This window comes from Acinetobacter sp. TG2027 (genome assembly GCF_000302435.1).
Lineage (GTDB): Bacteria > Pseudomonadota > Gammaproteobacteria > Pseudomonadales > Moraxellaceae > Acinetobacter > Acinetobacter pittii.
In genome coordinates, this window is record NZ_AMJN01000008.1 from 115,344 (window position 1) to 173,014 (window position 57,671).

Annotated in this window: 54 protein-coding genes and 6 tRNA genes (2 of these 60 cut by a window edge); 28 read left to right on the forward strand and 32 right to left on the reverse strand. The window is 38.3% G+C overall.

The genetic code is table 11. The features are described from left to right. The 4 genes from B806_RS0103590 to B806_RS0103605 form a co-directional block, all read right to left on the reverse strand. Positions 1-364 carry the start of a patatin-like phospholipase family protein gene (locus tag B806_RS0103590; RefSeq protein WP_017385932.1) on the reverse strand. It extends 611 nt beyond the left edge of the window, so only the first 364 of its 975 coding nucleotides appear in the window; it begins with the start codon at positions 362-364; its stop codon lies beyond the left edge, outside the window. A 170-nt stretch (positions 365-534) separates the two neighbouring features. After that, complete coding sequence (locus tag B806_RS0103595) at positions 535-2,010, reverse strand: alanine/glycine:cation symporter family protein (RefSeq protein ID WP_017385933.1); 1,476 nt, start codon at positions 2,008-2,010, stop codon at positions 535-537. Between the two features lie 99 nt (positions 2,011-2,109). Then, on the reverse strand, positions 2,110-2,250 hold the full coding sequence (locus tag B806_RS19155) for a hypothetical protein (RefSeq protein WP_017385934.1): 141 nt from the start codon (positions 2,248-2,250) through the stop codon (positions 2,110-2,112). Between the two features lie 183 nt (positions 2,251-2,433). Next, on the reverse strand, positions 2,434-2,637 hold the full coding sequence (locus tag B806_RS0103605) for a hypothetical protein (RefSeq protein WP_025465970.1): 204 nt from the start codon (positions 2,635-2,637) through the stop codon (positions 2,434-2,436). Positions 2,638-3,146: 509 nt separating this feature from the next. Between B806_RS0103605 and B806_RS0103610 the strand changes: the two genes are divergently transcribed. Beyond that, on the forward strand, positions 3,147-3,854 hold the full coding sequence (locus B806_RS0103610; RefSeq protein WP_017385936.1) for a nitroreductase: 708 nt from the start codon (positions 3,147-3,149) through the stop codon (positions 3,852-3,854). Positions 3,855-3,879: 25 nt separating this feature from the next. Here the strand turns inward: B806_RS0103610 and B806_RS0103615 are convergent, their stop codons facing one another. Next, on the reverse strand, positions 3,880-5,094 hold the full coding sequence (locus B806_RS0103615) for a multidrug effflux MFS transporter (RefSeq protein WP_014207547.1): 1,215 nt from the start codon (positions 5,092-5,094) through the stop codon (positions 3,880-3,882). 127 nt (positions 5,095-5,221) lie between these two features. On the opposite strand from B806_RS0103615, the gene yccS reads away from it, so the two are divergent. The 4 genes from yccS (at position 5,222) to B806_RS0103635 (ending at position 11,717) form a co-directional block, all read left to right on the forward strand. Then, positions 5,222-7,396 carry a YccS family putative transporter gene (gene yccS, locus B806_RS0103620; RefSeq protein ID WP_017385937.1) on the forward strand — a complete coding sequence of 725 codons (2,175 nt, stop codon included), beginning with the start codon at positions 5,222-5,224 and terminating at the stop codon, positions 7,394-7,396. 100 nt (positions 7,397-7,496) lie between these two features. Beyond that, positions 7,497-8,072 carry an SdpI family protein gene (locus tag B806_RS0103625; RefSeq protein ID WP_002116136.1) on the forward strand — a complete coding sequence of 192 codons (576 nt, stop codon included), beginning with the start codon at positions 7,497-7,499 and terminating at the stop codon, positions 8,070-8,072. Positions 8,073-8,227: 155 nt separating this feature from the next. Further along, on the forward strand, positions 8,228-10,816 hold the full coding sequence (locus B806_RS0103630) for a sulfite reductase flavoprotein subunit alpha (RefSeq protein ID WP_017385938.1): 2,589 nt from the start codon (positions 8,228-8,230) through the stop codon (positions 10,814-10,816). A gap of 115 nt (positions 10,817-10,931) precedes the next feature. Next, positions 10,932-11,717, forward strand: coding sequence for a YdcF family protein (locus tag B806_RS0103635; RefSeq protein ID WP_017402630.1), 786 nt, complete (start codon positions 10,932-10,934; stop codon positions 11,715-11,717). Positions 11,718-12,094: 377 nt separating this feature from the next. Here B806_RS0103635 and B806_RS0103640 read toward each other — a convergent pair. The 8 genes from B806_RS0103640 to B806_RS0103675 all read right to left on the reverse strand — a co-directional run bounded on the left by B806_RS0103640 (position 12,095) and on the right by B806_RS0103675 (position 14,045). After that, positions 12,095-12,170: transfer RNA gene (locus B806_RS0103640), tRNA-Val, on the reverse strand. An 89-nt stretch (positions 12,171-12,259) separates the two neighbouring features. Further along, positions 12,260-12,336, reverse strand: a tRNA-Asp gene (locus tag B806_RS0103645). 36 nt (positions 12,337-12,372) lie between these two features. Next, positions 12,373-12,448 (reverse strand) — tRNA-Val (locus tag B806_RS0103650). 66 nt (positions 12,449-12,514) lie between these two features. After that, positions 12,515-12,591: transfer RNA gene (locus tag B806_RS0103655), tRNA-Asp, on the reverse strand. Between the two features lie 47 nt (positions 12,592-12,638). Then, positions 12,639-12,715: transfer RNA gene (locus B806_RS0103660), tRNA-Asp, on the reverse strand. 24 nt (positions 12,716-12,739) lie between these two features. Next, a tRNA-Val gene (locus tag B806_RS0103665) sits at positions 12,740-12,815 on the reverse strand. Between the two features lie 206 nt (positions 12,816-13,021). Next, complete coding sequence (gene elsL / locus B806_RS0103670; RefSeq protein ID WP_017402631.1) at positions 13,022-13,525, reverse strand: cell wall-recycling L,D-carboxypeptidase ElsL; 504 nt, start codon at positions 13,523-13,525, stop codon at positions 13,022-13,024. A 151-nt stretch (positions 13,526-13,676) separates the two neighbouring features. Then, on the reverse strand, positions 13,677-14,045 hold the full coding sequence (locus B806_RS0103675) for a YbaN family protein (RefSeq protein WP_017400240.1): 369 nt from the start codon (positions 14,043-14,045) through the stop codon (positions 13,677-13,679). 103 nt (positions 14,046-14,148) lie between these two features. Here B806_RS0103675 and B806_RS0103680 point away from each other — a divergent pair, with 103 nt between their 5' ends. The 3 genes from B806_RS0103680 (at position 14,149) to dapE (ending at position 16,560) form a co-directional block, all read left to right on the forward strand. Beyond that, the gene (locus tag B806_RS0103680) at positions 14,149-15,030 is read left to right on the forward strand and encodes a DUF1853 family protein (protein WP_017402632.1); all 882 of its coding nucleotides are present in this window, start codon (positions 14,149-14,151) and stop codon (positions 15,028-15,030) included. A gap of 123 nt (positions 15,031-15,153) precedes the next feature. Then, a complete protein-coding gene (locus B806_RS0103685; protein ID WP_014207555.1) occupies positions 15,154-15,297 on the forward strand; it encodes an entericidin A/B family lipoprotein in 144 nt (47 codons plus the stop codon). 126 nt (positions 15,298-15,423) lie between these two features. Then, positions 15,424-16,560 (forward strand): succinyl-diaminopimelate desuccinylase, encoded by a 1,137-nt coding sequence (gene dapE / locus B806_RS0103690; RefSeq protein WP_005064372.1) that lies wholly within the window; start codon positions 15,424-15,426, stop codon positions 16,558-16,560. A gap of 134 nt (positions 16,561-16,694) precedes the next feature. On the opposite strand, the gene B806_RS0103695 is transcribed toward dapE, so the two are convergent. From B806_RS0103695 to pilG, 7 genes are all read right to left on the reverse strand, one after another. Further along, on the reverse strand, positions 16,695-17,576 hold the full coding sequence (locus B806_RS0103695; protein ID WP_017385891.1) for an alpha/beta fold hydrolase: 882 nt from the start codon (positions 17,574-17,576) through the stop codon (positions 16,695-16,697). A 294-nt stretch (positions 17,577-17,870) separates the two neighbouring features. Beyond that, positions 17,871-18,338: a hypothetical protein gene (locus B806_RS0103700; RefSeq protein WP_017385892.1), complete on the reverse strand. Its 468-nt coding sequence runs from the start codon at positions 18,336-18,338 to the stop codon at positions 17,871-17,873. Next, positions 18,328-22,842 carry a hybrid sensor histidine kinase/response regulator gene (locus tag B806_RS0103705; RefSeq protein WP_017385893.1) on the reverse strand — a complete coding sequence of 1,505 codons (4,515 nt, stop codon included), beginning with the start codon at positions 22,840-22,842 and terminating at the stop codon, positions 18,328-18,330. The genes B806_RS0103700 and B806_RS0103705 overlap by 11 nt, the downstream gene beginning before the upstream one ends. A gap of 147 nt (positions 22,843-22,989) precedes the next feature. Then, a complete protein-coding gene (locus B806_RS0103710) occupies positions 22,990-25,068 on the reverse strand; it encodes a methyl-accepting chemotaxis protein (protein WP_005072794.1) in 2,079 nt (692 codons plus the stop codon). A gap of 42 nt (positions 25,069-25,110) precedes the next feature. After that, positions 25,111-25,647, reverse strand: coding sequence for a chemotaxis protein CheW (locus B806_RS0103715; protein ID WP_017402633.1), 537 nt, complete (start codon positions 25,645-25,647; stop codon positions 25,111-25,113). A gap of 60 nt (positions 25,648-25,707) precedes the next feature. Next, positions 25,708-26,070 (reverse strand): response regulator, encoded by a 363-nt coding sequence (locus tag B806_RS0103720; RefSeq protein ID WP_002116220.1) that lies wholly within the window; start codon positions 26,068-26,070, stop codon positions 25,708-25,710. 22 nt (positions 26,071-26,092) lie between these two features. Continuing rightward, the gene (pilG, locus tag B806_RS0103725; RefSeq protein WP_000389061.1) at positions 26,093-26,476 is read right to left on the reverse strand and encodes a twitching motility response regulator PilG; all 384 of its coding nucleotides are present in this window, start codon (positions 26,474-26,476) and stop codon (positions 26,093-26,095) included. A gap of 284 nt (positions 26,477-26,760) precedes the next feature. Here pilG and B806_RS0103730 point away from each other — a divergent pair, with 284 nt between their 5' ends. From B806_RS0103730 to B806_RS0103745, 4 genes are all read left to right on the forward strand, one after another. Beyond that, complete coding sequence (locus B806_RS0103730; RefSeq protein WP_017385895.1) at positions 26,761-27,399, forward strand: hypothetical protein; 639 nt, start codon at positions 26,761-26,763, stop codon at positions 27,397-27,399. Positions 27,400-27,467: 68 nt separating this feature from the next. Beyond that, positions 27,468-28,577, forward strand: a complete 1,110-nt coding sequence (locus tag B806_RS0103735) for an efflux RND transporter periplasmic adaptor subunit (protein WP_079380930.1) — start codon at positions 27,468-27,470, stop codon at positions 28,575-28,577. Positions 28,578-28,592: 15 nt separating this feature from the next. Continuing rightward, entirely contained in the window at positions 28,593-31,691 is a 3,099-nt protein-coding gene (locus B806_RS0103740) for an efflux RND transporter permease subunit (RefSeq protein ID WP_002116481.1), read from the forward strand. A 58-nt stretch (positions 31,692-31,749) separates the two neighbouring features. After that, positions 31,750-33,465 carry a proline--tRNA ligase gene (locus B806_RS0103745; RefSeq protein ID WP_017385897.1) on the forward strand — a complete coding sequence of 572 codons (1,716 nt, stop codon included), beginning with the start codon at positions 31,750-31,752 and terminating at the stop codon, positions 33,463-33,465. Positions 33,466-33,518: 53 nt separating this feature from the next. On the opposite strand, the gene B806_RS0103750 is transcribed toward B806_RS0103745, so the two are convergent. From B806_RS0103750 to B806_RS0103760, 3 genes are all read right to left on the reverse strand, one after another. Further along, entirely contained in the window at positions 33,519-33,860 is a 342-nt protein-coding gene (locus tag B806_RS0103750; protein ID WP_005064346.1) for a YegP family protein, read from the reverse strand. A 211-nt stretch (positions 33,861-34,071) separates the two neighbouring features. Further along, positions 34,072-34,416, reverse strand: a complete 345-nt coding sequence (locus B806_RS0103755; protein WP_002116259.1) for a zinc ribbon domain-containing protein YjdM — start codon at positions 34,414-34,416, stop codon at positions 34,072-34,074. A gap of 90 nt (positions 34,417-34,506) precedes the next feature. Continuing rightward, the gene (locus B806_RS0103760) at positions 34,507-34,863 is read right to left on the reverse strand and encodes a DUF488 domain-containing protein (protein WP_017402634.1); all 357 of its coding nucleotides are present in this window, start codon (positions 34,861-34,863) and stop codon (positions 34,507-34,509) included. 174 nt (positions 34,864-35,037) lie between these two features. On the opposite strand from B806_RS0103760, the gene rutD reads away from it, so the two are divergent. The 8 genes from rutD to B806_RS0103800 all read left to right on the forward strand — a co-directional run bounded on the left by rutD (position 35,038) and on the right by B806_RS0103800 (position 42,013). Beyond that, positions 35,038-35,844, forward strand: a complete 807-nt coding sequence (gene rutD / locus B806_RS0103765) for a pyrimidine utilization protein D (protein WP_017385899.1) — start codon at positions 35,038-35,040, stop codon at positions 35,842-35,844. After that, the gene (locus B806_RS0103770; RefSeq protein WP_017385900.1) at positions 35,841-36,428 is read left to right on the forward strand and encodes a malonic semialdehyde reductase; all 588 of its coding nucleotides are present in this window, start codon (positions 35,841-35,843) and stop codon (positions 36,426-36,428) included. The genes rutD and B806_RS0103770 overlap by 4 nt, the downstream gene beginning before the upstream one ends. A gap of 359 nt (positions 36,429-36,787) precedes the next feature. Continuing rightward, positions 36,788-37,906, forward strand: coding sequence for a pyrimidine utilization protein A (gene rutA, locus B806_RS0103775; RefSeq protein WP_017385901.1), 1,119 nt, complete (start codon positions 36,788-36,790; stop codon positions 37,904-37,906). Next, entirely contained in the window at positions 37,903-38,655 is a 753-nt protein-coding gene (gene rutB, locus B806_RS0103780) for a pyrimidine utilization protein B (RefSeq protein WP_005064334.1), read from the forward strand. Before rutA ends, rutB begins: the two co-directional genes overlap by 4 nt. A 45-nt stretch (positions 38,656-38,700) precedes the next feature. Beyond that, complete coding sequence (gene rutC / locus B806_RS0103785; RefSeq protein ID WP_017385902.1) at positions 38,701-39,084, forward strand: pyrimidine utilization protein C; 384 nt, start codon at positions 38,701-38,703, stop codon at positions 39,082-39,084. A gap of 66 nt (positions 39,085-39,150) precedes the next feature. Continuing rightward, positions 39,151-39,741 (forward strand): NADH-dependent FMN reductase RutF, encoded by a 591-nt coding sequence (gene rutF / locus B806_RS0103790; protein ID WP_078210294.1) that lies wholly within the window; start codon positions 39,151-39,153, stop codon positions 39,739-39,741. A 31-nt stretch (positions 39,742-39,772) separates the two neighbouring features. Next, positions 39,773-41,125, forward strand: a complete 1,353-nt coding sequence (gene rutG, locus B806_RS0103795; RefSeq protein WP_017385903.1) for a pyrimidine utilization transport protein G — start codon at positions 39,773-39,775, stop codon at positions 41,123-41,125. A gap of 15 nt (positions 41,126-41,140) precedes the next feature. After that, entirely contained in the window at positions 41,141-42,013 is an 873-nt protein-coding gene (locus B806_RS0103800) for an NAD(P)-dependent oxidoreductase (protein WP_017385904.1), read from the forward strand. A 48-nt stretch (positions 42,014-42,061) separates the two neighbouring features. Here the strand turns inward: B806_RS0103800 and B806_RS0103805 are convergent, their stop codons facing one another. Next, positions 42,062-42,514 carry an SRPBCC family protein gene (locus tag B806_RS0103805; RefSeq protein ID WP_079380926.1) on the reverse strand — a complete coding sequence of 151 codons (453 nt, stop codon included), beginning with the start codon at positions 42,512-42,514 and terminating at the stop codon, positions 42,062-42,064. Positions 42,515-42,552: 38 nt separating this feature from the next. Here B806_RS0103805 and B806_RS19165 point away from each other — a divergent pair, with 38 nt between their 5' ends. The 4 genes from B806_RS19165 to B806_RS0103825 all read left to right on the forward strand — a co-directional run bounded on the left by B806_RS19165 (position 42,553) and on the right by B806_RS0103825 (position 45,317). Next, positions 42,553-42,669: a hypothetical protein gene (locus B806_RS19165; RefSeq protein WP_002116161.1), complete on the forward strand. Its 117-nt coding sequence runs from the start codon at positions 42,553-42,555 to the stop codon at positions 42,667-42,669. Between the two features lie 59 nt (positions 42,670-42,728). Further along, positions 42,729-43,451, forward strand: coding sequence for a folate-binding protein YgfZ (locus B806_RS0103810; protein WP_017385906.1), 723 nt, complete (start codon positions 42,729-42,731; stop codon positions 43,449-43,451). 146 nt (positions 43,452-43,597) lie between these two features. Beyond that, a complete protein-coding gene (locus B806_RS0103815) occupies positions 43,598-44,308 on the forward strand; it encodes a DsbC family protein (protein ID WP_017385907.1) in 711 nt (236 codons plus the stop codon). A gap of 184 nt (positions 44,309-44,492) precedes the next feature. After that, complete coding sequence (locus tag B806_RS0103825; RefSeq protein WP_017402635.1) at positions 44,493-45,317, forward strand: tetratricopeptide repeat protein; 825 nt, start codon at positions 44,493-44,495, stop codon at positions 45,315-45,317. 31 nt (positions 45,318-45,348) lie between these two features. Here the strand turns inward: B806_RS0103825 and B806_RS0103830 are convergent, their stop codons facing one another. From B806_RS0103830 to B806_RS0103845, 4 genes are all read right to left on the reverse strand, one after another. Continuing rightward, positions 45,349-46,272, reverse strand: a complete 924-nt coding sequence (locus B806_RS0103830; protein ID WP_017402636.1) for an AEC family transporter — start codon at positions 46,270-46,272, stop codon at positions 45,349-45,351. Positions 46,273-46,328: 56 nt separating this feature from the next. Next, positions 46,329-47,438, reverse strand: a complete 1,110-nt coding sequence (locus B806_RS0103835; protein WP_005064310.1) for an NADH:flavin oxidoreductase/NADH oxidase — start codon at positions 47,436-47,438, stop codon at positions 46,329-46,331. Between the two features lie 9 nt (positions 47,439-47,447). Beyond that, positions 47,448-49,586: a TonB-dependent receptor gene (locus B806_RS0103840; protein ID WP_017385908.1), complete on the reverse strand. Its 2,139-nt coding sequence runs from the start codon at positions 49,584-49,586 to the stop codon at positions 47,448-47,450. Between the two features lie 134 nt (positions 49,587-49,720). After that, the gene (locus B806_RS0103845) at positions 49,721-50,287 is read right to left on the reverse strand and encodes a DNA-3-methyladenine glycosylase (RefSeq protein ID WP_014207579.1); all 567 of its coding nucleotides are present in this window, start codon (positions 50,285-50,287) and stop codon (positions 49,721-49,723) included. Between the two features lie 75 nt (positions 50,288-50,362). On the opposite strand from B806_RS0103845, the gene mutM reads away from it, so the two are divergent. Both mutM and B806_RS0103855 read left to right on the forward strand, forming a co-directional pair. Next, positions 50,363-51,187, forward strand: a complete 825-nt coding sequence (gene mutM, locus B806_RS0103850; protein WP_017385909.1) for a bifunctional DNA-formamidopyrimidine glycosylase/DNA-(apurinic or apyrimidinic site) lyase — start codon at positions 50,363-50,365, stop codon at positions 51,185-51,187. A 19-nt stretch (positions 51,188-51,206) separates the two neighbouring features. Further along, positions 51,207-51,497 carry a peptidylprolyl isomerase gene (locus B806_RS0103855; RefSeq protein ID WP_002051379.1) on the forward strand — a complete coding sequence of 97 codons (291 nt, stop codon included), beginning with the start codon at positions 51,207-51,209 and terminating at the stop codon, positions 51,495-51,497. Positions 51,498-51,585: 88 nt separating this feature from the next. Here the strand turns inward: B806_RS0103855 and B806_RS0103860 are convergent, their stop codons facing one another. From B806_RS0103860 to typA, 4 genes are all read right to left on the reverse strand, one after another. Beyond that, a complete protein-coding gene (locus tag B806_RS0103860) occupies positions 51,586-52,767 on the reverse strand; it encodes a carbohydrate porin (RefSeq protein ID WP_017402637.1) in 1,182 nt (393 codons plus the stop codon). A 200-nt stretch (positions 52,768-52,967) separates the two neighbouring features. Beyond that, on the reverse strand, positions 52,968-53,309 hold the full coding sequence (locus B806_RS0103865) for a gamma-glutamylcyclotransferase family protein (RefSeq protein ID WP_017402638.1): 342 nt from the start codon (positions 53,307-53,309) through the stop codon (positions 52,968-52,970). Positions 53,310-53,443: 134 nt separating this feature from the next. Then, complete coding sequence (gene mscL / locus B806_RS0103870) at positions 53,444-53,875, reverse strand: large conductance mechanosensitive channel protein MscL (protein WP_014207584.1); 432 nt, start codon at positions 53,873-53,875, stop codon at positions 53,444-53,446. 256 nt (positions 53,876-54,131) lie between these two features. Further along, positions 54,132-55,967, reverse strand: coding sequence for a translational GTPase TypA (typA, locus tag B806_RS0103875; protein ID WP_017402639.1), 1,836 nt, complete (start codon positions 55,965-55,967; stop codon positions 54,132-54,134). Positions 55,968-56,145: 178 nt separating this feature from the next. On the opposite strand from typA, the gene B806_RS0103880 reads away from it, so the two are divergent. Continuing rightward, positions 56,146-57,504 carry a uracil-xanthine permease family protein gene (locus B806_RS0103880; protein WP_017385596.1) on the forward strand — a complete coding sequence of 453 codons (1,359 nt, stop codon included), beginning with the start codon at positions 56,146-56,148 and terminating at the stop codon, positions 57,502-57,504. 63 nt (positions 57,505-57,567) lie between these two features. Next, positions 57,568-57,671, forward strand: the 5' end (the start) of a protein-coding gene (locus B806_RS0103885) for a methyltransferase (RefSeq protein WP_017385597.1). 910 nt of this gene lie beyond the right edge of the window; the window shows 104 of its 1,014 coding nt (coding positions 1-104); it begins with the start codon at positions 57,568-57,570; the stop codon falls past the right edge of the window.

Sequence of the window (57,671 nt, forward strand, 5' to 3'; positions counted from 1 at the left end):
GTACATCGCCAGCTTTCATTTTTAAAGCAGTATCACGCAGTTCAGCAGGTGTTTTACCACTGGCATAAATTGCCCCAACAATACTACCCGCACTCGTACCCACAATAAAATCCGGGCGAATACCATGTTGTTCTAAAACTTCAATCACCCCTATATGAGCATAACCTCGTGCTCCACCGCTACCCAATACAAGCGCGACAACAGGACGTTTTTGCATTTTTTTAATTCTTGCAAAAGGTTGATCGACAGGACGAGCATAAGCTTCTGTCGTTTGCGTTTTTAGAGCAGCAGACAAGTGTGTGGTGGTCTGGCATCCCGCCAACACCATAGAGAGTCCGAGAACCCACAATTTAAGCTGTTTCATGGCCCATCTTCGCACTATGAGGTTTAAGTTCGGATTGCAATTTTAGTGGTTACTTTCGTGAAAAGCTGTAGTGAATTTATTTAATTTGTCATGTTTAAAATTTAGACTCAAGTATTTTATTTGTCCCCTATATAAAAAAGGCCCCTTATGTATAAGAGGCCTTTTGAAACTTACCAGATATCTGAATCAACTTTTTTCTTCAATTCCGGATACTTGTCAATTTTAAACTCAGGCTCTTTAATGCCTCGTTTTAATTGCTCGCGGTAATCTTTTAACAAAGTACGTGCCATTGGCGTTAATAGTAAAATTGCAATCAAGTTAATGGTTGCCATGATACCCATAAATAAATCAGCCATTGACCAAACGAGTGGAACACTACCGATTGCACCGAAGTACACCATCACCAATACGAAAATGCGGAAGATGAACATGACTTTCGGGTTGTTATTAATAAACTGTACATTACCTTCTGCATAAGCATAGTTACCTAATACAGCTGAATAACAGAATAAGAATAATAGAACAGCTAGGAAATCAGATCCCCAATGCCCAACTTGAGTTTCTAAGGCACGTTGTGTTAATTCAACACCAACAAAACCTGCATCTTGGTAAACGCCAGAAACTAAGATAATGATTGCAGTACTCGTACATACAATGAACGTATCTACGAATACACCAAGCATTTGTACTAAACCTTGGTTTACAGGGTGTTTTACATCAGATGCAGCAGCAGCGTTTGGCGCAGAACCCATACCTGCTTCGTTTGAGAACAAACCACGCTTAATACCTTGCATCATTGCCATTGACACTGCCGCACCGAAGAAACCACCTGCCGCAGCATTGAAGTGGAAAGCTTCAGTCACAATCAGCTTTAAAATATCAGGCAAAATTGCATAGTTGCTTAATGCGATATAGAGAGCAACAGATAAGTAAAGACCTGCTTTTAAAGGTACAAACATCTCTGCAAATTTAGCAATACGTTTAATACCGCCAAAAATTGCCAATGCCACCAACACTACAAGCGCAAGGCCAACCCATGAAATTTCTAGATCAACACCACCTAAATGTGCAATGAGATTAGCTTTATCCCACCCCCAAGCATGTGAAGATGCCTTAGCAATCGCATTGATTTGAACTGAGTTAAATACGAAACCATAGGTAAAGATGAGTGCTAATGCGAAAACCGCACCAAACGTTTTACTGCGTAGACCTTGAGTAATATAGTAAGCTGGACCACCACGGAACTGTTTAGTCTTACTATCTCTAACTTTAAATAGCTGAGCAAGCGTAGACTCAATAAAAGCAGAGCTCATACCAAGAAGTGCGGTCACCCACATCCAGAACACAGCGCCAGGGCCACCAATTGCGATCGCAATTGCCACGCCAGCAATATTACCTACCCCAACACGGCTCGCAAGACCTGTTACAAATGCCTGAAAAGGTGTAAGGCCATGCTCATCCTCTCCTGCTGTACGACTACTTTTCATGACTCGGATACTTTGCAAGAACATGCGAATTTGCACGGCTCCTGTTAAGACCGTATAAAAAATACCGACAGCCAGCAAGAAAATAACCAGAAAGTCCCATAAAGGGTCATTAAAAAATTGTACCCACGACATCAGTGTGGCATTGAGTTGTTCATTCATACTCGGTCCGCTTACGTTCTTGCTAATGTGCTAATAGCACAAGCCAAAATACTGCAATAAACAAAAAAGCCCCTCAAAATAGGGACTTCTTCAGTACATTTAAGGAAAAACTTTTAATGTCACTTGAATAGCAATTAACGTCACAAGTTTAAGCAACATAATGCCCAGCACTAAGCCTTTGAAGGTCGCATGAGAGAAAGCATCCTTCAGATAAAATGAATTCATCGCACCACTGAACATATTCCCATTTGGGTGAACAGAATGCATCGACTCGGCTACAAACTTGGAAACTAACAAATGACCACCGCTAAATCAGCTCGTTTAATGATTCCCATCAATTAATCGAGTTATAAAAATCTGGATTTAAGCCAATAAGCATATTTACATATACTTGAGAGCGAATGTCTAAAATGGATATGAATTTCAAAGACTGTAACGAGCCATCGCCATAACGCGACTATCTGCGCCCTTTTCTCTCTGATTGGAGAAGAGTGCGTTTAGATCTGTACTAAGCTGTTGTATTTCTTGTGGCTCAGTAGTTGCGTGAGTTACGTTCATTTTCATGGTTGCAATGGTAATCGCCAATCCTTGTTTCATGAACTGCTTGTTGATGAGCGGTAAACTCATGTAAAGCTCCTTATTCCTCGTGTATTTCTCCATTTCTACATTCAAATCCTTTTTGTAAAGGGATTTTGTATGCAGCCATTTCTTTCCTAACATGAGTATGGAGAAATCATACCTGCGTAAAAAAGTCGGTATTATGCAGAAATTTAAAATTTTGTGTATGTTTTTCATTAAAAATTTATGTTATTTCCGATTATTTTTTACCCAAAACCATCTGTTTTGTACTGTTTTTAAACATATTATACCTTTTTTTCAATTGAGTGATTTTTAATCCAACTGATGCTATAAATTTATTTTTATAGTCAAAAACATCATAATTTTTTGTCTATTTAGATCTAAAGTGGCATATTCACATTAGATTTAATTAGACATTATATCCAAACTAAACACATCATCATATGTTTAAGGATATCCCTTTTCTAATATTTTTTGCTTATAAATGAAGTACTTTCAAAACATGAAATTAAACTTCAAAAAGTATTAAGTATTTAAGAAAAGATATAGGAGTACGCATGAATCTGGAACAAGTTCGTCTCATTGATGAAGCTATCACTTCTCGACATTCTGTCCGCGCTTTTTTAAATACTCCAATTGAGCCAGAAGTCATTAAAGATATATTACGAGTCGCAAGTCGAGCACCTTCTGGAACGAACACCCAACCATGGAAAGTCTATGTGGTCACAGGTAAAAAGCGTGATGAAATGGTTGAACGTGTCTGTGCTGCACAAATTGAAGTTTCAAAAAATCCTGAACTAGCAGAACAATATAAAGAAACTTTTGCCTATTACCCTGAAAAATGGATATCCCCTTTTATTGACCGCCGCCGCGAGAATGGCTGGGGACTCTACGGTTTACTCGAAATCAAAAAGGGCGAAAAAGAAAAAATGGCTGAACAGCAGCTACGTAATTTTAAATTGTTTGATGCACCAGTCGGCCTTTTCTTTACCGTAAATAAAACGATGGGAATCGGTTCTAAAATGGATATCGCAATGATGATCCAAAACGTGATGGTCGCTGCCAAGGCACGTGGTTTAGATACATGCCCACAAGCAGCTTGGAATCATTTTCACCCTATTGTTTTAGATATAGTAGGTGCATCAGATGACGAAGAACTGGTATGTGCAATTGCATTAGGTCATGCCGATCCTAACCACATTGTAAATACCTTTATTACACCTAGAGAACCTGTTGAAAATTTCACAGTTTTTCTAGACGAATAAGCTATAAGTGGCCATTCTCTAAAAGCTATGAGAATGGCTTGGTTTTGACCTGTTGTGTCGCTTTCAATACGACAATAAAACCACTTAGTGTAAATAACACCATCATTACGCCCATATTGAGCGATGCGGACCAAATCAGGAAGTTAAGAAGCACGCCACCTAAAAGGCCACAAGCGAATTGCATACTTCCCATAATTGCACTTGCTGTCCCAGCGCGAGCACCTTGTTTGGACATTGCTAACGCCATAGCATTTGGGCCTGTTAAACCAATACCCGAAATAGCTAAAAATAACCCTACCATAACAAGCCATAAAGGCGCCGCAGGAATTAAACCAGCAATAAATACAATGATGGCTCCAGTCACTTGCACAAGTGAACCCGATTTTAAGCGTTTGGTAATTTCAACACGTGTTGTTAAATGCTTGTTTAAAGAGGACATCAACATAATGCCAAAAGCATTTAGTCCAAATACGTAAGCAAACTCTTGCTGATTAAGTCCGTACTGGTCCATAAACACTGCAGGTGCTGAGCTGATATAGCAAAATAACGCAGCCCCCGTTAAACAGCCTGCAAACATAGGTAAGCGGAAACTCGCATCTTTGAAAATAGCTCCATATAAAGTCACCACTTGATAGAGTGATAGCTTAAGCCTTTTATCATTTGCCAAAGTTTCCTTAAAAAAGAAATGTACGCACAGCCAACACAGCGCACCCACAATTGAAAGCGCAATAAAAATAGCCTGCCACGGAAACCAAATTAAAATCCATGCTCCGATCATAGGAGCCAAAATTGGTGCAAGTCCCATGACAATCATCATGCTTGAGAAAGCTTGTGCCGAGCCTTGAACGTCCAATTTATCGCGTATTGCCGCACGAGCCATGACTACGCCAACACAACCACCTAAAGCTTGTAAAATACGGGCCGCAATCAAGCTCCATTCATTAGTAGCCATTACACAAAATAAGCTTGCGACTGCATAAAGCGCGAGGCCAAAGTAAAGTGGTTTCTTTCTACCGATACGATCGCTTAAAGGACCATAAACCAACTGCCCAATGGCTAAACCAAAAAAATATGCTGGTAATGTATTTGCCACCATTTGCGTACTTACCCCAAAATCATGGGCCATTTGTGGTAACGCAGGTAAGTACATATCAATGGATAACGGCCCTAAAGCCGTAAGTAAAGCGAGCAACATAATCCAGCCAATAGAGTATTGACGCTGGGCTGTTTGTTCAGACATAACGATATTTCATTTTTCACTCATTTGCATACAGACAAGCTTACACTGTCTATCGTATGATTTGTGCAACATTGGTGTAGAAATACACAAATCCTTTATCACTCAGGTTGATCAGCAAGGACTTCATTTGAAATCTTGGTTTAAACGCCTAAAAAGAGCGACTTATAACACAACATTTATGTATAACGTGCGAATGCTGATAGCCTTTTCAGGAACTGCTTTCGTGCCTTATTTTTTAGGCTATCAATTAGCAACTATTCCACTCACTTTAGGTGTAGTCGCAGCAGGTTTGAGTGATATTGATGATCGCTTTTCCGTGCGAATCATGAACCTAATCTATACTTATATTGGGTTCTTCGTTACCGCAGCTTCTGTACAACTACTTTTCCCCTACCCAATGGCTTTTGCTTTAGGGTTGATTGCTTCATGTATTGGCTGGATTTTACTAGGTTCGTTAGGACGTCGTTACGCCACCATTTCTTATGGCTGTTTGGTTGTTTCGGTCTATACCATGTTGGGTGTTCACCTTTTCGATCACTGGTATATTCAACCGGCTCTTTTAGTTGCAGGTGCTGCTTGGTATGGCCTCATTGCTACTATTAGCTTTTTACTATTTCCGGTTCGCCAACTTCAAGATAAACTCGCAGCGTCTTATGCATCTCTAGGTGATTTTCTATTTGCAAAATCAAATCTATTTGATGTAGATATGACTCCTGCCAGCTATCAGCAAAGTATGATTGAGCTGTCATTAGAAAATGGTAAGTTAATTACGATTTTTAATGACTTAAAAACAGCTTTATTGACTCGTTTAAAAGGTGACCGTGGGCAAAAAGATACACGCCGAAGCTTACATTATTATTTTGTCGCTCAAGACATTCATGAGCGTGCTGACTCAGCCCATATCGACTATCAAAAGTTAGCCAAAATTTTTCAGCACAGTGATATTTTATTTAGATTTCAACGAATTTTGGCGGTTCAAGGCAAAGCTTGCCAAGAGTTAAACGAATGTATTTTACAACGTAAACCTTATAACCATAACAAACGTTTCAAGCAGAGTTTTGAGAACTTAAGACTATCTTTAGAGAAACTAAGACGTGATCAGCATTATGATCTGTTATGGGTAAATGCTCTCTTCGCTTTATACCAAAATTTAAAATCTATCGACTCTCAGTTACTTAACTTAGAAACGGAACAACACATTCAGTCTGATAAAGTTAAACAAGCAGAGAACCAGCTTAAAGATGATGATTTACAAGGATGGAACGATATTGTCATCCGAATAAAGCAAAATCTAACTCCTGAATCTGTACTTTTCCGCCATGCAATTCGCGTCTCAATTGTTCTTTTTATTGGGTATGTGCTGATTCAAATGACCAATATCGAGTACGGCTATTGGATTATGCTTACAGCCCTATTTGTAAGCCAACCTAACTTCAACGCAACCAAACGTCGCTTACGCTTACGAATTGTCGGAACATTAGTCGGAATTATTGTTGGTCTTACCATTGTATTTCTCGTGCCTTCCGTCGAAGGACAACTATTAATGTTGATCTTGAGCGGGGTACTGTTTTTTGAGTTACGCAGTAAGCAATATGCTCAAGCAACCGCGTTTATTACAATTTTGGCATTAATTAACTTTAATCTAGATGGCTCGGCAATGGCTGCTGCTATTCCGCGATTTGTAGATACTTTAATTGGATGTGCCCTAGCTTGGTTTGGAGTGACATTTATTTGGCCTGACTGGAAATTCCGACGCTTACCTCGCAACATCAGACGTTCATTACAAGCTCAATGCAATTATTTAGCTGAAGTTGTTAAACAATATCATGAAGGTCGCAATCATGCGCTGAATTACCGTATTGTAAGACGTGCTGCTCATAATACAGATGCCGAGGTTGCTTCACTTATTTCAACTTTAGCAACAGAGCCAGACTTTGACCCTACCCGTAAGTCGGATATCTTTGAATTTTTATGTTTAAACCATACATTTTTAAGTTATATCGCAGCGCTTGGAGCACATCGAGAAAACATTCAAGATCAAGCTGTTCTTAAACTCTTAGATCAAGCACTGGATGATATTCAGGGGGCTTTATTGAGAGATGAGATGCCTGATCTTACAGCACAAAATATGCTCCAGACGATACGTCAACGTTTGAGCCAAAATAATGAAGAGGATCAAAAATCACTCATCATTTTACAGCAGCTATCACTCATGCTTGGTGTATTGAACCGTTTTAGTATGCTAAAACAACGTCTAAGTCATGATCTTGATAACGATGCCAGCGAGCTTGCATCGTTATAAATTTGAGTCGGAAATTAGTATGAAATTGGCATAATATCCTTTCCTGACTTATGCCAATTAATGCTAAACTTAAAACAGTTTACAATTTGTTATTTGCACTATGACCGCGAAAACTTTATACGCTTATACGCTTCAGCCTGTTCCCTATGACGTGTCAGAAGCTGAACAACGTAATGCACAGCTTCTTATCTGGCGCAGCACCAATAAAATCAGCACAAAAATTTGGGCAATTATGGGTGTCGTTTTAGCCCTAGCTATATTAGGTCTTATTTTTATTAAGAACTATTCTACTGTTTTTTGCTGGGTTGCTATTGTTGCTGTAGTACTTTACTACCTAGGTCGTAAATACGGATTAGAGTGGTACGTTAAACGTAAAATGAATGAATTTCCAGTACAGGAAATCAAAGGTATTCGTTTAGGTGTGCAGCCTCATGGTATTGTGATGCGTCAACAAATGGGCTTACAAGAAGGTGTAGGTACTATTGGATGGAAAAATATCTACGAATGGTACAATACACCTGATTTTATTTTGGTCAATTTCAAAGTAAAAGATCCAAAAGGCCAAGAACAACAAGGTGCTTATATCCTACCTAAGCGCATGGATTCGAAAAACTTCTCGTTCAACACAATTCGCACACACTTAAAAGAATCTGTAGGCGAACCAAAAACCTTGTAATTCTAGATTTTATAAAAAGCCTCCTCATGGAGGTTTTTTATTAAGCTAAAAATAAATGATAATGAAAATTAATATTATCTCCAAAATCCATATTATCTCCCCAATCTTCGGCTATACTTCGTTACAAGATCTCCATCATATTTACATTTTCGACCATGTTTAAAAAAATTTTATTTCAAATTCATTGGTTTCTGGGTATTACTGCTGGCCTCATCTTATCCATTATGGGTGTTACAGGTGCAATTTATTCTTATGACCAACAAATTTTAAAATGGGTGAATTCTGATAGTTATGTTGTACAAGCTGAAAACACTCCAAAATTAACTCCTGCTCAGCTATATCAACATTTCAATACAACCCAACCTGAAATCAAAATTAATAGCATTACGATTGCCAAGGACCCCACCTCTTCTTCTATTGTAAATATTGAAAAAGAAGGTGAACGCCGTGGCTATAATATGATGGTGAACCCTTATAACGCTGAGGTTCTTCCAGATGTTAAAGGCCGAAAATTGTTGTTACTCATACAACAAATTCATCGTAATTTAACAGCAGGTGAAGTTGGTAAACAAATTACTGGTGCCTGCGCACTCATGCTAATTTACTTCGTACTCAGTGGGTTATATTTACGTTGGCCTAAAAAGCATTCTGCTCGTCAATGGTTGGCTATTAAACCGAAACTCAAAGGCCGGAATTTTATTTGGGATCTACATGCTGTTGTCGGCACATGGGTCATTGTTTTTTATCTTCTTTTCGCATGTACAGGACTATATTGGTCTTATGATTGGTGGCGTAGTGGCATGTTCAAAGTGATGGGAGTTGAACAACCTAAACGACAAGATCATGGCGCTGCTCCTCAAAATCAAAATCGTGGAATGCAGCAAGGTAAACAATCTGACCGTAATAATGATAAAAAATCAGAGCCTCAATTAGATAATACTCAACTCATTACAGCACTTAATCAAACATGGAGTGGCTTCAATAGTCAGGTTGGACGTGATTATTCGACTCTAACATTAAGCTTACCGAAAAAAGATGATGGAAAAATTGAGTTAAGCTTTGTCGATGCTACCCCACAACACGAACGGGCACGTAACCAAGCCATATATAATTATCAAACTGGCAACATCGAAAAGATGGAGCTTTACGAAGACAAAAAGCTTAATCAAAAGATTATGAGCAGCATGTTACCCGTACACCGCGGTAGCTTCTTTGGACCAATTTATCAATTCGTTGCAATGCTTGCTTCTTTAGCAATGCCTTTGTTCTTGGTTACTGGGTGGATGCTGTATCTTAAACGCCGTAAACAGAAAAAATTAACACAGGCGGCTCGTCAGTCTTTAGCAGGACAATACATTGATCCAAATGCAAAGCCTTGGCTTATTACTTATGCAACTCAAACCGGCGTAGCTGAACAACTCGCTTGGAGTACGGCAACAAGTTTACAAGAGGCTCATCAACCTGTTCAGGTAAAACCTGTACAGCAGCTAACACAAACTGATTTAGAGCAACATCAACAGGTTTTATTTGTGATCAGTACTTATGGTACTGGTGATGCTCCTGATCTTGCTACGAGCTTTGCTAAGAAACTTTTAAAATTGAATGTGGATCTTAAGCACATCAACTATGCTGTTCTAGCGCTGGGCTCTAAAGAATATCCAGACACTTATTGTAGTTTTGGCCATGCAGTAGATGCTTGGCTTAAAGCAAATGGTGCCCATGCTCTCTTCAATACAATTGAAGTTGATAATGCAAACCCATCGGATATTCAAAATTGGAATCAATCTCTCGCTAAAGCAACCAAATTAGATTTACATGCTGTAAATCTGGAAAAAGTATTTGATAGTTGGACATTGCAGCAACGTGATTTACTCAATCCAAATAGCTTAGGTCAGCCTGCTTATAATATTGAACTTAAAGCAAATCATGAGGCGATATGGCAAGCGGGTGATATTGCTGAAATCCAGCCTGGTAATAGTCCTGAACGTATTCACGCTTTTTTGCAAAAGCATCATATTCTTAAAAATTCAAAAGTTGATTCACTACAGATTTCAATCGAAAAAGCGCTTTGGAATAAAGATTTAACTGGTGAAATTGAACCATTTGCCAATCTGGATCATTTATTAGAGCAGCTCCCTACTCTACCAACGCGAGAGTATTCGATTGCGAGCATTCCGTCTCAGCAAGTCCTTCGTTTGGTTGTTCGTCAACAATATGATGCTTCTGGTAATTTAGGTTTAGGTTCGGGTTGGCTGACTCAACATACCCAAGTTAATAATGAAATTGCTTTGCGTATTCGTACCAATGAATCATTCCATCTTATTGATGATAACCGCCCTATTATTTGTATTGGTAACGGAACAGGTATTGCTGGCTTAATGAGCCTATTACACACCCGTACGCGTCATGATTACACTGAAAACTGGTTAATCTTTGGCGAACGTCAAAGAGCATGTGATTTCTTCTATGAATCGACCATTGAAGCATGGAAAACCACAGGAATGTTAAAGCGCCTCGATTTAGCATTTTCGAGAGATCAAGCACAACGCATGTATGTTCAAGATGTAATCCGTCAGAACGCAGCAGAATTAGTAAGCTGGGTAGAACGCGGTGCTGTTCTGTATGTATGCGGTAGTATTGATGGTATGGCAAGTGGAGTCGATCAAGCACTTATCGAAATTCTGGGTGAAGAACAGGTAGATGATTTAAGACAACAAGGTCGTTACCGCCGTGATGTTTATTAAAGATCAATAAAAACTAAAACCGAGTAATAGCTTAAATGCTTTACTCGGTTTTTTTATTGCATTCAGAATGATTTTGCATACACTGTCTGCAATTTAAATTGCAACTCTAAGCACAATGCAAGTCAGTAAGTGGATCCGTATTTTCCTAGCAATCATTGGTTCGATTTTATTTCTAGATGGATTAGTTCTAATTTGTCTCAATAAAATTAATGTAGGCACCGTTATTCCTTTAATTTTAGGTGCTTTCCTCTGCCTATATTCCTTATTTTATTATCATTTAGAACGCTTTTTCTTCTATCACTATCGCTTACACACACTTTGGCGTTTTGGATGGTTATGCTTCTGGATATGGTTAATTGGCTTAGGCTATTTTTTTAGCTTTATTAAAGAAAATAAAGATACTTCAAATAATATTCCTCCAGTAAAAGCAATTATTGTCTTAGGAAGCGGTGTTGAGAATGGTCAGCCATCCACAATTCTTGCAAAACGTTTAGATACGGCCGCCCCTCTAGCCCTAAAACAGCAGCAAGCACAGATTGTTCTAACAGGTGGTCTTGATTTTTCAGAAAAAGAAAGCGAAGCATTGGTTATGTCTCGTTATCTTGAACAAAAGTATCATATCGCAAAAGATCAAATGATCCTTGAAGATAAAAGCACCAGCACAGAGCTTAACTTAAAAAATAGTAAACCCTTATTAGAACAGCACCACATTACCTTAGACCAGCCAATTGCTATTGTGACAAGTGATTTTCATATTCCTCGAGCAATAGCAATTGCAAAAAAACAGGGCTATACCCAAATTTATGGGGTAGCGGCCGAGACACCATTAGCTACTCGCTACAATGCATGGTTACGTGAATATTTCGCATATGCAAGTGGATGGCTTTTAAACGAATATTAAAAATAATTTAATAAAAAAACTGCTATTTAAAAAATAGCAGTTTTTTTATTTGTGAAAATATTAGTGATCGGTACAAATACAAAGTTGATCTAAGATGAAGATCATAAATTGCAAGTTAGATTCTTATCTTTAGCCACTAATAAAGAAATTTAATAAGGAGGAGGAAGCCCATCAACAGCAAGAGAAAAAACACTAATGCTAAAAAATTAAAAACTAGCGATCAATAAAAAGAATAACTTAAAGATATAAGGACTTTAATTTTAGAATAGAAACGTTGTATCTACACTGAGTCACGTAGTAAATAAATTTACATGTAAGTATAGGATATTTATAGATGAATATGAATTTAGGGGATTTTAAATTTCTGATAAAAATTATGGTGGGCGCTGACGGGATCGAACCGCCGACATTCTGCTTGTAAGGCAGACGCTCTACCAACTGAGCTAAGCGCCCCAAGAAGAAAAAACTAATAAATTATTAATTTTTCGATTTAAAACTTTTACATCTCAAATCTTCTTCCAAACACAACCCGAACTGAAAAGTGGCGCAGCGGACGGGGCTCGAACCCGCGACCCCCGGCGTGACAGGCCGGTATTCTAACCAACTGAACTACCGCTGCACTACAATACTTTAAAATAAAGTATGGTCACATATATGGTGGGCGCTGACGGGATCGAACCGCCGACATTCTGCTTGTAAGGCAGACGCTCTACCAACTGAGCTAAGCGCCCTTAATGAGAAAAGATAGCGAATGTATCTTTATACTCTACATTCTCTAGACAAGGGAATCAAGAGAATGGCGCAGCGGACGGGGCTCGAACCCGCGACCCCCGGCGTGACAGGCCGGTATTCTAACCAACTGAACTACCGCTGCACTTTCACAATATCGAAATTGTGGGGTAAACGATGTTAAGTCTTAAGTGGCGCAGCGGACGGGGCTCGAACCCGCGACCCCCGGCGTGACAGGCCGGTATTCTAACCAACTGAACTACCGCTGCACTTGAGAGCTTAACGTAAAGGCTTGGTGGGCGCTGACGGGATCGAACCGCCGACATTCTGCTTGTAAGGCAGACGCTCTACCAACTGAGCTAAGCGCCCTTAACGTCTTCATCGTTTGTGAGGTGCATTATAGAGAATCTTTAACAGGTGTCAAACGCTTTTCGACAACTTTTCAAAAAAATGCGAATGAATGATTAAAAATAAGTCATTATTAAGTAAAAAACAATTTTTTGTATTTTATTTAAGCACTTATTTTAATATTTTGATCATTCAGCTAATTAAATAAGAATTTTTAAAATCTTATTTTAGGTTAAAGATTGCTCAGACAAATAAACCAACGCATTTTCAGCGACTAAATCAAACAACTCAATGATTTCTTCATTACGCATTCGAATACATCCATGTGACATGGGAACACCCATCGGTTCTTTATCAGGTGTGCCATGAATATAGATATAACGCTGCATGGTGTCATGACCTTCGCCTTTGTTAAAGCCTTCTTCTAAGCCATCTAACCAAAGAATACGTGACAATATCCAATCTCTTTCAGGGAATTGTGCTGCTAGTTCACTACTATAGACCTCCCCTGTTGGCTTACGTGCAATAAAAACCGCATTTTGAGGAGCTTGTGCACCAATTTTTTTTGCAACCCTATGCCATCCACGTGGAGTCCTACCAGTATTCTCTTGCTCACCGATTCCGTTCTTTCCGGTAGAAATGACATAAAACTTATTATGTTTAGGCAAAGTTAATGTTTGATTTGCTAAATCGATGAGGACATCTGCTTCTTCGAGCTTAAATTGAGACATTGAACTTATTCTCTTATATCAACTCAAATACTTTGAGTTTAAGTAAAAATTTATATGAAGAACTTGTCTTGCGCCAAAATTAAAAGATTATCAATCTTCTCTTATCTACGCGCAGTTTCACTGCTTGTCTTGCGCCAAAATTAAAAGATTATCAATCTTTTAATTTTGGCTCAGGGCGTAGCCATAACCAAACTGCAACGATGAACATGGTAGTATCAGTAAAAACCTTGACCCAAAGCGGTGCTGAAGTAAATAGCATTATAAGGCCACTGATTGCCATCATTATGCTTGCAATCCATTTGGCTTTACGTGGTACTGTACCATTGGCTCGCCAATCACGTAATGTTGGGCCGTATTTGGGATGGTTTAATAACCAATCATCCATTTGTGGCCATCCTTTCGAAGCTGCCCATGCAGCTAGAATCAAAAACACTGTTGTGGGCATACCTGGTAAAATTGCTCCAATAATGCCTAGCGTGATAAAAATCACGACCAAAGAGCGCCAGAACAATGTTCGCATATATAAACCTTAACCTGCTGTTAGCGTTAGTATAAAGTGTTTTTCTAATATTGTTTGTTGATCCCTTATGAAATTAGGATGAATTACTTCGAGTATTAAATATATGAATATTGCCTCAGTGAAAACTTCCTATTTCGAACCATGGCTTCAATTTCAACATCCTATAGTGCGACAGCTGGCCTTTTGTATTGCTAGTCCAAATTTACTTTGCCAATTACCAAAAAGTTTTTCTATACAACACGACTTTAAGCTGCACCCAACCGAAGTATGGGAAGAGCATTTCCAAAATTATTTACCACGGTTAAAAGAGCTCGATCAGTCCCCAGAGCCTTTAATCCAGTTTTTATCTCAACTTAAAAGTACACGCTTAGGTTTACGCTTTGAGAATTTACTTTGGTTCTGGCTACAAGAGAATAATTATCATCCTTACCAACTATTAGGCCATAGTATTCAAAAAATTGATGGAGCAAAAACTTTAGGTGAGCTAGATTTTTTAATTTTAAATAAAGAAACTCAACAAATTGAACATTGGGAAGTCGCGTTAAAATACTATTTGGGCGAGGCAGACTTACATTTAGAACAATGGATTGGATTAAACCGTCAAGATACTTTAAGCAAGAAACTTTATCATTTTACGAATAAGCAATTTCAATTTTCTGAGGCATTAAATTTTAGGATTCAACAACGTTTTGCGGTTTTAAAAGGACAACTCTACCTACCACTTCAACTAAATTTTCAAAAGTCGCTACCAGACTGGATAAATTTAAAGCGTCGTTTGGGATATTGGGGGACTACCATTCCCCATTCTTCTTTTTATCGATTGGAAAGACACGAATGGTTGTGTCCAAATAAAGAGCAGACTTCAAATCCAGCACATTGGTGGACAGACGGTCTATATTGTAAAAATAGTGAAGAGGTTTTGTTTTATATGTTTAGACATCCTTCGTACTTAAACATTAAGCCTCACCTGCAAAAATTAAGCTAATTAACAATAAGTTTTAAGCTTCTAGAAACATTTTATAACGTTTTTACTATTAAACAGTCATGTTTCTTTTTCCGTTTGTTTTTTAATCTAAATTTACTTCATTATTAAATTTAAACGGAGAAAATGATGAAAAAAGTTTTAGCTGCGTCTGTAATGGTTGCTGTTATTTTAACAGGGTGTAATACGTTTAAAGGTTTTGGGCAAGATGTTTCTAAAGCAGGTGATGCTGTAACAAATACTGCTGAAAAAACACAAGATAAAATGTAAGTTAGAGTTGTTACTTCAAAAACCTTATCATTCCGATAAGGTTTTTTTATTTTTACGTACCCATCCCCTAGAGATTCGCCTATTATATCGGACTATATTTCACCTGATCAGCACGCAATTTCCGGTATGAACCATTCAGACACTCTCTCGCTTAGCTTAGAACTGTTACAACAACCTTCTGTTACTCCTATTGATCATACATGCCAAACCATCATGGCAGACCGTTTAGCCAAAATTGGTTTTCATATTGAACCGATGCGTTTTGGTGAGGTTGACAATCTTTGGGCGCGTCGCGGAACTGAAGAACCTGTATTTTGTTTTGCCGGTCATACTGACGTAGTTCCGACAGGCAAGTTAGAAGCATGGAATTCAGATCCGTTTGCACCTGAAATTCGCGATGGAAAATTATATGGCCGTGGTTCGGCCGATATGAAAACAGCACTTGCAGCTATGGTCGTTGCATCTGAACGTTTTGTCGCAAAACATCCTGATCACAAGGGTTCTATTGCTTTTCTAATTACTTCTGATGAAGAAGGACCTGCTATTAACGGTACGGTTAAAGTGATTGAGACTCTTGAAAAACGTAACGAAAAGATGACATGGTGTTTGGTAGGCGAACCTTCTAGTACTCATAAATTGGGTGATATTGTTAAAAATGGTCGTCGTGGTTCACTTAATGCCGTATTAAAAGTTCAAGGTAAGCAAGGTCATGTGGCTTATCCACACTTGGCGCGTAATCCGATTCATGAAGCATCACCAGCTTTAGCAGAACTGTGCCAAACTGTTTGGGATAATGGAAATGAATATTTCCCAGCAACATCATTTCAGATTTCAAATATTCATGCTGGCACTGGCGCAACCAATGTCATTCCTGGCGCACTAGAAGTTACTTTTAACTTCCGTTATTCAACAGAAGTAACAGCAGAACAACTTAAACAACGTGTGCATGAGATTTTAGATAAACACGGTTTACAGTACGAAATCGTTTGGAATCTTTCTGGTTTACCATTCCTAACACCTGTGGGTGAACTCGTTAATGCAGCGCAAACTGCTATTTTGAACGTAACGGGTACTGAAACTGAGCTTTCAACGAGTGGCGGTACTTCTGATGGCCGTTTTATTGCTCCAACAGGCGCCCAGGTATTGGAGTTAGGTGTTCTGAACGCAACAATTCATCAAATTAACGAACATGTTGATGTACAAGACCTTGATCCACTAACTGATATTTATGAGCAAATTTTGGAAAATTTGTTAGCTAAGTAAAAGTTAAAATCTAATGAATTGAAAAAGCGCCCTTTTGGGGGCGTTTTTTATATTTAAAGTATCAGTACATTCTTTAAAAATTTTAAATATTATTTATATTCAAAAACTAGAAAATTAGTTTTAATATAAAGAGCTTAAAAAGCTGCTTTTGAATTCTTATCTATCCATTGCAATATAGTTGGCCAGACTTCTTTAGCAGCATTTTGGCTAAGTACAATTCGACTATGAGAATAATTTTCTAAGTTACTATTGGAATAGCCAAATTCTCGAAATATATTATTTTCATTTTCAAAAGCTTGCAAATATTTATAGCATCCTTTAGCAGGGGCAATAAATTTATCGCCAGTCCCGCAAATAGAATATATTGGAACTCTAATAGAACTCATAAATTTTTTATAATCTATATCTTTAAATTCACTTATAAAATTTTCCTTTAAGTTCCAATTAAACCATGGACGCATCGTGTAATAGGTTTCATTTATTCGCCCCAACTTAAATTTATTAGCAGGAATCTGACCTAGACCTTTTACAACTAATTTTGCAGAAAACAATTTAATAAAATCAAAGGAATTATTTACTGCTCCAAATGCTTGGCAAGCAACAAAAGTAATACTTTGAATATTTTTTAAATATTCAGGATAATTAATTAAGAACATGGTTAAGCATAGCCCTCCACCACTGTGTGTTACACAGTGCAAAGAGGTTATATTAAAATGATGGTGAATATAATGAAATGCAGTTTTATATTCATATAATGCAACAGTTTCAAAATTAAATGGTATATCTGTTTTTGGGCTAGTACCATGCCCTCGCCACTCTAAAATAAAACAAATATAACCATGATTTGCCAAATAATCTGCAATGCCTATACAAACAGTTTTATCCGAAAATGCACCATGAGATAAGAAAATTGCTTCTTTTTTTATTAGAGAATTATTTCTTTTAGAAATTTCCCATAAAGCAAATTCACCATGATCATCTGTTTTTAAAATATGTAGCTCTTTATGAATTGACATTTATTTTCTGCTATAGAAGATTTTATTTTAGGTTATTTTGCTATGATTAATATAATAAAATTAGGCTCATCCTTTAACTATAACTTCAATTTATCTCCTTTTAAAATTTAGTATGAGACTTTATTAAAAGTAAATATTGGTAATTTCTTATATTTTAGCATTTGAAATACATATAAAATATAAATTTACGATATAAATAAAGCAAGCGCTTCAATGATTTTTAAAATAAATTTATATTCTCTAAAAGAATTTTACCTATTTTTTAAAAAAAATAACTCAAATGAGTTACTTTTTTTATAGATGAAATGAATTTTGAATATATTGCAAATTAGGAACATGGTAGCGCTGATTGTCCATACGAACATATTTAAATACAGTTGAGTGCTGTAAAGACTCTTGTATATCTTCATTTTCATCTACGACTTCAGAAATACGCAGACGCACTGAAACTGGCATCGATTTACACATAAGTGCAAAACGTTGACTAACGTCTTCGCTTTCAATGACTAAAGCTACTGCTCGAGAATCTATTTCGTTGTGAACCGAATAAACAGGGAGTTTTACATCATGCCATTCAATATGCTTGATACCATTTTTAACATCCATGGCAGATAACACTATATTTTGCGGCAATAGCATCGGCACTTGCTGATGACACTCGATAATATATGCATCAATAAAACCAGTTGAGACAGTAATTAAATGCTGAAGCTCTTGCTGGTCCATTTCATTAATTAAGGATGTACTTATATTACTTTTCATTAGGCAAGTCCCCTTCAGATGTCATGAATAACGCATCAATATTGTGAAGTAAGTCTTCTTCTTGGAAAGGTTTACCCATGTATTGGTTCACACCTAAAGTAAATGCTCGTTCACGGTGTTTTTCACCAGTTCGTGATGTAATCATAATCACTGGCATATCTTGATGTAGATCATGATGTCGAACGAGGTTAAGTACCTCAAAGCCATCCATTCGCGGCATTTCAATATCAAGTAACATGAGATCTGGTTTAATATTTTCCAACTGCTCAATGGCATCAACCCCATCTTTAGCTGTAACTACATCATAGCCCTGACGTTCAAGTAAGCGAGACGTCACCTTACGTACAGTTACCGAGTCATCTACAATCATGATAAGACGTCGCTCGTCAGACTCGCGTTGTCTATAGATAGTTTCATTAAGCGATTTATGTCGGCGAGTAGATTGAATTTGGCGAGCAATATTTTGTCCATCTAAAATTAGACAAACTTGGCCATCACCTAAAATAGTTGCTCCTGCAATCGCACCAATGCTAGAGAATTGTTGTCCTATTGGCTTAACTACAATCTGTGCGCGTGAGCCAATCAGTTGGTCAACTAATAATGCGACGGTTTGTCCATTATTTGCCTTAATCATTAATACTGGTAATGAATACATCATTCCACTTAAGCGCGGAATTGGTTGATTACCAACAAACTCAGATAAATAACGTAATGGATAACGCTTATTTTCAAATTCAAAGAGCTCTTGTGCACTTCCGAAATATTGTTCTAATGATGCTGGTGAAACTCGTACAATTCGATCAATCTGAGCCAGTGGGATTGCAAATTGCTGATCAGCAACTTTAACCATTAAAGCATCACTAACAGCTACTGTCGTTGGAACGCGTATGGTAAAGACAGTTCCCTGCCCATATACAGAGTCGACACTCACATGGCCACCTAAGGCCTTAATATCACTTTGCACTACATCCAGCCCTACGCCACGACCTGAGATCTGAGTGACTTGATCAGCCGTACTTAAACCAGGATGGAAAATCAGCTGTAAAATATCTTGATGTTCTAATACTTGCTCTGAATTAATCAAACCAGACATTAACGCCTTTTGACGAACCTTCTCAATATCAATACCTTGCCCATCATCCTTAAATGTAACTACAACATCTGTACCTTGACGATGAATATTGAGTTCAATACGTCCCGTTTCTGGTTTTTTAGCTTGTTCACGTTGCGCACGGTCTTCTAGTCCATGGTCAATTGCATTTCTAAGCATGTGCTCAAGTGGTGTAACCAAACGTTCTAGGATTGTCCGGTCTAGCTCACCTTCTGTATTATTAACAAAAAGCTCTGCTGGTCGATTTAACGCGGTAGAAGTCTGCCTCACAATTCTTTGCAGACGAGGCAACAATCGAGAAAATGGTACTAAGCGTGTTCGCATAAGACCTTCTTGAATTTCAGCCTGAATACGCGATTGCTGTACCAATAAACCTTCAGTGTCTCTGATCTTTTCAGATAATGTATTTTTAAAATCTACTAAATCCGATGCAGACTCGGCAAGAGACTTTGATAACTGATTTAATGAAGAATATTGGTCCATCTCTAAAGGATCAAATTCCGTATAACGTGAGTTCTCAATACCGTGTTTTGCAATAATTTGGGTTTCTAATTCGCCTTCCATTCGACGCAACTGATCTGCAAGTCGCTGAATAGCCAATTCCATTTCCGCTAAGGTATGACCAAATTGGCTTAAATCCATTTCAATTCGCGAACGGTTAATCGAATTTTCACCAGACAGATCAATCATTTTTTCAATTAAATCTGCCGAGACTCGAATCATCTCATTATTTTGATCAAGGCGTTGTGCTTGTTCCCACTCACCCATCATTGGCGGTGGTTCTGTACCGTCACCTTGCACAAAACTCATTACAGGTTCCGTGCTGAATAGATCAGTTCTAGTTAACTTACTAGGAATTTGTATTGCTGTTTCAATGAACTGGATATTTTCCAGACTTTGTTGTAACCCATCGAAGTGTTGATAATTTTGTTTAAAAATTGCCTCTTTTAACCAGACAACTGCACTCTCTAATAAGTTGTCATAAATATTTGAGCTGAAATGATGAAGCGCAAATTGTTCAAAAGCATTCTCAAGTTGATAAGCAATCGCTTGCACGGTTTCAAGTCCCAGCATACGGGAACCGCCTTTCAAGCTGTGTACTGCCCTTTGTAGTTGAAGCAAGATACTACGGTTAGTACGTTGCTCGAACCATTGTTTTAATAAGTGATCGGCCATTTCTAATAGTTCGGCCGCTTCCTCCATGAATGTCTGCTCGACAACAGTATTAATATCTTGATCTGGGATACTCTCTTTTTGATCGTGATCAGCATAAAGAATTTGTAATTCGGTTTGCTCAACAAGTTGATTACTAGACTCAGCAATCTGCTCAGAAGCAGAAGTTAACTCACTGAGGTTTAACACCGTATTATTTATCGCTTCTTGTTGTAATACTTCAAAATTTAATTCAGGTATAACATACGTTTCAGGTTCTGTTTTGCTCTCTTTAATATGAGAATCAAATACCTGACCTGCATTTTTAAGTGCTTGAATAGTATGAGAAGCAGCATAATCTAGGTGCTGTTCACGCACTATTTGAAGACGGTCAGCCAAGTCATCTTGAACTAGTCGAATAAAATCAATGAGAGCAGACGAAGCTACCAACTGTTTTTGAATTAAACGCTCATAAATACTTTCTAACTCATGTGCAATTAAACCAATATAAGTTGCCTGAATCATATTTGCCCCACCTTTTAAGGTATGCAAATAACGCATCAGATTATTGAGAGCGGCAAAGTTTTCTTGATCATCAACCCAAAGATTAAGATCTGTATCCATTCCCTCAAGCAACTCATCGGCTTCTTCAAGAAAAATATCTAAAAGATCTGGATCAAAATGACGGTTTACATGCTCAGACGAAATAAACTGTCGATCTAGTTGTACACTCTGCCCTATGGTGACCTGATCAGTGAATACATTTTCTATCAGAGGATCATTCGCTGTTTGTTCAACTTCAGCATTAAACAATGGTTCAAAAACGTCTTGATGAGTTTCTAAAGATTCGGAATTAAGATTTGGAATATATTGAGTATATAGTTTTAGCTCGTCCAAGACATTTTGGTGTTGCTCAATGATACTTACTCTTTGTCCTGCGGCTAATGCATCAAATAACTGAATTAATTGTTGGTGCGCTTTTTGATAAATTTCAAAAACATAATCTGATTGCAATAAATCAGGTCGATCAAGCAATATGTCGTAGCTTTCTTTCAACTGGTTAGTATATTCATATAAACCAATCATTGCCTGCGACTGAGTGTGTTGCAGCAAAACATCTGCTTGTTCACTTAAACGTTCAAGATAATGAGGAAACTCTGTACGTATTCCCTTCTCAAAGTCTAATTCCGCATCAAGTAATTCAGCAACATTTAGCTGTAATAGCTGAGACACTAAACCATGTGGAGGCATAAGTGGGCTTGAATGCTCACCATGCTGCTCCATGTAAGTATCCCAAACCTGATTAAATTTCTGTAAATCAGATTCCAATTGCTCAGTAGAGCAATGTGCAGCCAATAGATCTAAACTATTTCGAATAAACTGACGATAATCACGGAGTAATGAAATTTCTTCAGAGTGAGAAGAAAGCTCTTCTTGTAATAGTATTTTAAATAAATGCTCAACTTTGGTACTAGCTTCAAAGATTGGTTCTACATGAGCCATGGCAGAGCTGCCACGTAATGTATGTAACGCACGTATTAAAGCATTATAACTTTCATGCTGATGTATTTCTTTTTCCAAAAACTGATCAATTGTCGCTAAGTGCTCTTCTGCTTCTTCCATAAATAAAATTAAGGTTTCAGCAAGAGTCTGTTCAGTTTCTATAGCAACTTCTGGAGTCGAAATAGTTAAAACTTCAGTTGATTCTGGTTCTAAGTCATTCGCTTCTAAACCGGTTTGAGTTTCAGCAGTAAGAATATCTGATAATAATAAAAGTTCGTCTAACGCGGGTTCTATACTTTGCTGTTGCTGTAATTGTTGTCCCAATAAAATTAGGGGCCTAAAGTCTAGGGTATGATTTTTTTTAGATTTGAAGTCATCTACTAACTTAAAGAAATAGAACTTAAATACCAACTGAACATATTGTTGGATGTTAGGAGTTAATCCGAGACTCTGATTGATTACCCGATTAAGCGTATCTTCAACAGTCCAAGCAAGCTCAGCAGAAGATTTGGCACCAATCATTCGCCCTGAACCTTTCAATGTATGAAAATGACGGCGGATTTCAGTAAGCGTAGCAACATTTTCAGATTGCATCCATTCGTGAATCAAAGATTGTAATTCAACAAAAATTTCTTCAATTTCTTCGACAAATATTTCAAGAAATTCATCGTCTTGTTGAGAGTAGCTATCTTCCGGTAGCATCATTGCTTCAGTTAAAGTTTTTAATATTTCTTTCATAGCAAAGGCTTCTTTTGCTTGTCTCCTAAATGGAGAAAAACGACAGAGTCAACACCAGAAAAATAGCTGTTTCCCCAATATTTATCTGGTGTTGTTAATACTTTTTAGAAGAATAGCGGTACTGAAACAGCTATTCTCATCCCCAATTTAATCAGGTAATTTAAAGTCCGTTACCGATTCACGTAATGACTCTGCCATGTTTGCTAGTTCAGAAACAGAGCGTGCTGTATCAAAGGTTGCAGTTGTCGTTTGTGAAGTAATTTCTTGTACGACTGTCATGGTGGTCGCAATATGGCTGGCAGATGCAGATTGAAGTTTTGCTGCATCAGAAATGCTGGCAATTAAGTTTGCCAAGTCACCCGATACTTTTTGAATTTCATCCAAGGCAATACCCGCGTCTTTTGCCAAGTTTGCACCACGCACAACTTCAGTGGTGGTTTGCTCCATCGAAATAACAGCTTCATTTGTATCTGTCTGAATTGTTTTAACCAGAGTTTCGATCTGTTTAGTTGCCGATGCAGAACGCTCTGCAAGACGCTGTACTTCGTCAGCAACTACGGCGAAACCACGACCTGCTTCACCAGCCATAGATGCTTGAATTGCTGCGTTTAATGCAAGAATGTTAGTTTGGTCGGCAATATCGTTAATGAGTGATACGATGTTACCAATTTCTTGTGAAGACTCACCCAATCGCTTAATACGTTTAGATGTTTCTTGAATCTGTTCACGGATTGTGTCCATACCTTCAATTGAACGGTTTACCACTTGTGCACCATTAGAGGCAATTTGTACCGAACGCTCAGCTACCTCAGCAGACTCAGATGCATTTGAAGATACTTGGTCAATCGATTGCGCCATTTCATTCATTGCTGTTGATGCACCAGCAATTTCTTGAGCCTGATGCTCAGACGCCTCTGCTAATTGGTTCGTAATACTCTGCGTATCTTGCGTATAGCGAGCAACTTCTTGAGAAGTTTCATGAATACGGGATACAAGGTCACGTAGTTGGTCAATCGCAAAGTTAATCGAGTCGGCAATCGCTCCCGTAAAATCCTCAGATACAGTTGCATATGAACGTAAGTCACCATCTGCAAGATCGGCGATTTCATCAAGTAAACGTAAAATCGCGTTTTGGTTACGGTCATATTCGTCTTGTAATCGAGTAACACGTTGCTTATCCATCACACTACGTAATGTGATCAATTTAAATACAGAGAAGATTAAGCCTGCTAAAGAACTGATTAGCACCGCACCTAACAATAAAGTAAGCCAGTTCTTTCTTGCTACATCAGATAAATGCCCCAAGTTATCTAACATCACATCTGATTTAGAGAAGATCTGAGAAGATGCCTGACGAACATTGACAATCTGGTTACCATTTTTTAATACCGTGGCAGCAGCAGATTTTAAGACTTTGTCATATTCAGATTTAATACTTTCTAATGATTCACGTAAAGCCGGATCTGCAATACGATCAACACCCAATTCAGCATTACCATTAAGTTCAGCATTCAAATACGTACCAAACGTATCAATGTCTACACCAAAATCGCTAGTCGATACATTACCATCAGTACCACTTAATACCGAGTTAATAGAACGTAAAATACGTTCGGCAATAAACACCTGGTTTTTAGCAATAATTACCTGACTACTTGGCAAACCTTGACGCGCCATTTGGTCAACCATCAAGTTATATTCTGCCTGAATCTCAGGAACGGTTTCGCTAATAGAGATGTTGGTGTCATATAGCTGGTTAAGGACTTTTTGATGTGCTGAAATCAAATCGATGTTTTTTGAAAGTTCAGTCCACATAACTTGAACTTTTTGATATTCATCAGTCGACTTACCGTGAATATTTTCAATCTCAAGTAAGTTTTCATTAAAGTCTTTTTGAGACTGCTGTAGCTTGGTGATTGCCTCTTGAGAGCCAGACTCAGTTGCTTCAGTTGCTTGTTTAGAAATCGTTTGAGATAACAAACGTAACTCACCGAGACTTCGAATTAATTGGTTATGACGTGGAACGTTATAGAACAGATAGGCTAGAGAAACTAATGCAAGCACAAAACATAAAAGTGCCGCATATAGGATTGGCTTGGACTTTTCACTTTCCCCAAATAAACTGGCAAACTGCTCAATTTTTGACTGGATTGTTGCAATAAAATTGACACCCGATTTTTCGGACGCAACTCGACTACTGCCTTTCTTTTTAAGCTTAAAGCCCATAGCTTTTCCCCAGAAAAATACTCTGTTTTCACAGCGTAAAAATTAGTTTATAAATTTTGTCGATGCATTCATGTAATGTGGGTTTTGCAATAAACGACTAAATAAAAAGACATGCCAATGCTGGTTATGTTGATGAAAATAACCTTGGCAATATTCTTTTAGATTTTCCTCTAAGTCTAAGCTTTGAGAAAAAAAGCTTTTTTTATTAAAGTGCTGAATCCCCAAAACCTGATCCACGACCAACCCCACATACTGGTCGCGATGGCTAATACATAATACTTTTTGAGTTGACGAAAATGGACTTCGTTGCCCCAAAATAAAATGCGCCAAATCAGACACTGAAAGTAATCTTCCTCGAATATTTGCCAATCCCTTTACCCAACTTTGGGTATTTGGAACTGGTGTATATTTTGGTGGATAGATTACTTCCGACACTTCCCCAAGTGGTGCGACGAAGTATTGCCCTCTCATTTCAAAAGCAATTCCTGACCATCGCTGTGCTTCATTTTGAACTGAAGCGTAATTCTTATTACCCCGTTTAGACAAACGAAGTAACTCGATAAATCCATTCGCTGCCATACTCGATCCTATAAAACGGGTACAAAATGCCCGTTATTTATGTTTTTATGGATGGATGAGTTAATTTAGAAATTGTTTAATTACATCAATCAATTGATTTTCTTCGATTGGCTTAATCAAATAATCGATTGCACCTTGACGCTTGCCCCATACACGGTCAGTTGCCTGATCTTTAGTACTCACAATCACAACAGGGATATGCTTAGTGTCTTCATCACGAGTAATCTGACGTGTTGCCTGAAAACCATTTACACCCGGCATTACAACATCCATCAATACAAGATCTGGTTGCTCTGCTTTTGCAAGAGTTACACCATCTGCACCATTTGATGCTTCAAGCACGTCATAACCATGTTTAGTTAGGATTTCTTTAAAACGAAAAGTTTCTGTTGGTGAATCATCTACAATGAGAATACGTGCCATTTTTTTGCCCTCAATTTATTGTTTATGAACTTACATGATTACGAATCGCGTTTAACAATTCATCTTTGCTAAAAGGTTTCGTCAAGTATTCATCTGAACCTACCACACGCCCTTTTGCCTGATCAAATAAACCATCTTTACTAGAGAGCATGATAACGGGAATGTTCTGATAATTTTGAGAGTTTTTTATCAAAGCACAAGTTTGATAACCATCTAAACGAGGCATCATGATATCGACAAAAACAATATCCGGATTTGCTTCTGCAATTTTGGACAAAGCTTCAAATCCATCCACAGCAGTAATCACTTCACAGCCTTCACGCTGTAATAAGGTTTCTGCTGTACGGCGAATGGTTTTTGAGTCATCAATCACCATTACTTTCAGATTTTGGAATGCATCTTCCATTTAATCTTCCATCCCCATAAAAATAAAATATAAATGCAATTTAACTTAAATTTGTTTTTACACATTTATACGCATTTTTAACATATCTCATGTTCTATTTTCAATGAGGCATTTTTGTCTACTTTCTCATTTATAAACAATAACTTTTAACCTCATCACACTTTAATTAAAATTATCATTTTTTTTATAATGACTATATTTTTATTCAGCTAAATAATAATTAATATAATGAAGATTAAATATTTAAAAATAAGCGACTTAGCTATCTTTTTTGGGGATTTTCAATGAATGACAGGATGAAATATGCCTTTTACAGGAACTGTTTGTCTGTATCTATAGGCATTATTTCCTTCGGATCACTCTTTTTCTTACCCTCTGGTGTTGCTATTGCCGATACGCCTAAAGCGGTTTGGTATCGTTATTATGATCAACATGGTATTGCCAATATTAGTACATCGGTCACACCCGCTCATATTCGTTATGGCTATGAAGCTCTAGATCGTAATATGCAAGTGATAAAAAGAAACCATTCTTATAATGCTGAAGCTGATTTAAATCAATCAAGTCAACGGGCATTATTGGCGCGACATAAAGAACAAGATATCAAATTAAAAAAAGCTTATAGCAATAGTAAGACAGCTTCGATTAAAAGAGATCAGGCATTAGTGTCTATAAAAAAGCAAATTAATTATCAGCAGGAACAACTTAATCAATTACAACAAGACAAAATTTTATTTAAGCGTCAGGAAATGGAGTATTTCAGAAAAGGAGAACCGATTCCTGAGCGTCATAAGGCTTTGATTGAAAACAATCTAAATAATATTAATCGGGTTAAACAAACACTTGAAACACTTTCCAAGACCTATAACCGAACCAACAATGAGTATGAAAATATTATCGATCGTTTAAAAAAGCTTGAATAACTGCAAAGGTTTATCAAGAATAGGGGCAAAATAAAATTTGAATTATAGGATGATGCTGTATGCACACGATGCATCTCACCCCTTCTACTTTTTTTAAACTGAGTATTATTAGTTTATGTTTAATTTTAGCTGCATGTAATCAGCAGGAAACAACCAAAACTACTGAATCAGCTCCTGTCAAAATTGAGCTTATTCCTCAAGACCTTATTGCAGTTAAACAAGGAGCACTTGACTCTCAAACTGCATTTACAGGAACTATTCGTGCGGTTCAACAAAGTTCCATTCAGGCGCAAGTAAGCGCAACAGCGACGAATGTCACTGCAAATGTCGGCCAACAGGTACAAAAAGGTCAAGTTCTGGTGAGATTGAATAATCAGGACAATGTTGCAAGATTAGCGCAAGCACGCGCCAACCTTGCATCAGCTCAGTCACAGGCTGAACTTGCTCGTAATTTGATGAACCGAAAACAAAGATTATTTAATCAAGGTTTTATTGCTCGTGTCGAATTTGAACAAAGTCAGGTTGACTATAAAGGCCAGCTTGAAAGTGTAAAAGCACAACAGGCCAATGTTGATATTGCTAAAAAAGCGGATCAAGACGGAATTATTACTAGTCCAATTTCAGGTGTGATTACTAAACGCCAAGTTGAACCCGGTCAAACTGTTTCAGTTGGACAAACACTATTTGAAATCGTAAATCCTGATCAACTTGAAATACAAGCCAAGTTGCCAATTGAACAGCAATCTGCGCTTAAGATCGGTAGTAACATTCAATATCAAATTCAGGGCAATTCTAAACAACTAAATGCAACGCTTACTCGCATTTCACCTGTTGCCGATCAAGACAGTCGACAAATTGAGTTTTTTGCTGCTCCTAAAGAAAAAATTGATTCGTTAAGTATTGGGGCTTTCATTAATGGAAACATTCTGCGCAATGACACTCATCAAGGCCAAACTATTCCTTTAGACAGCATTCAAAATATACAACATGACCCGTTTGTATGGGTAATACGCAATCACACCATTCAAAAAGTTAAAATTCGGGTGGTTGAACAGCGTTATGACGACAATATTGCTTTAGTCGAAGGTTTACAAAGCACAGATCTGGTCAGCCGTATTCAATTTGAAGATTCCGACATTAATAAAAAAGTGACGGTTACAACCGACAAAAATAAATAAGGTAGCAAATAGCGTATGTGGTTTACTCGAATCAGTGTGAAATACCCCGTTTTTACCATTATGATGATGCTCAGCTTAATGGTACTCGGGTTGGCCTCTTGGAAACGTATGACTGTCGAAGAGTTTCCAAATATAGATTTCCCATTCGTAGTAGTCACCACACAATATGCGGGTGCGTCACCTGAGGCTGTGGAGTCAGATATAACAAAAAAACTTGAAGATCAAATCAATACAATTTCAGGAATTAAACAGATTACTTCACGCTCAAGTGAAGGCCTTTCAATGGTGATTGCCGAGTTTAATCTTGATACTTCTTCGGCGATTGCAGCACAAGATGTTCGTGACAAAATTGCACCCGTCACAGCGCAGTTCCGTGATGAAATTGATACACCGATTGTGCAACGCTATGACCCCTCTTCTAGCCCAATCATGTCAGTTGTATTTGAATCAAACAGCATGAGTTTGGCGCAATTAAGTTCGTATGTAGATAAAAAAATTGTGCCTCAGCTTAAAACGGTTTCGGGTGTCGGTAATGTGAATTTATTGGGCGACGCTAAACGGCAAATACGAATAAAGGTTATTCCTGCACAATTGCAAAGTTACGGTATTGGTATTGATCAGGTCATTAACACCTTAAAAAATGAAAATATTGAAGTGCCTGCAGGGACCTTACAACAAAAAAACTCTGAACTGGTTGTACAGATTCAATCGAAAGTTATTCATCCCCTTGCATTTGGTGATTTGGTGATTGCCAATAAAAATGGTTCACCCATTTTTTTAAAGCAAGTAGCAACTGTTGAGGACACACAAGCTGAACTACAATCGAGTGCCTTTTATAATGGAAGAACTGCGGTCTCAGTCGATATCTTAAAAAGCTCCGATGCCAATGTAATTAAAGTCGTCGATCAGACTTATCAAACGTTAGAGAAATTAAAAGATCAAATGCCTGCGGGTTTAGATTACAAAGTCGTAGCTGATAGCTCTAAAGGTATTCGCGCTTCAATCAAAGATGTTGTTCGAACCATTATTGAAGGTGCTGCTTTAGCAGTTCTCATTGTTTTACTCTTTTTAGGCTCTTTCCGCTCTACAGTTATTACTGGTCTAACCTTACCGATTACCTTGCTCGGAACCTTAACTTTTATCTGGGCATTTGGGTTTAGCATTAACATGATGACGCTGTTAGCTTTATCACTCAGTATTGGTTTACTCATTGATGATGCAATTGTAGTTCGGGAAAATATCGTCCGACATACTGAACTTGGCAAAGACCATGTGACTGCTGCTCTTGAAGGGACAAAAGAAATTGGTTTAGCCGTACTCGCAACCACGCTTACTATTGTGGCAGTCTTTCTACCCGTAGCCTTCATGGGTGGTCTGATTGGACGCTTCTTTTATCAATTTGGTGTAACGGTCAGTACGGCTGTTTTAATTTCAATGTTTATTAGCTTTACGCTCGATCCAATGCTTTCAGCTCATTGGAAAGATCCTGTAAAGAAAAAAGATAATTGGCTACAACGTTTTTTTAACCATATTTCTAATTTGCTAGATCGGCTTACTCATGTTTATGAAAAGCTATTAAAGCTTGCTCTACGCTTCCGTTTCATTACAGTCATTGTTGCAATCGCTTCTTTATTTGCTGCATTAGGGCTATCGAAACTGATTGGAACCGAATTTGTACCTACACCAGATAAAGGTGAAGTCCGTATCCAGTTCGAGACTCCTGTAGATTCTTCTTTAGAATATACCCAAGCCAAATTACATCAGGTCGATCAAATTATTAGACAATTCCCTGATGTGGTTTCTACATATGGCGTGGTTAACAGTGAAGTAGACTCTGGTAAAAACCATGCTGGTTTAGGGGTGACCTTAAAGCCAAAACAAGAACGTAGCTCAGATCTAAATACACTCAACAATGAGTTCCGTGATCGTTTGCAAACTGTAGCGGGTATTCGAGTAACCTCTGTTGCCGCAGCACAAGACTCTGTCTCTGGCGGACAAAAGCCAATCATGATTTCTATTAAAGGATCTGACCTAAATGAACTACAAAAAATTTCAGATCGCTTTATTGCTGAAATGGAAAAAATTAAAGGCGTAGTTGATTTAGAAAGTTCATTGAAAGAACCCAAACCTACTTTGGGTGTTCATATTAATCGCGTGCTGGCAAGTGATTTGGGCTTATCTGTTTCCCAAATTGCGAATGCCATTCGACCATTAATTGCGGGCGACAATGTCACTACGTGGGAAGACCGCGACGGCGAAACTTATGATGTGAATTTACGTTTAAATGAAAATAAACGTATGCTTCCGCAAGATGTTCAAAATTTATATATCAACTCTAATAAAACCAATGCAGCTGGACAAAATATATTAGTTCCATTGAGTGCCGTCGCAACGACCGAAGAAAAACTTGGGGCTTCGCAAATTAACAGACGTGATCTTGAACGTGAGGTTCTTATTGAGGCAAATACCTCTGGTCGCCCGAGCGGAGATATTGGTCAAGACATCGACAAAATGCAAAAGGCATTTAAGTTACCTGCGGGCTATACATTCGATACTCAAGGAGCAAACGCCGATATGGCTGAATCTGCGGGATACGCATTAACAGCCATTACCCTATCGATTGTATTTATTTATATCGTGTTAGGTTCTCAGTTCAATAGCTTTATTCATCCCGCAGCAATTATGGCCTCTTTACCTTTGTCATTGATTGGTGTTTTTCTTGCCCTATTTTTGTTCCAAAGCACGCTAAATCTGTTTTCGATTATTGGTATTATCATGCTGATGGGGCTTGTCACTAAAAATGCGATTTTGCTGATCGATTTTATTAAGAAAGCGATGGATCAGGGTGTGAGTCGTTATGACGCTATTTTACAAGCTGGTAAGACCCGTTTACGTCCAATTTTGATGACCACAAGTGCTATGGTGATGGGGATGGTTCCCTTAGCTTTAGGTCTCGGCGAAGGCGGTGAGCAAAGCGCACCAATGGCTCATGCGGTTATTGGTGGTGTGATAACCTCTACTCTGTTGACTCTTGTGGTTGTACCCGTCATTTTCACTTATCTGGATGACTTGAAAAACTTTATGCTGCGTCAAACACGACGATTCATGTCATAATGCAGCGATTATCGTATAATCTGCGTTTTTATAACGCTTAACTTTTAGGACTTTTTCCATGCGCGCAAGCCGCTTTTTATTTGCAACGTTGAGAGAAACCCCAAATGATGCTGAAGTGATTTCACACCAGCTCATGTTACGTGCGGGGATGATTCGTAAATTGGCATCTGGTTTATATACATGGCTGCCGATGGGAACACGTGTGCTTAAAAAAGTAGATGCGATTGTTCGTGAAGAAATGAACCGTTCAGGCGCAATGGAAGTATTCATGCCCGTGACTCAACCCGCAAGTCTTTGGGAAGAATCAGGTCGATATGAACAATATGGCCCTGAGTTATTACGTTTTAAAGATCGTCATACGAACCCATTTGTACTTGGGCCAACGCATGAAGAAGTTATTACAGATATGGCGCGTAACGAATTAAAAAGTTATAAGCAGCTTCCTGTAAACTTCTATCAAATTCAAACCAAATTCCGTGATGAAATTCGTCCACGTTTTGGTGTAATGCGTTCACGCGAGTTCATCATGAAAGATGCTTATTCTTTCCATGCAACTCAAGAGTCATTACAAGAAACTTATGATGTGATGTACGACACTTATAGCCGTATTTTCACTCGTTTAGGTTTAGATTTCCGCCCAGTACAAGCAGATACAGGCTCTATTGGTGGTTCAGCTTCCCACGAATTCCACGTATTAGCGGCTAGTGGTGAAGATGACATCGCATTTTCAACTGAATCTGATTATGCAGCAAACGTTGAAATGGCTGAGGCTGTTTTAGTTGGTGAACGTGCAGCACCGACACAAGAATTTAAATTGGTTGAAACACCAAACCAAAAAACGATTGATGATGTTTGCCAATTCTTAAATGCTGATCCAAAGCAATCTGTTAAAGCATTATTGGTACAAGGCATTGCTGATGAAAAAGGTAATGTTCCTGTCGTTGCTCTATTTGTACGTGGCGACCACGAACTTAATGAGATTAAAGCTGAGAAACATCCTTTAGTTGCTGCACCTCTTACTTTTGCAACTGAAGAACAACTTCAAGCATTTGGTTTAACTGCTGGCTTTACAGGTCCACAAGGTTTAGTTGAAAAAGGCTTAACCGTAATTGTTGACCGTGCTGCATCGGTTCTTTCTGACTTCGTTGCTGGTGCAAATGAAGCGGACAAACATGCGGTTGGCGTAAACTGGGAACGTGATGCGCAAATTAGCGAAATTTTTGACTTACGTAATGTGGTTGAAGGCGATCCATCTCCAGATGGCAAAGGTACACTACAAATTAAACGTGGTATCGAAGTAGGTCATATTTTCCAGCTAGGTACTAAATACTCTGAAGCTTTAGGCTGTAAAGTTCTAGGTGAAGATGGCAAACCATTTACAGTAACTATGGGATGCTACGGTATTGGTGTAACGCGTGTTGTTGCAGCTGCAATTGAACAAAACTACGACGACAAAGGTATTATCTGGCCTCAAGCCATTGCACCATTTGAAATTGCAATTGTTCCAATGAATGCTCACAAATCACCACGTACTCTTGAGGCAGCAGAGTCTCTGTATGCAGAACTTCAAGCTCAAGGTTTTGATGTGTTACTTGATGATCGTAATGAACGCCCAGGCGTTAAATTCTCTGACCTTGAGTTAATGGGTATTCCACACCGTATTGTGATTGGTGAAAAAGGTCTTGATGCGGGTACATTTGAATATAAAGGCCGCCGCGATGCTGAAGCGAGCAATTTAACTAAAGAAGAGCTTTTAGCTAAGTTAGCGCGTTAATAAATACATAAATAAAAAGCAGCTTTTCGAAGCTGCTTTTTTTAACTCAATTTTTATGCCTGAACCGTTAAGTCCTTAACAGTCGTTGATGAACCATTGTTTTTAACCGACTCAATTCCTTTATCTCGTGAAGCTTCACTCGCATAAAACTGACTCGTACCAATAATCTGATGATTTGCAGCTTTCAAATTGAAATAAGGTTTCCCATTCTTTGCAGTTAAACGCTCATATCGGGCGTCATCACCACTGTTTTTCTGAATTGACTCAATACCATTTACAGCAGAGGCTTTTGCCTTATATAGCTCGCTATTTAAAATAGGCTCACCATTTCCTGCCTTTAAGATAAAGCGATATTGTCCATCACTCGCTTGTGAAATTTCGTACCATCCTGCCATAAGAACCTCATTTTTTTGTTGGTGTGGGTATGACTTTCGTTATTATTCTGGACGAAAGTTATTTGTTATTAATGACAATATAAAGGCGTAAATATCCCTTGAACAGTCCATTTTTTATACTTTTTCGTAATAAAATTATAATGATGTTAGGAATTTAAAAAGCAGAGATATAAACGTATATCTCTGCTGAAATGTAATAATAATTAACAGTTTAAGCTTTTTTTACAAATTCAGATTTAAGTTTCATCTGACCAATACCATCAATTTTGCAATCAATATTGTGGCCATCACTTGCATCTGGAACTAAACGAATCGTTTTTACCTTTGTCCCAACTTTAACGACTGAAGAAGAGCCTTTAATTTTTAAGTCTTTAATTACAGTGACGCTATCACCATCTGCCAAGACATTTCCATTTGCATCTTTAATAATTTCTTGTTCTTCAGTTGCTGATGCTTCTCCTTCTTTCCACTCATGTGAACATTCAGGACAAATCAATAAGTCGCCATCTTGGTAAGTATATTCTGATTGGCATTTTGGGCAGTTTGGCAAAGACATGAAAAAAATCTCAAAAAGTATATTATGCGAGAAATGACTCATTTTTTAAAGTTTTAAATAAGAGACTTTTACCAAAAAAAAATTTATATATTATTTTAAGTTTTTACTTAATAAATATTCCTTCAAAATAATTGCGTGATTGTTTTCAACATCTTTTGCTGAATATAAAAGTGTGACTGTATTCCTTGATGCGATTTGTTGTAGCTCTTCAACGGCGGAGTTGGTTTCAAGCTCTTTTAAATAACGCTGCTTAAATTCTTCCCAATGATCTGGTGTTGCAGCATGGAACCACTTTCTAAGTTCTGTCGAAGGTGCTATTTCTTTTAGCCACAAATCCAAATGAGCATTTTCCTTACTAATTCCCCTACTCCATAAACGGTCAACCAAAATTCGCTTTCCATCACTGGGCTCAGCAGTTTCATAAATTCTTTTAATATGTATATCCATTTCTGACACCTACTCAGCTCAATCTAAATATCATTGGCTTAATCATCACATTGATTTGCCTTCCTCTACAATCTAAATCTTTTGTGCTAAATATTGTCTCAATTTGCCATTACTGATTAATTCAGGCATATAAATTGCTTTTGAATTTTTCATTATTTTATCAAATAGTAAAAAATGAAATATTATATTTATCCGTGTTCATCTCAAAAAGATGCCCCTTATTTGATTTTCTCATCTGGGTTAGGTGGTCATGCTAGTTTTTGGAGCCCACAACTTGAATCGTTGAGTACGCATTTCAACATTGTGACTTATGACCAAGAAGGCTGTCATCAAGACAGTACTTTATTACCTTCACATTACCATATGTGTGACATGGCCAATCAAGTACTACATTTATTAGAACATCTTCAAATTCATGAATTCCATATGATCGGGCATGCTTTGGGTGGCATCATTGGAATGGAACTCGCAAAGCAACTAAAATCTAGCTCAATTACCATGCTCAGCCTGACACTGATTAATGCGTGGGATGAGCTAGATGCTCATACGCAAAAATGTTTTGATGCCCGTATCGCATTGTTAGCCTCTGCGGGTGCTGAAGCCTATGTACGTGCACAGGCATTATTTTTGTATCCTCCAGCATGGATTTCTCAGAATCATAGCCACATTAAAAGTACCGAAGATATTCAGCTCCAAGGTTTTCCGCCCAAGACAAATGTATTTGCACGACTCAAAGCATTGATGCGCTTTCAATTACAAGCAGAGCACTTACAAGCATTGCAAGACACTGCAATTCATATCGTTGCCAATCAAGATGATTTTTTAGTTCCAGCACATAAATCACAAGATCTTTTTACCAAACTTGGTCATGGTCAACTCTGCATTTTACCCTCTGGTGCCCATGCTTCCACAGTGACCGAATCTCAACAACTAAATCAAACTTTCATTCAATTTTTCCATAGCATTAGGGCCTTATCATGAAAGCAAAAACATTAAATATTTTAGATCAACTCTTTTTAGAAGCTAGAACCCACAGCACGTGGTTAGACAAAGCCGTCAGCCCCGAGCAAATTCAACAAATTTATGATCTGGTCAAAATGGCACCGACTTCTGCCAACTGTAGTCCTGCTCGTTTTGTATTTTTAACAACACCTGAAGCTAAACAAAAACTCAAGCCAGCATTGTCGTCTGGCAATGTAGAAAAGACGATGACAGCTCCTGTCACTGTTTTAGTTGCAACCGATGCAAGATTTTATGACAAACTGCCAGAACTATTTCCGTATGCTGATGCAAAATCATGGTTTACATCAAGTGAAGCCGTAGCACATGAAACTGCTTTTCGTAATAGTTCATTACAAGCTGCATATTTGATTATGGCATGTCGTAGTTTAGGTTTAGATACAGGTCCAATGTCTGGTTTTGACGCGAAACAAGTTGATGAGCTATTTTTTGCAGGCACAAATCATCATATTAATCTCATCATTAACATCGGCTATGGCGACCCTCAAAAAGTTTATACTCGCCTTCCCCGTTTAAATTTTGAAGAAGCTTGTCGGGTGGAATGAGTTAAGTCCATAACACCCTCTTCAATCTCAAAAGAGAAATACCTTAGTCCTACACGGCGACTTCAATGTCGCCTTTTTTTGTTCTGCTGTTTTATAAAATTGGATGTAATAAACACTCCAAAAGTAAAATTGATCAAATGATGCACAATGAAGCAAGTTAGTTCCTCCTTGGTGCATAATCGCATTATTTTTTACCATTTGATAAAAATTATACCAAACAATAAATTCAATACATTGATAAATATATAAATATTAAAGTTGGCACGCGCTATGCATTATTAAAAATACAAACAAATACTGAAAATTATATCGTTTATAGCTTTCAGTTCAGCTTCCTAAACTCACGATGGGGAATCAAGATGAAGATCGGCGTTTTTTGTCCAATTGGAAATAATGGCTGGCTGCTTTCAGAAAATGCACCGCAATATAAACCTACCTTTGAGTTAAACAAACAAATTGTACAACGTGCTGAACACTACGGTTTTGACTTTGCCCTTTCCATGATTAAGTTGCGTGGTTTTGGTGGAAAAACTGAGTTTTGGGACTATAACCTTGAAACATTTACCCTCATGGCAGGTCTCGCTGCTGTCACCAGTAAAATCCAAATTTATGCAACCGCTGCAACACTAGTCATGCCTCCTGCAATTGTGGCACGTATGGCATCCACCATAGATTCGATTTCCAACGGTCGCTTTGGATTAAACGTCGTGACTGGATGGCAAATGCCTGAATATTCCCAAATGGGTATGTGGCTTGGCGATGAATATTTTGCTAGGCGCTATGACTACTTATCTGAGTATGTCGAAGTTTTGCGTGAACTTTGGGCAACTGGGAAGTCAGACCTAAAAGGCGAGTTCTTCCAGATGAATGATTGTCAGGTCAAACCACAGCCTCAAGCTGATATGAAAATTATCTGTGCAGGACAGTCTGATGCTGGTTTAGCTTTTTCCGCAAAATATGCTGACTACAACTTTGTTTTCGGAAAAGGTTTAAACACACCGACAGCCTATGCCGAAATTAATGATCGCTTAAAAGCTCAAACCGACAAAACTGGACGCAATGTACAGACCTATGTGTTGTTTATGGTAATTGCTGCCGAAACAGATGAAGCTGCAATGCAGAAGTGGCAACACTATAACGACGGTGCGGACATGGAAGCTATTCGTTGGCTACAAGACCAAGGTGCAAAAGATAAAGTGTCTGGCACTGACACCAATATTCGCCACATGGCCTCTAGCGTTTCTCCCGTCAATATCAATATGGGCACCATTGTTGGCTCTTTTAAAAATGTCGCAAAAATGCTCGATCAAATTTCCGAGATTAAAGGGACAGAGGGAATTTTGTTGACCTTTGATGACTTTTTACAAGGTGTAGAAGATTTTGGTCAACGCATTCAACCGTTCATGAAATGTCGTGAAAGTATCGTTACCGAACTGGCAGAGCAAGCCGAACCAACTGTTTTGGAGAAAAGCGCATGAATGAAATGTCTAATATTGTATGTGCAGAATTCACGGCACAGATTGGTACAGGCAAAGTGTTGAAAGCCGAACCTGAACATATTCAATTAGCAGCAGAACAAACTGCGCTTATTGTGATTGATATGCAAAATGCCTACACCTCTTTAGGTGGGTATTTAGATTTAGCAGGTTTTGATGTCTCAAAGACTAAACCCGTAGTCGAAAATATTAAAAAGGCGATCAATGCTGCACATATTGCAGGGATTCAGGTCATCTATTTCCAAAATGGTTGGGATAAGAACTACGTCGAAGCTGGTGGTTTAGGCTCACCAAATTTTCATAAATCCAATGCCTTAAAAACCATGCGTAAACACCCCGAATTACAAGGTCAACTTTTATCTAAAGGCGGTTGGGACTTTGCTTTAATTGATGAGTTACAACCTCTTCCACAAGACATCATTATTGAAAAGCCACGTTATAGCGGTTTCTTTAACACGGCGCTCGACAGCATTTTACGTGCCCGTGGCATTCGTAATTTGGTGTTTGTAGGCATTGCCACCAATGTCTGTGTCGAGTCGACCTTACGTGATGGTTTCTTTTTGGAATATTTCGGTGTTGCACTTAAAGATGCTTGCTATCAAGCCGGACCTCAAGAGGCTCATGACGCAGCCCTATATAACATTAAAACTTTTTTTGGTTGGGTATCTGACACCAATAGTTTTATTGAAACCTTTAGTTCAGCATCAACATTGCTACAGCAATCTGCCTAATTCATACATTTAATTTTATCTAAAATTTTTGATTTGGAGCATCTTATGTCTAAACAAGTTGTTATTCCTGAAGGAACATCGGCACCACTTGCACCCTATGTTCCTGCAACCAAAGCAGACAATATTGTGTATGTCTCAGGCACATTGGCTTTTGATGAAAATAATAATGTGGTTTGTATTGGTGATGCTGCAGGACAAACTCGCCATATTTTAGAAACAATCAAAAAAGTGATTGAAACTGCGGGTGGCACCATGGATGACGTAACGTTCAATTCCATTTTCATTAAAGATTGGGCGGACTATACCGCAGTGAATACGGTATATGCAGAATATTTTCCGAGTGACAAACCTGCTCGCTTTTGTATCCAGTGCGGCTTGGTAAAACCCGATGCCTTAATTGAAATTGCATCGATTGCCCATGTGGGATAAACGATGTCACTGATAAAAACCTTCAGCATCATAACTGATGTGATGTTTTAGCCTCGATTCATTGTAATGATCATGCATTGGGGTTGGAGAGCAATCATGCAAAAAAGAGAAGAGAAACAGGTTTTAACTCCATCTGCTATTCAGCAGGCTCAAACATGCTCAACACACTTAGAAGTAGATCAGCATACTTTTAGACAAGGCATGGCAAATCTTGGAGCAGCAGTGAATGTCATCACGACGGATGGACCTGCGGGACAGGCTGGTTTTACAGCATCCGCAGTATGTAGCGTAACCGATACACCACCGACACTATTGGTTTGTCTCAATCGCTCAGCATCAGTTTTTAATACTTTTAAACAAAACGAGGTGCTTTGTGTCAATACTTTAGCTGCCCATCAAAGTACGCTATCTACAATATTCGGCGGAAAAACACCAATGCCAGAACGCTTTGCCCATGGGGAATGGAGCAAGCTACTCACTGGTTCTCCGATTTTGAATGAGGCCTTGGTGTCATTTGATTGTGAAATTGTACAAAGCATGAGTATCGGTAGTCATGACGTCTTGTTTTGTGCGGTCAAAGCAATGAAACACCAAAGTGGACTTAATGCACTTATGTACTTCAACCGCAGTTATTGCGAATTACAAACAGCATGCTAATGCAGATAAAAAATGAAAAAGAGGATCTGTTATGCGAACAAAAGAATCTTGGTTTCCTAAATTTAAGCCGCACACAGGTAATTTAGAAACTCCCGTACAAATTGATGAATATCTCCCTCCCGGTAAAAGTATTGTTTTGGGGTTACAACATGCTTTTGCTATGTTCGGAGCAACTGTTTTAGCTCCGTTACTCATGGGCTTTGATCCGAACCTCACCATTTTTATTACTGGTATTGGCACCATCTTGTTCTTTTTAATTACAGGTGGGCGTATGCCTAGCTATCTTGGATCAAGCTTCGCCTTTATTGGCGCAGTCGCAGCAGCAACAGGCTATGCAGGGGTCGGATCAAATCCAAATTTAGCTGTGGCGCTGGGTGGTACAATCATTTGCGGTTTGATTTATGCATGCATCGGTTTAATTGTGATGAAAACTGGAACTGCATGGATTGAAAAACTCATGCCCCCCGTGGTCACTGGTGCAATTGTCATGATTATTGGTTTAAACCTTGCACCTGTAACAATTAAAAGTGTTTCGACAAATAGCTTTGACACGTGGATGGCAGTCATTACCATTTTATGCATTAGTGCCGTTGCTGTTTTTACAAGAGGTATGATTCGCCGCCTTCTATTACTCATCGGACTCATAAGTGCTTATTTTATTTATTTTATACTCACCAATATCTTTGGGTTAGGCAAACCCATCGATTTTAATACGATCAGTCAAGCTGCATGGTTTGGCCTACCAACTTTTCACTCACCTGTTTTTAATGCCAAAGCTATTTTATTGATTGCACCTGTTGCGCTTATTTTAGTCGCTGAAAACTTGGGACATTTTAAAGCGGTTTCTGCCATGACAGAACGTAATTTATCGCCATATATGGGGCGTGCTTTTTTTGCAGATGGTATCTGTACAAGTTTATCAGCTTCTGTTGGTGGTACAGGCATGACGACTTATGCTGAAAATATTGGAGTAATGGCTGTAACTAAAGTCTATTCAACGACTATTTTTGTGGTTGCGGGACTATTTGCAATTCTACTCGGTCTATCTCCTAAATTTGGAGCAATCATTAGTACCATCCCTGTCGCTTTATTAGGCGGTGCATCCATTGTTGTCTTTGGTTTAATTACTGTGGCTGGAACAAAAATTTGGATCGATAACAAAGTTGATTTCACCAAAAATAGTACTTTAATTATTGCAGCAGTCAGCCTGATTATGGGTGCTGGTAATTTAAGCCTACATATTGGGCCATTTGACCTAGGGGGTATTGGAACTGCGACACTTGCAGCAATTGTGCTTAACCTATTACTCAACAGAACGGAAAAATCCGAAAGTCAATCTATTGAAAAATCAGTAGAACCGCTTAATTCTGTCCCACATCTCTAATTCTGGAGAAACTCCTTGATTCAAAGTGTTTCATTTATCGGTTTAGGTGCAATGGGATGGCACATGGCTTCCCATTTAACCCAAGTATGTAGCCAAGTCTATGTTTGGAATCGTACTTTTGCTAAAGCAAAGCAACATGAACAATCCTTTGGTACGCAGGCTGTAGACCTGACACAAGCTCTACAAGCAGATATTATCTTTTCATGCCTACCGACTAGCCAAGATGTAGAAAATTTAATTGCGAATTCTCAACTAAAACAAGGCTGTATTTGGGTGGATTGCACTAGCGGTGTGCCAGAGACTGCAAGAAAACTCAGCCAACAGCTCAAATTAAGTGGAGTTGATTATTTAGATGCACCAGTTTCAGGACAAACGATTGGGGCTGAACGAGGAACTCTCACGGTAATGGTCGGAGGTAACGAGTCTGCTTTTAAAAGAGCAAAACCAATCATTCAAGCATTTGCTAATTTAGTTGAATATGTTGGCGAAAGTGGTGCTGGCTTTGCAGTAAAAGCGATCAATAACACATTAATGGCAACACATCTTTGGGCGCTAGCAGAGGGGTTAAGTATCCTTAAATCTCAAGGCGTAAATTTACATTCCGCAATGAACTGCATTAACCACTCTAGTGGCAAAAGTAATGTTTCAGAACACATCATGATGCAACGCGTTTTAAACCGCAAATTTGAAAAAACTTTTGCATTAGATTTATTACAAAAGGATATTGGAATTGCACTAAATCTCGTTACTCAAAATAATTTGGAACTTCCAGCTTTTAGTCTTATTCAGCAACAGTTTAATCAGGTTTCCAAACCCGACGCACAACAAGTTGATTTTTCAGCCATAGTTAAGCTATTGGAACAACAAAACCAACTAGAGCTATGTTAAGAGTAGGTCATACGACCTACTCTTTTTTATAAGAAAAGCAGAGTAACTTTATTGATCTGGAATTTCAGCTTCAATCAATAAGGTAAGCAAAGATAGGGATTCTTGCCACCCTAAATAACAAGCTTCTACAGGAATAACTTCCGGTATTCCTTCTTGCGTAATATGCACTTCTGTACCTACCAATACGCTTTTTAATGTAATAGTAACCTGCATAGTCCCGGGTAAATTTGGGTCATCGAATTGATCGTTGTAGCGAATTAGTTCATTTGGAACTAATTCCACATATGTTCCGCCAAAAGCATGTGTTGAACCTGTTGAAAAATTGGTAAAACTCATTTTGTATGAACCACCAATATTTGCATCAAAACTATGAACTTTCGCAGTAAAACCGTGGGGCGGTAACCACTTGACTAAAGCATCTGGATCTAAAAATGCACGGTAAACTCGCTCGGCTGGTGCCTTAAACACGCGATGAAATTTCACTGTACCTGTTGCCATCATATTCTCCTTATTTTAATTTCCTTAAAATTATTGAAATTATGGCTATTAGCTTAAACCTTCCGATTTATCCGAACGTATATTTTTGGTGTTTTTTTAAACAAAAAAGCCAACTTCAGGACAAACTCAAATTACGAAAACTATGGCTGATTTTTTAGTAAAAATGGAGCAAAATAGTCAGCAATCATAAAGAAACATATTGAATTTGAGATTAATCATGAGTCTGCTCGCTTTCTCCTCATATGCTTTAAACGGTGTAGATGCACAAAAGTTTTTACAAGGCCAAGTTACTGTAGATACTGAACGTTTAGCTGAAAATACAACTCGCTATACAGCGATTTGTGATCTTAAAGGTCGTATTCATTTTGGCTTATGGCTAAAGAAGATGAATCCTGAAAGTTTTGAAATTGTAGTTACTCAAGATCAAGCTGAAGAGTTTGCCAAGCACATTAAAAAATATGGCGCCTTTTCAAAAATGACCTTAAGTGAACAAGGCGCTGTGTTCCCAAAAGTGGTGAATCATCAAACTGAGTTCACTACTGCTGAAACTGATATTTCTGAATGGCAAAAACAAGCCATTATGACTGGTCAAGCTTGGATTACACAGACAACTGAACATGAATTCCAACCACAGGAATTACGTTTACATCAACGCGAAGGCGTCAATTACGACAAGGGCTGTTACTTAGGCCAAGAAATTGTGGCGCGTCTTTGGTTTAAAGCAAAACCAAAACACTGGTTACATCTTGTGCAAGGTACAGGTGAAGCACCTGCTTCAGCAACTCAATTAAATAACGATGTTGAAGTCGTCAATAGTATTGCAAATGATGAAGGCTATCTTGCTTTAGTTATAGCTAAACCTGCTGCTCTTCAAGAGTTAGGGATTCAAGTTCTTGAGTTACCAGAAGCTTTAAGTGGCGACGTAGCAAGACCACAATAATAACTTTTATTAGTTCAAACTGCCCACTGCTAAGTTAGTGGGCTTTTTTATAGATACAAAACACTAATGATTTCATTAGATTAGAACGTCAATTTTTTAAGCTTTATATGCCATCATTAGCCCTGTTGAAATTCAAGAGAAAAAAGATGAAAACTAAACTTGCTACACTCATGTTGAGTCTGGCTATTTTCGGTTCTGCTCACGCTGATGTTAAAACACTTGAACAAAATCTTAAGACGAATTATCCCGATTTGCCTGTAAAGGGTGTTTATCAATCGCCTGTGCAAGGTATTTATGAAGTCTATACAAGCGGCCGCATTGTTTATACCAATCAAGATGCGAAGTACTTTTTTGTCGGTAATTTAGTCGACATCAAACAACAAAAAAATATGACTGAAGAACGTATTGCCGAATTGGGTAAGATTGACGTTAAAAGCTTGCCATTAAATCAGGCGATTAAATATGTAAAAGGTAAAGGTGAACGTACAATCTATGTCTTTAGTGACCCAGATTGCCCATATTGCCAGCGTCTAGAACAAAATATGGTTGGGGTTGATAACGTAACCGTATATGTGTTCCTTTATCCTCTTACTAGTTTGCATCCAAATGCTGAAAAAGTTTCAAATCAAATCTGGTGTTCAAAAAATCCGGCAGAAGCTTGGACAAACTATATGCTTAATCGCAAATTGCCGACTAATAGCAAAAGTTGCTCAAGCCCAATTCAGAAAAATATTGCTTTAGGTCAAAAATTAAATATCGATGGAACACCTACCCTGTTCTTGCAAGATGGCCAAAGACTCTCTGGTGTACCAAGTGATGCCAAGCAAATCGAAGAATTACTTCAGTCAGCAAAATAATAATATTACCCACTGCATTATATGAATGTGAGTGGGTATTTTTTCTCCACAATTTGCCCAAAGTGCAGTGCTTTATATACAAATCGGCTGTTTACTTTCAGCAATCAATATTTATGATGAGAAATTGAAACTCTTTCATGCATCAATGGATTGATGTAGCTACGAAGTAAAAGGTTAAAAAGAAATGAAGAAATTACTAATCGCAAGCCTAATCACCCTTTCAAGTGCATCAATTTTTGCAGCTGATAACACAGCGAGTGCTGCTAAAACTGATGTTTTTAAACAAGCTGAACAACTGTATGCAGCAAAAAACTACTCCGCTGCATTTCAAGAAATGCAACGCTTAGCCCAATCAGGTAACGCCCAAGCTATCTATAACTTAGGTTATATGACTCAAATGGGCCAAGGTACAGCAAAAGACTCTTCTAAAGCTCTCAAATATTATGAGGATGCTTCAAATAAAGGCTATGCCCAAGCGAGTTACACGCTTGCACAAATTTATGAGACTGGTGAATTGGGCGTTGCGAAAGATAGCAACAAATTCAGTCAATATATTCAAAAGGCATCGGCTCAAGGTTCTGATGATGCAACTGTGAAAATTGCGACAATTTTATTTGCTCAAAAAAAACCACAGTCACATCAAATTGCCCTTCAAAAATTGGCGCCTTTAATTCGAAAAGGTAACTATCCTGCTATTCAGGTCAAAGCACTCTATGACATTAGCCAAGGTGTTGAAAATAAAAATCCTTTAATGAAACGCCAAGGTATCGAAGCTTTACAGTCAATTGCACAAAAAGGCTATGCACCTGCTTCTATGGCTTTAGCAACCATGATGGCGAATGGCAATATCATTCCGCAAAACCTACCGCAGGCTAAAAAGATCTTTACTGAACTTGCCAATCAAAATGTGCCTAACGCTAAAGAATCGTTAGCTTCGGTTGATAAAATTATTGCAGAAAAGAGCAAACAGGCTGCAAATGCTCCCGCACAGCCAGCGCCTAAAAAATAGTAAGTAATTAGCCCCTTATGGGGCTTTTCTTTTACCACCACAAAGCAATAAGCCAGCTCACACCAATAAAACCAACAATTGTACTAATCATAAGTGGTGTTAACGCCTTTTCATTTAAGCCATAGGCTTGTCCAAAAATGCCGAAAGCAATCGGCATTGGTAAAGCAGCGATTAATGTTCCTGCGTAAAGCATCTCACGACTTACATTTGGAGTGATCAAAAAGAGAGAAAAAATAACAGATGGCATGAGGATAACTTTAAATATCGCTAACAAAACGCTTTCTATATTTACCGTTGTTATTCCAATACCTACTAAACTTCCGCCAATTGCAAACAAGGCCAAAGGCGAAGCAGTACGCCCAAGTAATTCTAGAGACTGATCAAGCGTCGCAGGAAGGTTAACATCTAAAAGAATGCACCCCATCCCAACCAAAATCGCGATAATGACAGGATTCTTGAGTAAGTTTAAAAATGTCTGTTTTAAAAGCGGTAAAAGATTTTGTTGTTGATGTAAACCAGCTTCGGCCAAAATGAGCATCAGCGCCACAATCAATAAATTCTCAATGATGAGTGTTAAAGAAATATAGATCGCAGCGTGATTACCTATCAACATGGTTAGAATAGCTGTTCCCATAAATCCAGTATTCGACATAGATGCCCCCATCGATATGACGGCGCTATGGGTTAAGCTATTTTTAAAATATTTTCTATAGAGAATAAAAGCAAAGAAAAATAAAATTAAAGACCCGCCACCATAAGCAAGAAAATAAGCTGGGTGCCAAATGTCTTGTAAGTTTTTATTTGCTAATGAGTGAATTAAAAAAGCTGGTAAGGAAATTTTAATTACGAATGCGCTAAGAGCCCTGATCTGTTCAGGTGTTACCAATTTGATGAGGACACAAACATAGCCCATCAATAGCAATATCAAGATAGGTAAAATAACCTGAAAAACCACTGACCGTCCTCACTTAGCGAAAGAAAAATGGGCAAAGATGACTTTGCCCAATACAATTAAAAAGAGTTAAAAAGCTGCTTTAATCCATGTGGTTGGCAACGTAAATACTGAGGCGCAATTTTAACTTCTGCCCCTAAAGCCGCTGCTGCATGCCAAGGCCATCTTGGGTCATATAACATTGCACGAGCAAGACCAATAGCATCAGCTTGCTGGTTTTCCAAAATTTGTTCAGCATGTTCTGGCTCAGTAATTAGCCCTACAGCAATGACCGGAATAGACACATGCTTTTTGACTTGTTCAGCAAATGGAACTTGGTAACCAGCCCCAATCGTAATAGATTGATGCTCGTGCAAACCACCACTAGACACATGCACATAGGCTGCGCCCAATTGCTCTAAAGCTTTTGATAAACCAACCGTAGATTCAACATCCCAGTGCTCGATACTCTCTAACCAATCGGTTGCAGACAGTCTAACACCAACAGGATAACCTTCTGGTACAGCGAGTTTAATTGCCTGAAGAACCTCAAGAGTCATACGCATACGGTTTTCTAAAGAACCGCCATATTCATCAGTACGCTGATTGGCAATTGGCGATAAGAATTGATGTAGTAAATAACCATGCGCAGCATGAACTTCAATCAACTCAAACCCAGCTTCTACAGCACGTTTTGCAGCCGCTGCAAAGTCTTGTTGAACTTGTTTAATCTCAGCAATGGTCAAAGCATGTGGTGCAGCATCATGCACTGAAAAGGTACTTTCACTTGGAGCAACCGTTTGCCAACCATGAGGCTGATCTTTTGCAATCTGACCTTTACCTAACCACGGCTTTTCAGTAGATGCTTTACGTCCTGCATGTGCTAACTGAATTCCAAATGGCATTGGTGAAAGTGTATGAACCTTAGCTAACAACGCTTTGATTTGGTCACGTTGCTGATCATTCCAAAGCCCAAGGTCAGCATAGCTAATCCGACCTTCAGGTTGTACAGCAGTCGCCTCTACAATACAAAGTCCTGCGCCAGACAATGCATAATTCGCCCATTGCTGTTCATGCCAGTAAGTAATTTCACCGTCATCTGTTGCCGAATATTGGCACATCGGAGCAATTACAATTCTATTGACCAGTTGTAGTGAACCAAAGTTAACCGTTTCAAATAATTTTGCCATTTTTAATTCCTAGAATTGCTTAATTACACGTAAACCTGCACTCCAGTTACGCCCATCCGCTGGTTCAAAGTAGCGTCCAACCGGTTGAGTTGAATCATTTACGATCACTGAACCTGCATAGTTTTTATCAAATAGGTTATCAACACGGGCAAAGCTATTCACTTTCCAGTCACCCATTACCCATGCGTAACCCACATTAGCTGAGGTTACACTGTAGCTTGGCGCTGCGTCACTGTTGGTATCATTCACGTATACTTTATCCATATACTGTACATCTACCCCGCCATATAGCCCGTGCGATGGCTGCCAAGCCAAAGAGGCGTAAGCTTGGTTTTTGGCAATTCCCGGAATGGCATTGCCCGATGAAATTTGAGCAATACTTCCTAAAGCTGGAATATCAGCATCAAAAGTTGCATCTAAATATGTATAGCTAGCAGTCGCTGTTAAATCTCGCCACAACTTTTTATTCCATCCAAACTCTAAGCCTTCACGTAAGGTTTTATCTGCATTGCGGAAGGTTGATCGGCCATTTGAGTTACCGGCAGAAACGATGTCATCTTTGGTTTTAGTCTGGAATACTGCCAAAGTAAAATCACCTAATTGGTTTTGTGATTTTAAGCCTGTTTCATAGGTATTGCTTGTGGATGCGGTTAAATCAAAATTAAAACCACTTTCTCCATCTGGACGATATGCCATTTCAGTAAAAGTTGGCGTTTCAAATCCTTTGGCATAACTCACATAGGCCATCAGTTCAGGTAAAATTTGCCAGCTTAAAGCAGCCGAAGGCAAAACTTTACTGTAATCAGTCTTACCACTATCGTCGCCATTACTTAAATAGTTATCTTTAGATTTGTAATGGACATTGCTATAGCGTACGCCTGTATCTAAACGCCACGTTGGTAAGAACTGCCATGACGCTTGTAAATAGGGATCGATATTCCACAAAGTATTATCTTCATCACGGCGCAAATTACCTTTGACACCATAAGAAGGTTGACCATTTACCAAATTAAAGTTTTCAAAACCTTTACGATCTTCATCCATCGCATCTAATGCAACACCAACACTTAGAGTAGTATTTGGAAGTAATTCTTTGCCCGTCCAACGGAAGTCAGCACCATAATAATCACGTTCAAAATCAATTACCCCGCCTGCATGATTGATGCTGGCATCTTGTGTTGATTTAGGTATAGATTGATATTGAGTGACTTGGCGATTACCTAAATATGCCATGGCATAGAGTTCATTTTTATCATTAATAGGCTTAGACCATGTCACCCCTGTTTGGGTCTGTTCAATATCTTTACGGACATTAAATTGCTTTAAAAATGGAACTTGTTGCTTTGGATTAGCATTCCACTGGTCATGCGTTAAACCCTGCGGGTCGTCTGCATGAATTTTGACATAGTTGGTTATCCAGTTGATTTTGCTACCATCATCAAGATCCCAACTGAGCTTTGCATTATTTAGTACTTTTTCTGCACCGCTATGTTCTCGGTAACCATCAGTATCGAAATACGATGAACTAATAACATAGCTTGGTTCATTCGCACCCTTTGCTCCACCTTGTAGCACGAGCCCTGCTCGGCTTTTATCGTGACTGCCTCCCGAATAGCTCAGCTCAATTGAATCTTTGCCTTGCCCTTCTTTAGTAGAAGTTAAAATTGTCCCACCCGATGAGTTTCCATAAAGTGAAGAAAAAGGTCCCGTTAGAACTTCTACATGGTCCAGACTACTTAAATCGATATTAGACGTTTGGCCTTGTCCATCCGGCATTGTTGCAGGAATCCCGTCTACATAAAGGCGAATACCACGGACACCAAAAGTAGAGCGTGCACCAAAACCACGCATAGAGAGCTGTAAATCTTGGGCATAATTTTCACGATTACGAATCTGCAAACTCGGTACACCTTTCACAACTTCGGTTAAATTTACTTGTGAAGAAGTATCAACTTGAGGTGCATCTATCCGAAAAACCGAGGCCGGTGTCTGCAAATAGGTTGTATCGGTACGGGTTGCTTCCACATGTAATGTTGGCAATACAGTTACGTCTTGTGTTAAATCTTCTGCCCAAACAAGTGGGCTAGAAATACAGCCCATACTCATCAAAATACAGTAATGCAGTCGGTCTAAGCGTAATAAGGACATGCTTATTTCCTTTATTTATATTGTAGTTATGATAACAAAAAGCGGTGTCTTGTCTGGATATTGAATTCGATCTGCATTGTTGTAAATCTGGAACACTCTTCATCAATATCTAAAAATTGATTTCCAGATTAAAATTATCGACTCAAAGATGGATGATCTTTCCAGCAATATCGTTCAGGCCAATGTTTTGCTTCTTCGGCATAATCAATTCCAATCCGTGGCGTTAGAACTACTTCTGGTTGCGTTGATGCCGCTTCAACCCATAGTCCAGATTCCTCTCCCAAGGTTTGTCCTTTTAAAGTCCGATCAATCCCTAAATAGCGTGTCAATTTGCCGGGTCCAGCTAAAAGCTTATAGTCTTTTTTAGTTGAAGCACTATTTAAAAATGCAGAACGAATCATTACCCCTTCAGGCACACCTTCTGTCTGAGTAATAAGATTGAGCATTTCATACATGCCATAAATTAAATAGACGTAAATCGTGCCACCAGGGCAATACATTACCTCTGTTCGAGCGGTGCGTTTGTCATTGTAACTATGGCAAGCTTTATCACGAACGCCCAAATAAGCTTCAGTTTCACTAATTGTACAGCGGATCACTTGGCCATCAGGTTGTCGCTTACACAATACGCAGCCGATTAAATCATAAGCTACTTCTGAGGTTTCTCGTTGAAACCAGCTTAATGGTAAAATATCTGACATAGTAATCTCTGAAATATTACATACCACACGTTATACTTGATTAATCCAGTATATCTGTTAATTCTGCGAGTTGGCATGCCTGAGTTACCCGAAGTCGAAACCACTAAAACTAGTTTATTTCCATTATTGAATCAAAAAGTTCTAAGTGTTGAAGTACGCAATCCTAGCTTACGCTGGCCTATACCAGATGATGTTCAGAAACTTGTTGGGCAACGTCTCATTGGGTTAAACCGACGTTCAAAATATATTTTGGCAGAGTTTGAACAAGATCAAATGCTTTGGCATTTAGGCATGTCAGGAAGCTTTCGTCTAACCGAGCCAAATGACGAACTGAGAAAGCATGACCATCTGATTATTCAATTTGAAGATCAGCAATTACGTTACCATGACCCTCGCCGTTTTGGTTGTATTCTTTGGCTTAATCCCGAGACTCAAGGCAAACTCATAGATACTTTAGGGCCTGAACCTTTAAGTACTGACTTTGATGCGGAATATTTAGCTTCAAAACTCAAAAATAAATCTGTCGGCATAAAAATTGCACTCATGGATAATCATGTAGTCGTCGGTGTAGGCAATATTTATGCAACTGAAAGTTTATTTAATGTTGGTATTCACCCAGCTCAGCCTGCTGGCGATTTGACTATGCAACAAATTGAAAAACTCGTTGTCGAGATTAAACGAATTTTGAAATCGGCAATTGATTTAGGTGGCTCTACATTACGAGACTACAGCAATGCAATGGGTGAAAATGGTTATTTCCAGCAAACACTTCTTGCTTACGGTCGTGCTGGAGAAATGTGTGTTAACTGTGAAACCACATTAGAAAACTTAAAACTCGGTCAGCGTGCCAGTGTATTTTGCCCACAGTGCCAACCACTTAAAAAGCTGAGAAAGCCTTAATTTTTTGGAGAAAGACAACATGCAAACAGCAATTGTCCGACATATTTTAGTCAAAGATAAAGACTTAGCTGAGCAGCTAAAAAAGAAGCTACAAAGTGGCGCTGACTTTGCCAAACTTGCCAAGCAATACTCTACCTGTAATTCGGCAAAACGTGGTGGTGAACTTGGTGAAGTCAAAAAAGGGCAATTGGTGCCTGTCATTGACAAAGTTGTTTTTACAGCTGCTGAACGTGTGTTACAAGGTCCGATCAAAAGTCAGTTTGGCTATCATCTTTTAGAAGTTAAATTCAGAATGGGTAGCTTAAGATAAGCCCCCTCACAAGTTAATTTAAATTCATAAACAATAGCCCAGTTACTCAATAAAAGAGGCCATTACCAACCTCTTTTATTTTTTAAATTTACCACCAATATTCTAGTTGCATGCCAAAATTTGACCCATGTCCTGTGTTATAAAAATCACTATCAGGATATAAACGATCTCTCAAATTCTGTTCATCCTTGTTCCAAAAAGCATAGGTGTAATACAATCGAAGTTCAGGTCTGTCGTAAAATCCTGTTCCTTTTAGTGACCAAGTTGGTGCAATAGTCAATTTTGTTAGGCTTCGATTTTGATCATTGCTATCTATCTGATCATAGCTAATTTCGGTCGATATTTTAAAATGGTCTTGTACAACATAAGCCATTCGGGAGCCTATCGAAAACCATTCACTATCATTCTGATTCTTAAATTTATCTTTTTGATATATAAATTGAGCCTGTCCATTGAAAACTTTATTTTCAGATTCCCAATCTAAAACTTCAATGAATCTTAAAGAAGAATTATCCCGGTCCAACTCAGGGTTGCCAGTATAACTTAGCCCCATACCTGCTCCTTCGCCATATTGCAAAGCAACTGTATTCTTACCATTTAAGACATCGGAAGTTATATTCTGCAATGTTAAGGCCCAACCTGTATGATCTGCATCAATAATAGATAAGCCTGTATTGAGTTTATTTGTACCATTTAGCTGAATGTCTTTTATAGTAAAGTCATGTCTATTAATATATTTTTTCTGAAATACATTATCTTTTCTAGAGAAAACATAGCTTAATGACAGATCATTAATTTTATAATTATCGATCCCGAACCCTGTTCCGCTTTGGTTCCAATAGAATAAATCAGACATATGAATATCATTTCGATTATAAAATCTTCTGCCTAACCAAAGATTTGCTCCATTTAAATAAGAAATATTTTTCCAATCTAGATAGATCTGGTTTAAGCGCGTATAGCCATCGTCACCACTAAAACTTAAACTTTGACCATACTGGTTATAAAATTGAAGCATTCCATTAATACTAATCTCAGAATTATCATTCAGTTTTAGAAGACTTTGTTTAGCAAATAGCTCTGCATATTGTTCACATTCATTTCCAAGACGGTATTTTGAAGGTGCGCCAGTGAGCTGAAAACATTCTTGTAATTCCCCGCTATCTGTAACTCCTATGCCTGTACGTACATATCCTCCAATTTCAGTAGCGAAAGTAATTTGCGATATGGCATAAAACGTAGTTCCAATAATCCAAGGAGACTTCTTCATTTAAAATTCCTTTTTAAGTGTGAGTTTTCCACACTCACTTATATTCCAAGCAAGGTTGGATAAAAGGACTAATGGTTATTAGAAAGAAAACGAAGACTATTTGATTGATTTGAAAAGGCTCAAACAAGAGCCTCTATATATTATTTTTTAAAATTAGATCTAAAAGACAAAAATTGAGTTCGTGAAGCCAGCTTTTGTATTTAAATATTTTTAGCATGAGCATTCATTTGATATGTCCAAGCTTTAACAGTTTCCCCTGATTCAAGCATTACATCTACTATAACTCGTTCATATTGAAAGCCTTCAAAATCATCAAGCATCTGCCAGTTTTCAGCAAGTTTTTCTGTGCTAAATAGATAGCCTTCTACCCACTCCGCCCGAGGATCTAACACAATTGCTTTTAAGCCTTGATCTGGTCCCCAATCTAAAATATGTATGATTCCTCTTACCGAAGCTTTGGTCCACGTCCCTCCAATCTGTTCGAGAATATGAGCATTTGCTTTATTTGGACATAATGTTCCATACACAAAAAGCTGATTCATTCATCTATCCCTTTTTCAATATTCATAGTTGGCCTGATCTGCGATCTTGCAATTTTATCAATATCTTGATTCCAATATAAAATATGAAGTAATAAAAAACGGCACTCAAGGTACCGTTTTTATTTCAAATCTTATTAAGCTTGCTTTTTCAACTCATCACGAATTTCACGTAATAATTGAATATCTTCAGGAGTTGCAGCTGGAGCTTCTGGTTCATTTTTATCACGGCGAAGTCTATTTAATAATTTCACCATTAAGAACACAACCCAAGCCAAAATAATGAAGTTAATTAAAATGGTGAGGAAATTACCATAAGTTAAGACATTAACACCTGCTTTTTGCAAAGCATCTAAAGATTGTAAATTGTTAGGGTTTGCACCTAATACTATGAATTTTTGAGAGAAATCAACACCGCCACCAGTAATCACAGTGATCAGTGGCATGATAATATCTTTTACTAAAGAGTCCACGATTTTGCCAAAAGCACCACCAATAATCACACCAATGGCTAAATCCATCATATTGCCTTTAATGGCAAATTCTTTAAATTCTTGAATAATACTCATCTAAACATCTCCAGATGTCGGGGGGCCGAAACACGTCATATTTTTCTTTTTCATTGGCATCTTATCGAATTAGATAGTACTCGCCATGATATTGATAATTTAATATTTTTATCAAAAAAAGAAAGTTATTTCACACTTTAACAACATATTCTCTTACAACAAAAATATGATTTTAAGCCCACTTTAATTTCAAATATAACGATTAAAAAAACCGCTAAATTAATTTAGCGGTTTTTTCTTTTTCATTTAAGAAAAATTATTTATCACGGTTACGTTTACGTTCATTTTCAGTCAAGTAACGCTTACGGATACGAATTGATTTAGGTGTTACTTCTACTAGCTCGTCATCTTCAATAAATTCAAGCGCTTGTTCAAGCGTATATTCAATTGCAGGTACTAAAGTTAAAGCATCATCTGTACCAGACGCACGAACGTTAGTTAATTGTTTCGCTTTAGTAGGGTTTACAACCATATCGTCTGAACGAGAGTTAATACCCACGATCATACCTTCGTAAACTTCTAACTGTGGTTTAGCGAACAAACGACCACGGTCTTGTAAACTGAACAATGCATAGCCCAAGCAAGTACCTTGAACCATAGAGATCAATACACCGTTTTGACGTTTCGCAACAGTACCTTGTTTAACAGGACCATAATGCGAGAAGCTTGAAGTCATGATCCCTGTACCAGAAGTCATGGTCAAGAATTCAGAACGGAAACCAATCAAACCACGTGAAGGTACAGTTGCTTCAATACGGATACGGCCTTTACCGTCAACTTCCATATTGGTCATCTCGCCTTTACGGTGACCCATTTGTTCCATTACAGCACCTTGATGCTGTTCTTCAACGTCAAAAGTTACGTTTTCGTAAGGCTCTTGTCTTTCACCATCAATTTCTTTGATGATTACTTGTGGACGAGATACGCCCATTTCGAAGCCTTCACGACGCATGTTTTCAATTAAAACTGAAAGATGAAGTTCACCACGGCCAGATACTTTAAAACGGTCTGGACTGTCAGTGTCTTCAACACGTAAAGCTACGTTATGAATTAATTCGCGATCAAGACGTTCACGAATATTACGTGAAGTTACGAATTTACCTTCTTTACCAGCAAACGGAGAGTTGTTTACTTGGAAAGTCATAGATACTGTAGGTTCATCTACAGATAAAGCTGGTAATGCTTCAACATTTTTCGGATCACAAATCGTGTCAGAAATGTTAAGTGCGTCGATACCAGTAATACATACGATATCACCAGCAGATGCTGATTCAACATCGATACGCTCTAAACCATGGTAACCCATGATTTTTAAGATACGACCGTTACGTGTATTGCCTTCTTTATCAATTACAGTAACAGGAGTATTTAATTTTACTGAACCACGTTGAATACGACCAACACCGATAACACCTACGAAGCTGTTATAGTCAAGTGATGAAATCTGCATTTGGAATGGACCATCAACGTCAACTGCTGGTGGTTCAACGATGTCTACAATCGTTTCGAACAACGGTGTCATATCATCCGCTAATTCTTCTGGAGCAGGACCCGCTACACCACGTAAACCTGATGCATAAACGATTGGGAAATCTAATTGCTCATCAGTTGCGCCAAGGTTATCAAATAAATCAAATACTTGATCAATAACCCAATCTGGACGCGCACTTGGTTTGTCAACTTTGTTGATAATAACAATTGGTTTTAAACCACGAGCAAAGGCTTTTTGTGTCACAAAGCGAGTTTGTGGCATTGGGCCTTCTTGAGAGTCAACTAAAAGTAATACGCAGTCAACCATCGACATAACACGTTCTACTTCACCACCGAAGTCGGCGTGTCCCGGGGTATCCACGATGTTGATACGGTAAGTTGTATCAGTACGTTTATCTAACCAAGTAATAGAAGTGTTCTTTGCAAGAATGGTAATACCACGTTCACTTTCAAGCGCATTTGAGTCCATGACACGCTCAATCTCGCCTGCTCGTTCACCGAGAGCACCAGATTGCTGAAGTAGTTTATCGACAAGTGTGGTTTTCCCGTGGTCGACGTGCGCAATAATTGCGATATTACGGAGATTTTTGATATCTGACATGAAAATTCGAAACGCCTGAAATTTGAGGGCAAATTATACAGAAAAACACTACTCTTGAGTAGTGACAGTTTATTGACATTGACAAAAAAATTTTCCAATAGCCTGTAATTCGTTTTGTAAAGATAGGTATCTCGATTAGAATAGCGCCAATTTGCAAAATTGCGGCGGACCTACACCCATGTCCAATCAACACTCTCAAGACCATCTTGACCTTGTTTATGGCTTAGATGATCGACCAAAACCTTTGATCGCTTTTTTAGCAGCTTTCCAGCATTTGCTTGCGATTATTGTACCAATTGTTACACCAGGGCTTTTAATTTGTTTAGCTTTAGGCGTATCACGCACCGAAACCAACATGATTTTATCTATGTCTTTGGTGATTTCGGGTATTGCTACATTTCTTCAATGTAAAAAAGTCGGCCCGTTTGGTGCAGGTCTTCTGATTGTACAAGGCACAAGCTTTAACTTTATTGGTCCAATTATTGGTATTGGTAGTGCGATGGTTGCCGCAGGAACTCCTGTAAACCAAGTTATGGCTGCAATTTTTGGTGTAGTCATTGCTGGTTCCTTTATTGAAATGGGTGTTTCGCAAATTCTTCCATGGGTAAAAAGATTAATTACTCCCTTGGTGACTGGTATTGTTGTTCTATTAATTGGCTTAACGCTTATTAAGGAAGGCTTGATTAGTATGGGTGGTGGCTACCAAGCCATGCAAGACCATACTTTTGCAAGTGCAGACAACCTTATTATGTCATGTACCGTACTTGCTATTATTATTGTGCTAAACCGCATTCGGGTGATTTGGATTAAAAGTTCAGCCATTTTAATTGCTTTAGTGATTGGTTACATTCTTGCAGGATTTATGGGTTACCTAGATTTCTCAGGTATTAAAGATGCGCCTCTTGTACAGATTCCAACACCGATGCACTTTGGTTTAAGCTTTTCTTGGGGCTTATTCATTCCAATGGCATTCATTTATTTGGTGACCTCTTTAGAAGCGATTGGTGACGTGACTGCAACCAGTAAACTTTCAAACCAACCCGTTAATGGTCCTGAATGGATGAAACGCATTAAAGGCGGTGTTTTAGTAAATGGTGCAAACTCTTTACTCGCAGGCTTATTTAATACTTTCCCTAGCTCTGTATTTGCTCAAAATAATGGTGTAATCCAACTTACTGGGGTTGCAAGTCGTTATGTAGGTATCTGGATTGCTGCTTTACTTATTTTATTGGGCTTATTTCCAGCAGTAGCTGGTGTAATACAAGCCGTACCACAGGCGGTCTTAGGTGGAGCAGTTATGGTAATGTTCGGTGCCGTAGCTGCATCAGGTATTAATATTCTCTCATCTATTCACCTTGATCGCCGAGCACTTTTAATTATCGCAATTTCACTTGCACTAGGTTTGGGTGTTGCTCAAGTTCCTCAAATTTTGGAACACCTACCAGAATTATTTAAAAATATTTTTAGCTCTGGCGTAGCGACAGGTGGTATAGCAGCATTAATTTTAAATGTTGTACTTCCTGAAACACACAAATAACTATTTTTTAATTTTGATTACTGCCCAGTTTCCACTGGGCATTCTTCTTCATGAGAGATGTACATGGATCCTAGAAGTGAAGTGATATTAAGACAACAAGACTATTTAAAAGGTAGAATCTTGTTCATTAATGCACCGAATGATGCCTTAGTTAGTCAATTACCAGC

What these genes read in the sequence shown, in the direction of transcription:
- B806_RS0103595 (WP_017385933.1), bottom strand. Translation starts at nt 2,010, where the DNA reads ATGAATGAACAACTCAATGCCACACTGATGTCGTGGGTACAATTTTTT.
- B806_RS19155 (WP_017385934.1), bottom strand. Translation starts at nt 2,250, where the DNA reads ATGTTCAGTGGTGCGATGAATTCATTTTATCTGAAGGATGCTTTCTCT.
- B806_RS0103605 (WP_025465970.1), bottom strand. Translation starts at nt 2,637, where the DNA reads ATGAGTTTACCGCTCATCAACAAGCAGTTCATGAAACAAGGATTGGCG.
- B806_RS0103610 (WP_017385936.1), top strand. Translation starts at nt 3,147, where the DNA reads ATGAATCTGGAACAAGTTCGTCTCATTGATGAAGCTATCACTTCTCGA.
- B806_RS0103615 (WP_014207547.1), bottom strand. Translation starts at nt 5,094, where the DNA reads ATGTCTGAACAAACAGCCCAGCGTCAATACTCTATTGGCTGGATTATG.
- B806_RS0103625 (WP_002116136.1), top strand. Translation starts at nt 7,497, where the DNA reads ATGACCGCGAAAACTTTATACGCTTATACGCTTCAGCCTGTTCCCTAT.
- B806_RS0103630 (WP_017385938.1), top strand. Translation starts at nt 8,228, where the DNA reads ATGTTTAAAAAAATTTTATTTCAAATTCATTGGTTTCTGGGTATTACT.
- B806_RS0103635 (WP_017402630.1), top strand. Translation starts at nt 10,932, where the DNA reads ATGCAAGTCAGTAAGTGGATCCGTATTTTCCTAGCAATCATTGGTTCG.
- elsL (WP_017402631.1), bottom strand. Translation starts at nt 13,525, where the DNA reads ATGTCTCAATTTAAGCTCGAAGAAGCAGATGTCCTCATCGATTTAGCA.
- B806_RS0103675 (WP_017400240.1), bottom strand. Translation starts at nt 14,045, where the DNA reads ATGCGAACATTGTTCTGGCGCTCTTTGGTCGTGATTTTTATCACGCTA.
- B806_RS0103680 (WP_017402632.1), top strand. Translation starts at nt 14,149, where the DNA reads ATGAATATTGCCTCAGTGAAAACTTCCTATTTCGAACCATGGCTTCAA.
- B806_RS0103685 (WP_014207555.1), top strand. Translation starts at nt 15,154, where the DNA reads ATGATGAAAAAAGTTTTAGCTGCGTCTGTAATGGTTGCTGTTATTTTA.
- dapE (WP_005064372.1), top strand. Translation starts at nt 15,424, where the DNA reads ATGAACCATTCAGACACTCTCTCGCTTAGCTTAGAACTGTTACAACAA.
- B806_RS0103695 (WP_017385891.1), bottom strand. Translation starts at nt 17,576, where the DNA reads ATGTCAATTCATAAAGAGCTACATATTTTAAAAACAGATGATCATGGT.
- B806_RS0103700 (WP_017385892.1), bottom strand. Translation starts at nt 18,338, where the DNA reads ATGAAAAGTAATATAAGTACATCCTTAATTAATGAAATGGACCAGCAA.
- B806_RS0103705 (WP_017385893.1), bottom strand. Translation starts at nt 22,842, where the DNA reads ATGAAAGAAATATTAAAAACTTTAACTGAAGCAATGATGCTACCGGAA.
- B806_RS0103710 (WP_005072794.1), bottom strand. Translation starts at nt 25,068, where the DNA reads ATGGGCTTTAAGCTTAAAAAGAAAGGCAGTAGTCGAGTTGCGTCCGAA.
- B806_RS0103715 (WP_017402633.1), bottom strand. Translation starts at nt 25,647, where the DNA reads ATGGCAGCGAATGGATTTATCGAGTTACTTCGTTTGTCTAAACGGGGT.
- B806_RS0103720 (WP_002116220.1), bottom strand. Translation starts at nt 26,070, where the DNA reads ATGGCACGTATTCTCATTGTAGATGATTCACCAACAGAAACTTTTCGT.
- pilG (WP_000389061.1), bottom strand. Translation starts at nt 26,476, where the DNA reads ATGGAAGATGCATTCCAAAATCTGAAAGTAATGGTGATTGATGACTCA.
- B806_RS0103730 (WP_017385895.1), top strand. Translation starts at nt 26,761, where the DNA reads ATGAATGACAGGATGAAATATGCCTTTTACAGGAACTGTTTGTCTGTA.
- B806_RS0103735 (WP_079380930.1), top strand. Translation starts at nt 27,468, where the DNA reads ATGCATCTCACCCCTTCTACTTTTTTTAAACTGAGTATTATTAGTTTA.
- B806_RS0103740 (WP_002116481.1), top strand. Translation starts at nt 28,593, where the DNA reads ATGTGGTTTACTCGAATCAGTGTGAAATACCCCGTTTTTACCATTATG.
- B806_RS0103745 (WP_017385897.1), top strand. Translation starts at nt 31,750, where the DNA reads ATGCGCGCAAGCCGCTTTTTATTTGCAACGTTGAGAGAAACCCCAAAT.
- B806_RS0103750 (WP_005064346.1), bottom strand. Translation starts at nt 33,860, where the DNA reads ATGGCAGGATGGTACGAAATTTCACAAGCGAGTGATGGACAATATCGC.
- B806_RS0103755 (WP_002116259.1), bottom strand. Translation starts at nt 34,416, where the DNA reads ATGTCTTTGCCAAACTGCCCAAAATGCCAATCAGAATATACTTACCAA.
- B806_RS0103760 (WP_017402634.1), bottom strand. Translation starts at nt 34,863, where the DNA reads ATGGATATACATATTAAAAGAATTTATGAAACTGCTGAGCCCAGTGAT.
- rutD (WP_017385899.1), top strand. Translation starts at nt 35,038, where the DNA reads ATGAAATATTATATTTATCCGTGTTCATCTCAAAAAGATGCCCCTTAT.
- B806_RS0103770 (WP_017385900.1), top strand. Translation starts at nt 35,841, where the DNA reads ATGAAAGCAAAAACATTAAATATTTTAGATCAACTCTTTTTAGAAGCT.
- rutA (WP_017385901.1), top strand. Translation starts at nt 36,788, where the DNA reads ATGAAGATCGGCGTTTTTTGTCCAATTGGAAATAATGGCTGGCTGCTT.
- rutB (WP_005064334.1), top strand. Translation starts at nt 37,903, where the DNA reads ATGAATGAAATGTCTAATATTGTATGTGCAGAATTCACGGCACAGATT.
- rutC (WP_017385902.1), top strand. Translation starts at nt 38,701, where the DNA reads ATGTCTAAACAAGTTGTTATTCCTGAAGGAACATCGGCACCACTTGCA.
- rutF (WP_078210294.1), top strand. Translation starts at nt 39,151, where the DNA reads ATGATCATGCATTGGGGTTGGAGAGCAATCATGCAAAAAAGAGAAGAG.
- rutG (WP_017385903.1), top strand. Translation starts at nt 39,773, where the DNA reads ATGCGAACAAAAGAATCTTGGTTTCCTAAATTTAAGCCGCACACAGGT.
- B806_RS0103805 (WP_079380926.1), bottom strand. Translation starts at nt 42,514, where the DNA reads ATGATGGCAACAGGTACAGTGAAATTTCATCGCGTGTTTAAGGCACCA.
- B806_RS19165 (WP_002116161.1), top strand. Translation starts at nt 42,553, where the DNA reads ATGGCTATTAGCTTAAACCTTCCGATTTATCCGAACGTATATTTTTGG.
- B806_RS0103810 (WP_017385906.1), top strand. Translation starts at nt 42,729, where the DNA reads ATGAGTCTGCTCGCTTTCTCCTCATATGCTTTAAACGGTGTAGATGCA.
- B806_RS0103815 (WP_017385907.1), top strand. Translation starts at nt 43,598, where the DNA reads ATGAAAACTAAACTTGCTACACTCATGTTGAGTCTGGCTATTTTCGGT.
- B806_RS0103825 (WP_017402635.1), top strand. Translation starts at nt 44,493, where the DNA reads ATGAAGAAATTACTAATCGCAAGCCTAATCACCCTTTCAAGTGCATCA.
- B806_RS0103835 (WP_005064310.1), bottom strand. Translation starts at nt 47,438, where the DNA reads ATGGCAAAATTATTTGAAACGGTTAACTTTGGTTCACTACAACTGGTC.
- B806_RS0103840 (WP_017385908.1), bottom strand. Translation starts at nt 49,586, where the DNA reads ATGTCCTTATTACGCTTAGACCGACTGCATTACTGTATTTTGATGAGT.
- B806_RS0103845 (WP_014207579.1), bottom strand. Translation starts at nt 50,287, where the DNA reads ATGTCAGATATTTTACCATTAAGCTGGTTTCAACGAGAAACCTCAGAA.
- mutM (WP_017385909.1), top strand. Translation starts at nt 50,363, where the DNA reads ATGCCTGAGTTACCCGAAGTCGAAACCACTAAAACTAGTTTATTTCCA.
- B806_RS0103855 (WP_002051379.1), top strand. Translation starts at nt 51,207, where the DNA reads ATGCAAACAGCAATTGTCCGACATATTTTAGTCAAAGATAAAGACTTA.
- B806_RS0103860 (WP_017402637.1), bottom strand. Translation starts at nt 52,767, where the DNA reads ATGAAGAAGTCTCCTTGGATTATTGGAACTACGTTTTATGCCATATCG.
- B806_RS0103865 (WP_017402638.1), bottom strand. Translation starts at nt 53,309, where the DNA reads ATGAATCAGCTTTTTGTGTATGGAACATTATGTCCAAATAAAGCAAAT.
- mscL (WP_014207584.1), bottom strand. Translation starts at nt 53,875, where the DNA reads ATGAGTATTATTCAAGAATTTAAAGAATTTGCCATTAAAGGCAATATG.
- typA (WP_017402639.1), bottom strand. Translation starts at nt 55,967, where the DNA reads ATGTCAGATATCAAAAATCTCCGTAATATCGCAATTATTGCGCACGTC.
- B806_RS0103880 (WP_017385596.1), top strand. Translation starts at nt 56,146, where the DNA reads ATGTCCAATCAACACTCTCAAGACCATCTTGACCTTGTTTATGGCTTA.